Genomic DNA, 49,896 nt, shown 5'->3' on the forward strand with positions numbered 1-49,896 from the left:
CGCCGATGCCACATTCGGTGTTTTTCAGCGGCGGCTACGCGGTCCATGCCACCTATGCCATCAAGCGCCTCGGCCAGCCCGCCTCGCATGGCTGCGTACGGCTGCACCCGGACAACGCCGCCGATTTCTACCAGCTCGTCGAGACCTTCGGCCCGGCCAACACCAGCATCGTCATCGTCAAGTAGCAGGCAGGTTGCCGCATTCGGCTATGTACCGGAGTTGCTGGAGCGATCGCCAAAAAAGAGGCCGGAGAAATCCCGGCTTCTTTTTGTGTCTTGCGCCCTGTGCCTCAGTTCGGCAGCGCCGGCATCAGCTTGGGATCCGGCTTTTCCGCCAGATGCGGCAGGTCCTTGCTGGCGATGAAAGTATAGAACATTGGCACGACGAACAGTGTGAACATGGTGCCGACCAGGATGCCGGTGAAGATGACAAGGCCCATCGAATAGCGGGCCGCGGCACCGGCGCCGCTGGAAACGATCAGCGGCACCACGCCCAGCGCCATCGCCGCCGTCGTCATAAGGATCGGCCGCAGGCGCACCTTGGCCGAGGCGATGATGGCGTCACGCCGCCGCATGCCATGCAGTTCTCGCTGCTGGTTGGCAAATTCGACCAGCAGGATGCCGTGCTTGGTGATCAGGCCGATCAGGGTGATCAGTCCGACCTGGGTATAGATGTTGAGGGTGCCTAGGCCCAGATTGAGCGGCACGATCGCGCCGAAGATCGACAGTGGCACCGCCATCATGATGATCAGCGGATCGCGGAAGCTTTCGAATTGCGCCGCCAGCACCAGGTAGATGACGATGACGGCCGCGCCGAAAGCGATCAGGATCGTGTTGCCCTGTTCCTTCTCCTGCCGGGACTGGCCGGAATAGTCGATGAAGAAAGTGTCGGGCAGGCTCTCCGTGGCAATGTCCTCGAGCACTTTCAAACCGTCGCCCGTGGTGACGCCGGGCAGCGGCAGCGCCGAGATCGTCGACGAATTCAGCTGGTTGAACTGCTCGATCGCCGCCGGCGAGGCATTGTTCGAAATCGTCACCACGGCCGACAGCGGCACCATCTCGCCCGTCACGCTGCGCACGAAGTACTGGCCGAGCTTTTCGGGGTTGTCGCGGAATTCCTGCGGCACCTGCGGGATGATGTCATAGCTGTTGGAGTCGCGGTCGAATTGCGCCACTTCGGCACCGCCGACCAGCAGCGTCAGCGTCCGGCCGATATCGGCGATGGGCAGGTTGAGCGCGGCGGCGCGGTCGCGATCGATGGTCACCGTCACCTGAGGTGCGTCATAGGCCATCGAATTCTGCACGACGATGAAGCGGCCCGAGGCTTGCGCCTTGTTCTTGATTTTCTCGGCTTCCTCGTAGACCTGAGCGGAATCGCCGGTCGAGCGCACCACCATGGAAATCGGCAAGCCGCCGCCGGAGCCTGGCAGAGTCGGCGGCGCGAAGACGAAGGCCTGGACACCCGCCACCTTGGCGATACGAGCCGTAATGTCGGCCTGCAGCTCCTTCGAACCGCGCTTCCGCTCCGCCCAATCCTTGAAGGCAAAACCGACGAAGGCGCTGTTGGTCGTACCACCGAAGGCGACGGCCGAGAACTGCGCCCGGGTTTCGGGAATGTCCTTCACCAGGCCCAGGATCTGATTGACGTAAGTCTCGGTATAATCGGAGGTCGCATAGCGCGGCCCCGTCACCAGCGAGAGCAGGAAGCCCTGATCCTCTTCCGGCGCCAGTTCCGTCGAGGTCTTGGTGAACATGAAGCCAGTCACGCCTACAAGTGCCAGCACGATGAGCAGCGTCAGCGGGCGATAGTTCAGAGATCCGGTGACGGCGCGCTCATAGACATGCTCGACGCGCGCGAAAGTGCCGTCGACGATGCGCTGGAAACGGCCGGCATTGCCGGGCTTCAGAAGGCGCGCCGACATCATCGGCGTGATGGTGATGGCAATGACGCCCGACAGCACCACCGATCCGGCGAGCGTCACCGCGAATTCGCGAAACAGGGCGCCGGTCAGGCCGCCGGTGAAGGCCAGCGGCGCGAACACGGCGGCCAGCGTCATGGTCATGGCGACGATGGCCGACGCGATCTCGCGCATGCCGCTGAAGGCCGCCTGCATGGGCGGCATGTGATCCTCTTCCATGTGGCGGTGGATATTTTCCACCACCACGATGGCGTCGTCGACGACAAGGCCGATCGCCAGCACCATGGCCAACAGCGACAGAAGGTTGATCGAATAGCCTACCGCGAACAAAAGGAAGCAGACGCCGATCAGCGACAGCGGGATGGTGATGATCGGCATCAGCACCGAGCGGAACGAACCGAGGAACAGGAGGATGACGACAACGACGATGGCGACCGCCTCGCCGATGGTCTTGAACACCTCGTCGATCGAGGCGCTGATCTGTCCGGTCGCGTCGTAGACGACTTCGATCGTCATGCCCTTCGGCAGTGTATCCTGAATCTGCGGCACGAGCTTGGTGAGTGCCGCCGCCGTGGTCAGCGGATTGGCTGCCGGGGTCGGGAAGATGGCGAGGAAGGTGCCGGGCTTGCCATTGAAGGAAACCCTGGTGTCGGTGTTCGCGGCGGCCAATTCGACGCGGGCCACGTCGCGCAGGCGCACGACATTGCCGTCGGTCGAGCGCAATGGCAGCGCGGCGAAGGCTTCCGGTGTCTGCAGCGTCGAGCGCACGGTGATCGACGAGACGATATATTCGTTCTGGGTGTTGCCGGGCGCCGACAGGAAATTGGAATTGTTGATCGCCGTCAGCACTTCGGCCGCCGTCACGCCGCGCGCGGCAAGCCTGACCGGGTCGATCCAGACGCGCATCGAGTATTCCTGGGCGCCGAAGATCTGCACGTCGGCGACGCCTTCGACCGTCGACATGCGGGGCCTGATGACGCGTTCGATATACTCGGTCAGCTGCTCCTTGGTCATGTTCGGATTCTGCATCGAGATGTACATCATCGCGAACTGCTGACCCGTGCCCTTGACGATGACCGGGTCCTTGGAGGCGTCCGGCAAGGTGCCGCGCACGCCTTGGACCTTCGACAGCACTTCGGTCAACGCGACGTCTGGGTTGGAACCGAGCTTCATCTGCACCGTCACGGTGCTGGAGGACGGACGGCTGGACGAGGTGACGTAGTCGATGTTCTCGGTCGAGGCGACGGCGCGCGCGATCGGGGCGGAAATGAAGCCCTGGATCAGGTCGGCGCTGGCGCCCGGATAGGCTGTCGTGATTGTGATCGCGGTCTCGTCGACCTTCGGATACTGCCGGATCGACAGGTTGAAGATGCCCTGGAAACCGAGCAGCAGGATCATGCAGGCAAGAACGGTCGAAAGGACGGGCCGGCGGATGAAGAGATCGGAAAAGCTCATTGCTGGTCGGCCTGCTTGTTCGCCGATTTGGTCGGGTCGATGGTGTTGTCGACGTTGACGGTCATGCCGTTGAAGAGGCGGTTCTGGCCCGCGGTGACGACCTCGTCGCCGGCCTTCAGCCCTTCGATGATCTCGACCATGCCTTGATTGCGGCGGCCGGGCTTGACGAAGACCTGTGACAGAACAAGCGCCGGTTTGTCGCCTTCCGCCGCCGGCTTGGCCGGATCGGCCGCTGCTGGCTTGGCGGCATCGGCAGTGGCCTCGTCCGCTGGCTTGGCTGCGTCAGCGGCCGGCTTCATGGCATCGACGGCGGGTTTCATGGCGTCTGCCGGCTTGGCGTCTGCCGTCTTGGCATCCGTAGGCTTGGCATCCGCAGGCTTGGCATCCGCAGGCTTGGCATCCGCAGGCTTGGGATCCGCAGGCTTGTCGGTGGCCGCCGCCGGCTTTTCGTCCGGCTTGGCTGGCTGCGCCGGGGCTGCCCCGGCGGGCTTCGCCGGCTCCACCATGAATATGTAGTCGCCATAGAGACTGGTGGTCAGTGCCGTCTGCGGCAGTGACAGCACGTTCTGCTCCTCGGGCAGTTCGACACGCACCTGCACGAACTGACCTGGGGTCAATTTGCCTTCGGGATTGGCAACTTCTGCTCGGATGTTCACCAGCCGGCTGGATGGGTCGATCTTGGGGTCGATGCCGCGAATGGCGCCGGCAAAGGGCATGTCGTCGCTGCCGCCAAGGCCCAGGCGAACCGTCTGGCCAATCTTGAGCAGCGGCAGCTGCTGTTCGGGAACCGAGAAGTCGACCCGCATCGTGTCGAGGTCCTGCAGCGTCACCACCGCGGTGCCGGGTGCCAGATACTGGCCGAGATCGATTCTCGGAATGCCGACCGTGCCGGCGAAAGGTGCGGTAAGCTGCTTCTGGTCGAGCACGGCCTGCAGCCTGGTGACCTGGGACGCCGAAGCGGACGCCGCCGCACGCGCTGTGTCCAGCGTCGAGTCGGAGCCAACACCACGCTTTGTCAGTTCGACGGCGCGGGTCAGCGTGGTCTGATCGAGTGCCGCCTGCGCCTTCTGCGCATCGAGATCGGCGCGCTCGACGGCGTCGTCGAGTTGCAGCAGCACTGCGTTGGCCGCCACCTTCTGGTTGGCATGGAAGGGGATTTCCTTGACGATGCCGGCGGTCTCGACCGTCAGGTCGACACCGCGCACGGCCCGCACCGTACCGATCGCCTCGACGCCCGGTGTCCAGTTCGACGGCTTGGCGACGGTTGTCGACACGGTCGCCGCCGGCGGCTTCATGGTGGCGAAATACTGTTTGATACCGTTGTCGCGCAGGAAGTTGAAACCGACGATCCCGCCGACCACGATGACGAGCACGGCAAGGACCACAATAACGATAAAGACACGGAGTATGCGCTTGAACAAGGAAGTCCCCTCAGTCGAAAATCCGGCGCGAAGCGCGGACATCGGGACACATATCGACTGCGGGTCCCGATTTCAAATAGTGGCGGTCTTACTGTACCGTCTGGACGGTCTTGTCAATTGGGCCTAAGCTTGCGATGGGAGGCGCCATGAGAGCCCAACGACCGAACTCGCGCGAGAAGATTCTCGCCGCGGCGGCTGATGTTGCCCGGGAATCCGGGCCCGGCAGCCTGTCGCTCGATGCCGTTGCCAACCGCGCCGGCGTGTCGAAGGGCGGGCTGCTCTACAATTTCCCCACCAAGGCGAAATTGATGCAAGGCCTGGTCGAAGGCTATTTGCGCGATTTCGAGCAAGCGCTGGAATCCGCGAACAGCAACGACAAGGGCAAAAATCCCCTCGCCGTCTATATCAGGCTGTCAGCCGAGGATTGCGAGGAAAAGCAGCCATCCGCATCCTGGATATTCTCGGCGATCGCCGAGGATCCCGATTTCATGATGCCGATCAAGACATTCAAGCGGCAGCTTTTCGAGCGCCTGAAGGGCGAGGCGCCGGATCTCAAATCGCTGCTGGTCTGCTATCTCGCCATCGAAGGGCTGCGCAGCATGAACCTGTTCGATTCCGACGTGCTGTCAAAGGACGAACGGGACCTGCTGGTGTCGTCACTTCTCGATATTGCCAAATAGCTTGTCCGCGCGGGAGCAGGGCGACGCTGCCACGATGGTTCAATCGACGGCGCTCACAGGGCCTTGCCCGTCGATGGATCGAACAAGCGAAGCGCGGCTTCGTCGAAGGCGAGGCTGCGCTGTTCGCCCTTGGCGAACTGGGCCCGCGGCGGCAGGCTCGCCGTCAGCCGTTGCGTGCCGATCCGCGCCGTGGTGACCAGCTCCGGGCCGGTCAGTTCGACGACCTCGATCTCCACGGGCAGTGACGGCTCCGCGGCGGCTCCGGTCGCCGCACGCAGCGCTTCCGGCCTGATGCCGACGACCATTTGTGCGCCCTCAGGCGCCGCATTAGCATAGCGTGCCGGCATGGGGATCCGTACATCGGATCCGGCGATGGCCAGCTTGCCGTCGGTGACGGTGGCCTGCAGCATGTTCATCGATGGCGCGCCGACAAAGCCGGCGACGTACAGTGTCGCCGGATCGTTGTAGATCTCCTCGGGGGTGCCGAGCTGCTCGATCCTGCCGTCGCGCATGACGGCGATGCGGCTGGCCAGCGTCATCGCCTCGATCTGGTCATGGGTGACGTAGACGACGGTCGTCCGCAGCATCTGGTGCAGGCGCTTCAATTCGGTGCGCATTTCCAGGCGCAGTTTGGCGTCGAGGTTGGACAGCGGCTCGTCGAACAGGAAGACCCGCGGCTTGCGCACCAGGGCCCTGCCGATGGCGACGCGCTGGCGCTGGCCGCCGGAAAGCTGACTCGGCTTGCGGTCGAGCAGAGCCTCGATCTGCAGCAGTCTTGCCGCTTCGTTCACCGTACCGTCGCGCTCGTCGGCCGCGACGCCGCGCATCTCCAGTCCGAAGCCGATGTTGCGGCGCACGGTCAGGTTGGGATAGAGCGCGTAGGACTGGAAGACCATGGCGATATCGCGGTTCTTGGGGTGGACGCCGAGGATCGAGCGGCCACCGATCAGGACGTCGCCGCTGGTCGCCTCGGCAAGACCGGCGATGATGTTGAGAAGCGTCGATTTTCCGCATCCCGACGAGCCGAGCAGCACAAGGAATTCACCGCTCTGCAGCGCGATGTCGATGCCTTTCAGCGTCTCGACGCTGCCGTAGCTCTTGCGGATGCCGCGAATTTCAAGCGTGCTCATGCATGGGGCCCTCGAACTGCATTGGCCCGCCATAGTCGCGGGGCAAGGTGGAAATGGCGCGCGAGGCGACGTGCGTAGCGGCGCGGAGGCAGGCGGACAGCGGCCGTTCCTGTGCCAATGCGGCCAGGAAGGCGGCATTGAAGACGTCGCCGGCACCGATCGTGTCGACCACCCTGACCTCGGGCGCGGCGGCTTCGACGAGAGCGCTGTCCGGGCCGATGGCGATGGCGCCACGTGGCCCGCGCTTGACGACGAAGGTCGCGCCTTGCCTCATCCTGGATCGGATTTCACGCGCCGCTTCCTCCGGACTTGGCAACCCCGCCAGGGTCACCGTCTCAACCTCGTTGAACAGCGCCAGCGCGCACCGCGACAGCCATGTCCTTGTCGCGGCGCAATTGGCGTTGGTCCAGCCATCGATCGGCCAGCCTGTATCGAGTGCCACGGCAATGCCGTGGCTGTCGGCCCAGTCGAAAAAAGCATTGTAGTCGCGCGTGAGGTCTTCGGTCAGGAACGAGCCGCAGAGCAGGGCGTAGCCACCGGAGAGCGCGGGGCCGTCGAGAACCGACAAGACATCGGCGAGGCCGAAGCGCGGCAAGTGCCCGCGAGTGGTGAAGAAGGTCCGTTCCCCATCGGGATGGGTCATCCCGACCGACAATGTCGTGCCTTCGGGACGGATAGCCCATTTCTCGGCGCGGACGCCAAAAGCCTCACCAAGCCAGCGGCCGAACTGGTCGTCACCGACATTGGCGGCAATCGCAAAGTCAACGCCCAGCGCTTGCCAGGCGAGCCCGGTGTTGCCGGCCTGGCCGCCGACGCGCGATTCGTCATGGTCGACAACGGTCTCGGTGCCCGCCTTCGGCCATGGCGCGACCGGGCCGACGATCAGGTCGACATTGACGTTGCCGATCACCGCCAGCGGGCGCATCACTCGCTCCTTGTGATCTTGGTGGTGCGCACCGGCGTGCCTGCATTGTCGACGCGACCGTCCGCGAAGGCGATCATCAGGCGCTGTGCCACCGGCAGCATTGCGAGGATAGCGGCCATCCCCGCGGCTGGTTTGAACGTGAGCGTGACGGCCCCGGCGACCGGCGCTTGTCCGGACGCGTCGAAGATGACCAGCGGCGCGCCGGTTTCGACCACCGAAAGTGCCATCGCGGTCACCAGCTCCGAGGTCGGGTCGGCGCCGCGAAACAAGACAACACCGATCTGAGGGCCGAGCATCTCCATCGGCCCGTGCCGCAACTGGCCGCCCTCGAGCGAAAAGCAGGGCAGCCGCGACAGTTCGGTCAGGCCAAGCGCCAGGGCTTCGGCCACGCCCTGCAGGCGGCGGCCGGAGGTGACGATCGTAGCCACCTTGCCAAGCGCGGCGAGTGCTTGGGCGATATCGCAATCCTGGGGAGCCTCGAGCATGGTAAGGGCAGGAGCCGGATCCTCGCCCAGAGCAGCGAGGATGGCCAGGTGCAAGGCCAGGGTCACGGTCAGGCTGCGGGTCGCGGCGAAAGCCAGTTCGGTGCCGCCGGCGCCGACCAGGCAAGGCGCGTTGCGGGCAAGAAAAGAACCGCCTTCGAGCGTCAGGCCGAAAACGTCCGAGCTACCGCCGGCCTGCGCAAACCATCTGACGACTTCGGCGCTCTCGCCGGATTGCGAAGTCACAAGCACCGTCCGGTCGGCCAGCGGCAATGGCTGGCCGAGCTGCTCGGACAGCGGCAGCGCCAGCGCATCGATGCCGAGTGCGCGATAGAGCGGCTCGACGGCACGGCCGACCGCATGCGAGCCGCCCATGCCAAGCAGAAGCAGGCGGCCGGTCTTCCCAATCGAAGCGGCGACGTCTGCCGCCATGGCAGCGTTGTTCTCGAACGAAGCACGCGCATCGGCGTGCTGGCGCGCCATTTCGCGGTCGATGGCGGTCAATCCGGCCGGCCGTTCTTTATCTGCAATCATGTTCATCCTTTCACACCGCCGCTGGTCAGGCCCGAGATCAGCGCCCGCTGCATGACGAGGCCGATCAGCACCGGCGGCAAGGCGGCCAGCACGCCGGCCGTGGCGATCAATCCGTAGTCGGAAACACGGCCGCCGGCCAAATCGGCGATGGCGACGGTAAGCGTCTTGGCGCGCTGGTCGGAGGTAAACAGCAGCGCGTAGAAGAATTCGTCCCAGGCCAGTAGCACGGCGAATAACGCCGATGTCGCCATCACGGGCGCGGCCAGCGGCAATGTGATGATGCGCAATGTCTGGAACAGGCCGGCGCCGTCGATCATCGCCGCTGCCTCGATCTCGCGCGGGATGGAATCGAAGCCGGATTTCATCAGCCATGTGGTGAAGGGCGCCAGTATGGTGAGATACACCAGCGCCAGGCCGAAGACATTGTTGAGCAGGCCAAGATGCGACAGGCCCATATAGAGCGGCACGGCGAGCGCCACCGGCGGCAGCATGTATGTGGCGATGACCATCGACAGCGACCAGCCGATCGCGGGTGTGCGCGAAACCGCCCAGCCGGCGGGGATTGCCAAGGCGAGTGCGGCCAGCGTCGCCATGCCGGCGATCTCAAGACTGTTGCGCAGCGACGAGGTGAAGGCGGCGCCGGCGCTGTTTTCGGCTGTCGACAGCAATTGCTGGTAGCGGGAGAAGTCGGCAGCCTGCGGCCACCAGCGCAGCGGCTTGGCTGCAAGATCGGCGGCCGGCGAAATGCTCATGATGAACAGCCAGGCGATAGGCGCCAGGATGATCGCGGCAAGCAGCAGCGCGCAGGCATAAATGAAGACGGTGAACGCGGGGCTCTTGCGTTCCATCAGGCGGCGCTCCCGGCGGTCTTTCGCACCAGGGCGGCATAGGCGACGGCGAGCAGCGTGACGAGCAAGGTGACGATCAGCGCCAGCGACGCGCCCGAGCCGGCGCGCTGGAAGGAGAACGCTTCCTGGTAGACGAGGATCGAGAGTGTTCGCGTGGTGTTTGCCGGACCGCCGCGTGTCATGACCCAGATGATGTCGAAGACCTTGAAGGCCTCGATGGTGCGCAGCACCAGCGCCACCATCAGCGGGCCGGCGAGATAGGGCAGGATGACGAAGCGGAAACGGTTGAACGGTCCCGCGCCGTCGACCAGGGAGGCGGCGGTGATGTCACGCGGTACCGCCTGGAGGGCGGCGAGCGCGATCAGCGCCACCAGCGGAAAGTTCTTCCAGCAGTCCGCAACGATGAGGGCAGCCAGCGCCGTTCCTGGCTCGCCGAGCCAGGACCGATAGGCGTCGATGAGATGCAACTGCGTCAAGGCGGCATTCAGCGCGCCATATTCGGGATTGTAGATCAGCCGCCACAGCGTGGCGTTGACCACCGTCGGCAATGCCCAGGGCAGGATCATCAGGGCGCGCAAGATTGCGCGGCCGCGAAACTCCTGGTTGAGCAGCAGGGCGGCGAGGACGCCGATCACCATTTCGGCGGCAACCGAAACAATCGCGAACACGGTCGTGGTGATCAGCGTGCGCGAGAAGTTGGTGCTCGACAGCATGTTGGAGTAATTGTCGAAGCCGACAAAATTGCCAGCCGTGCCGACCAGCTTGGCATCGGTGAAGGAGAGCCCGACCGTATCGGCCAGCGGCCAGCCGATGACGGCGACCATGACCACCAGCAAAGGCAGCATCAAAAGCCATGCGCGGGTCGTCATCCAGGTGCTCGACATCAGAGCAGCCTCTCTTCTCTCATCTGTGATCTGGACATAGCACGGGCGGCACTCGCGCATGACCCCGGAAATCGGAGGCCGATTTCCGGAAGGATCACGCGCAAGATAGAAAGTGCTACAGCGTCTTTTGCGCGTCATAAGGGACGCAACGCTGTAGTGCCGCCCGTATCGAACGACTGGCTTGTCTCAGAGGCCGCTGTTCTGCGCGGCGGTCTTCAGGGCGTCTTCCGGCGAAGATGTCCCGAGCAGCGATTCCTGGATTGCCTGCTGCAGCGCGGTCGACAACTCCTGGTATTTCGGCGTGGTCGGGCGCGGATACATGGCGGCCAGACCGAGCTTGGCGGCGGCGATCAGTTCTTCCTGGCCCTTGGTGACGGCGGGGTCGTCATAGGAGGAGGCCCAGATCGGCAAAGAGAGCTTGGCGTACTGGTTCTGCGTCGCCTGCGAGGTCATGAAGGTGATGTACTTCCAGGCTTCGTCCGGATGCTTTGAGATCGAGGTGACGCCGAGACCCATCGAGCCGTTGACGGCCGACACCTCGCTGGTGCCGGCAACGCCCGGCGCCGGCACGACGCCGACCTTGCCGGCCACCTTCGAGTCCTTCGGGTCGTTGGCCATGTTGTACATGTAGGTCCAGTTCAGCGTGAAGGCGGCATCGCCGTTTTCGAAAACCTTGCGCACGTCCTCTTCGAGGAATTCCTTGGAATTGGGATTGGTGAGACCCGACTTGTAGCTGTCGACCATGTATTTCAGAGCCAGCAGGCCGCCGCCATTCTGGAAGTCCGGCTTGCCGTCCTTGAGGAATTCGCCGCCATAGGCGCTGACCAGCGTGGTGTAGTCGCAGATGGCCGCTTCCGCCTGCGACCAGCTCCACGCGATCGGCGTCTTCAGCAGGCCTTTGTCCTGGATGATCTTGGCCTGTGCGCCGAGTTCTTCCCACGTTTTCGGCGGGGTCTTGATGCCGGCCTTTTCCAGGATATCCTTGTTGTAAAACAGATATTTGGTGTCGAGGATCCACGGCATGCCATAAGACTTGCCGTCATACTGCACCGTGGTCCAGGCGCCGGGCAACACGCCCTTCTTCATGTCGTCGGTGATCTTGGAAGACACATCGACCAGCACCTTGTTGGTAGCGTATTCGGCCGGCCAGATGACGTCGAACAGGACGACGTCATAGCCTCCGCCCGAGCCTTGGGCGAGCACGGTCTTGTCGTGCAGGCCCTCATAGGGGACGAATTCGAGATTGACCTTGACCTCGGGATTGGCCTTGGTGAAGGCATCCGTCATGGCACGCACGTCGGCCTCGCTGTAGGCGGCCTGCGCCATGAAAAGCGCGTTGAGCGTCGTCTCGGCGAAAGCGTGGGGGACGAACAGTCCTCCGGCAAAAACCGCGCCGACCAGTGTCTTGGTGATCGTCCTAAGCATTTTCTTCTCCCATTGCAGCGTTGACGGGCCGGCGGTGCCAGACGTTCGGCATCGTCTTCCCGGATCCATGTCGCGTGACCTGAGGTGCCGGCGGACCAGTGGCGGCAGGCAGAAGCCTTGGCCATCTTGTTTTGCGGTGTTCGGCTCACATTAAGTCAACTCGCTTGACTTAATTAGTCGATCAATATTCTAATGGTGTCAAGAGGGGAAACGCCGGTGGACGACATCAGTCCGATTCGTGCCAAGAGCGGCACCAACCAGGAAGGCACGAGCGCGCATAACCGCCGTGTCATGGTCGAGGCGCTGCGTCTCAATGGCGCGCTGTCGCGGGCCGATCTGGCGCGGGCGACGCAGCTCACCAAGCAGGGGGTTTCCAACATCATCGAGGACCTGGAACGCGACGGCCTGGTCGTTGCGCTCGATGCGGTGCGCAAGGGCAGGGGCCAACCGTCGACCCCCTACAGGCTGGTGCCTGAAGGCGCTTTCGCCATCGGCCTTCAGATCGACCGTCACCTGACGCGGGCGGTCGCGGTCGATCTGATGGGCAGCGTGCTGGCGCGGGACGAGGCGAACCTGCCTTTCGATGAGCCGTCCAGGGGGGTCGAGGTGATCCTCGGCCTGATCGATGACGTTCGGCGCGAACTGGCCGGTATCTCCTCACAGTCGGAAAAACGCCTCGTCGGCCTGGGCGTCGCCATGCCCGGCCCGTTCGGCCTGAAGAACTCGGATGACAAATGGATGATGCCGGCCTGGCAGAAGTTTCCGCTGCTGGACATGCTGGCCAAGGGCACGGGACTGAATGTCGGCCTGCAGAACGATGCCGCCGCCTGCGCGACCGCCGAGCGAATCGTCGGCGCCGCGCACGGCGTCGACCACGCAGTGTGTCTTTATGTCGGCTATGGCATTGGCGCCGGGCTGATCCTCAACGGCGAACTGTACAGCGGCGGCCATGGCAATGCCGGAGAAATCGGCATGGCCTTGCTGTCGCCGGCCGGTCCGGGCTCGACACCGCTGGAACATCGCGCCTCGCTCGCCTCGCTCTATCAGCATCTTGGCCTCGATCCCACCGACGAGGACCTCTACGAAAAGATCGGCGCGCTGGCCGCGGCGGGTGATGTGAAGATCATGCGCTGGATCGAGGGCGCGGCCCATGATCTGCGCTGGAGCGTGCATCTCATCGAAACCATCTTCGATCCGCAGACAGTCATCCTGACCAGCGGCGCGCCGGAAGCGCTGGCGCGCCGGCTCGTCGAGGCCATGCATCCGCTGCATTCGTCGATCGCCGACCGGCCAGGCCGGACCTTGCCGCGCCTGCAGCTCGGCACCACCGATCCCTGGTCGATCGCGTTGGGAGCCGCGGCGGCGCCGATCAGCCGCGCCTTCGATCCGCTGTTCTCGGCGATCCTGAAGACACGTTCCGGTCCCGCCTGAAGGAGACCACGCGCAAGGCCAAGCCTCTCCCGGCGTCACACAGGGTTCATTGTCCGGACATAGCGTCTTTTCCAGTTCTTTGCTGCAATGCAATAGGAGTGGGACATGGTGGACATAGTTTCTAGCGAGGCGGGCATTCCAAGGCCGGATCATCCGCTGGATACTTCGGGTGGCGCGAAGTGGTTCCTGCCGGTCTTCGGTGTGCTGGTGCTGGTCGGGGTGGTGTATGTCGGCTACGCACTGAGCCAGGATCTGGCGGTCGCCAAGACGGTGCCGTGGATCCTGCTCGGCATCGCCTTGCTGATCGCGCTCGGCTTCGAATTCGTCAACGGTTTCCATGACACCGCCAATGCGGTGGCGACCGTCATCTACACACGCTCGCTGCCGGCGGAATTCGCCGTCATGTGGTCGGGCGCCTTCAATTTCCTCGGGGTTCTCACTTCCAGCGGCGCGGTCGCCTTCGGCATCCTGTCGCTACTGCCGGTCGAGCTGATCCTGCAGGTGGGTTCTTCCTCCGGCTTTGCCATGGTGTTCGCACTGCTGGTGGCCGCCATCCTGTGGAACCTCGGCACCTGGTTTCTCGGCCTGCCGGCGTCGAGCTCACACACGATGGTCGGTTCGATCATCGGCGTCGGCCTCGCCAACCAGTTCATGGCGCCTGCCGGCAGCGCCACCAGCGGTGTCGACTGGTCGCAGGCGACCAACGTCGGCATAACCCTGCTGGTGTCGCCGATCATCGGCTTCTTTGCCGCGGCGATCCTGCTCTATGCGATGAAGCTTCTCGTCCGCAATCCGGCGCTCTACGAGGCGCCGAAAGGCAATGCCCCGCCGCCCTGGTGGATCCGCGCGCTGCTGATCTTCACCTGCACCGGCGTCAGCTTCGCGCATGGCTCCAATGACGGCCAGAAGGGCATGGGCCTGATCATGCTGATCCTGATCGGCGTGGTGCCGACGGCCTATGCGCTCAACCGCACGCCCGACATCAACTATCTCGAAGCCTACAAGTCCGCTTCGGTCAGCGTGGAGACCGCGCTGGGCAAATATGTGAAGCCCGGTGTCACCATCGCCGATGCGAAGGATGCCAAGGCAGCCGTGCAGGATGCCGTGCGCACCCGGAGCTGGACCGACAAGACGACCGTCGCTCTGCAGAGCTACATCCACGACACGACGGCCGAGCTGCAGCCTTACGCTTCCGTCGACACCGTGCCGACCGATCTGGTCAGCAACGCCCGCAACGACATCTACCTGATCGGCGAGGCGCTGAAACTGATCGACAAGAAACAGTTGCTGCCGATGGAGGCCGCCGATCTCAAGGCGGTGACCGACTATCACAAGGCCGTCGACAACGCGACGAAGTTCATCCCGATCTGGGTGAAGGTCGCGGTGGCCCTGGCGCTTGGCCTGGGCACCATGGTCGGCTGGAAACGCATCGTCGTCACGGTCGGCGAGAAGATCGGCAAGAGCCACCTGACCTATGGCCAGGGCGCGGCCGCCGAACTCGTGGCGATGGTCACCATCGGCATGGCCGACCGCCTGGGTCTGCCGGTGTCGACGACCCATGTGCTGTCGTCCGGCGTTGCCGGAACCATGGCTGCCAACGGCTCGGGCCTGCAATGGTCGACGGTGCGCAATCTGCTGCTCGCCTGGGTGCTGACCCTGCCCTGCTCGATCACACTGGCCTTCGTGCTGTTCATCATCTTCCGCCAGGTGTTCTGAGTGGGCGAAGCGGCAACACTGACAACAACACTACCGACGGCGCCACATTGGCGCCGTCTCGTTTTCCAGCGACAGGTTCGCGACGATTTCGGGCGTCAGTCATGAACGACGCATCGCATCCGGCCCTGCTTGCCGTGACGACCAAGAGGCTCGACGAGGTGGAAGATCATCTGGTGACCGAACGGCTTGCCGACGAAAAGGCGGCTGAAAGATGTTCGCCGTCTGGCGGTCTCCCTGCACCGCCCGATCTCGGCGCTAGCGGCACTTTTCCAGGACGAGGACCGCTCGGACTGGAAGCTGTCGGCAAGGGCGCACGAGATCTTGCGCCAATCTTAGGTTCCGAGCCCGGCCCCGGCATTCCGGGCCAAGGCGTTTCAGGCCTGACCTTCAGGTCGGATCTTCGCGATGCAGGTCGTGGATGGTGACGCCGTCGGCATTGGTCGGCAGCATCAGCCACTTCTTATGACGCAGCGTGCGCTCGGTGTCCTCGAGGCCCATCTCCCAATGCTCGCGCATCGAGGTGCCCGAAAACTCATAGTCCTTGGCGTGGCCCTCATAGCCCTTGTGCTGATAGATCAGGTGGACGATGTTGACGACGCCGGCGTTGGAATAGTCGACGATCAACTCCTGCTCGCCTTCCCTAAGCTGCTCCGACGGCACGCGCTTCAGCGCATCGAGCAGCTTCATCTTCAGCGCATGGATGCGCTCGAAGTTATCGGTGTTCTGCCGCGTGCGGCTCGAATACATGATGTTCTTGTGGCGCGACAGCACGTCGGCCATGCCGCGCGGCAGCACGCCGCGGGCGCTGAACAGATCGACCTGGAAGACCAGCGAGGAACGGTCCTCTTCCTGGTCGAGCAGGTATTGCAGCGGCGTGTTGGAGACGATGCCACCATCCCAATAGTACTCGCCCTCGATACGGATCGAAGGAAAGGCCGGCGGCAGCGCGCCGCTGGCCATGATGTGCTCCGGCTCGATACGCACCTTCTCGGTGTCGAAATAGACGAAGTTACCGGTCCTGACATTGACCGCGCCGACGCTCAGCCGCTTCTTGCCGTCGTTGAGCACGTCGAAGTCGATCAGGCTCGCCAGCGTGCCCTTCAGTTCGGCGGTGTCGTAGAAGCTGGTGGCGCCTTCGGCGCCCGACAGCTGGAACCAAGGATTGGGATTGCGCGGCTTGAAGAAACCGGGCTGGCCCATCGTCATCGTCATCAACGATGAGGTCTGGTTGCGGATGTCGCGGTAGATGTCGCCTTCGGGCGTGTAGGACCAGATCTTGCGGCCGGAAATCGTCTGCCAGAACTGTTCCAGCCGCTGCAGCCGGCGGCTCGGCTCGTTGCCTGCGACGATGGCGGCATTGATGGCGCCGATGGAGACTCCGGATAGCCAGGTCGGCTCGCAGCCGGCATCGGCAAGCGCCTGATAGACCCCGGCCTGATAGGCGCCGAGCGCGCCGCCGCCCTGAAAGACCAGCGCGATACGGTCATACTGCGCCGTGATTTCCTCAATGGTGGCGGCGGCTGCCTTGTTGCGGTTACGATCAAGCACTGACTTTCTCCAGCTGGGTTGCGCTGGCAGCGGATCGGCTGTGGTCAGCGAGGTAATCATGCACGACTTCGCCCAGGCCGAGCGTCAGATCGGCCTTGAAGTGAACCGCCGACACGATGTCGAGCACGGGCAGCTTCGCCACGTCGGCCATGACATGTGGCCGCAGATCGAGCGCGGCGGGCGCCGTCCAAGCTTCCTTCAGCGTGATATCGGTGAGGTAGTAGCGGACCAGCTCGCAGATGCGCGGCGTGCCGTCGACATGGGGGATGATCTTGATAAGGAAATTGGGGGAGGCGAGCGAGGCGAGCACGGAATCGTGGTCGGCTTCCCGATGCTTGTAGCCCATCGTGCCGGTGGCGCACAGAACGCTGCCATAGTGCAGCGTGCCGACGATCACCTCGCCTTCATGGACGATCTTGGGATTGGCGAGCTTCTTTGGAAACCCCCACAGCTCGCGACCGCCGGCAATCGGCGCGTCATCGTCGAGATACATCGAATGAACGTAGCCGCCATGCTGGCCCTTGTAGCGCACCGGGATCACCTGGCCGGTCTCGGTGTAGTCGCCGAAGCCGGTGGAGTCCGGCATGCGGATGAATTCGTACTTGACCAGCGGTTCGTCGATTTCCAGCGGCGCCGGCACGACGGCCTCGAGCGCTTCGCGTGTCGTGCGATAGGTGATGATGATGTATTCGCGGTCGAAAAAGCGATAGGGGCCCGGCGGGAATGAGGGATTGGTGAGCGGCATTGCATAGGCGCGCTTAACGACATCGGCGATTTCCATGCTGTTGCCCCAAGGTTCTGTCGGACGAATTCGTTCAGGAAGGACCGCGCGAATGCGCAACGATTGTGTTGCACGGCACCATGACAGTGCCGTGTCAGCGCCTAACGACCATGGTTTCCGAACCGGCGAGGACAGGCAGGCGCTGTCTCCTGGCTTGTAATCGCATCGACATATGGCTCTGCCATTGTCATGCTGCGACGCACAATTATATCGTCATGTTCCCTCCCACCTCGCGCGAGATCTCCCATGGCTTCCCTGTCTTCGAAGAATGCCCTCGTCACCGGCTCGACCAGCGGTATCGGCCTGGCAATCGCCCGCGCCTTTGCCGCCGAGGGCGCCAACGTGACCATCAACGGTCTTGGGGATGCTGCCGTCATCGAGGGGGAGCGCGCCGGCATCGAGAAGGATTTCGGCGTCAAGTGCCGCTATTCCGATGCCAACATGATGGATGGCGCCGCGGTCACCGCCATGATCCATGACGCGGAAGAGGCGCTCGGCAGCCTCGACATACTGGTCAACAATGCCGGCATCCAGCATGTGGCGCCGATCGAGGAGTTTCCCGACGACAAATGGGAAGCCATCATCCGCATCAACCTTTTGGCCGCCTTCTACGCCATCAAGGCGGTGGTGCCCGGCATGAAGGCACGCAAATGGGGCCGCATCATCAACACGGCGTCCGCGCACGCGCTGGTCGCCTCGCCGTTCAAGTCGGCCTATGTCTCGGCCAAGCACGGCATATCAGGCCTGACCAAGACGGTGGCGCTGGAAGTCGCGCAGGACGGCATCACCGTGAACGCGATCGCGCCTGGCTATGTCTGGACGCCGCTAGTCGAAAAGCAGATCCCCGACACGATGAAGGCGCGGGGCATGACCGAGGAACAGGTCAAGCACGACGTGCTTCTGGCCGCGCAGCCGACCAAGGAATTCGTCACCGTCGAAGAGCTGGCGGGACTGGCATTGTTCCTGTGCTCGGATGCGGCCAGGCAGATCACCGGCACGACGTTGCCGATGGATGGCGGCTGGACGGCACAGTAAAATTGGTCGAAACACGCCGCCTTCAGGCCAACGCCAGGGCGCCGGCAGGAAGGCAGTACGCGGCCCATGAAAATCATCCAGCTCTCCGATCCGCATCTGATGGNGAAGCCTGCCTGGCGGATATCGGCAGGAACCATGCCGATGCCGACCTGGTGGTGATCTCAGGCGACCTGACCAATGACGGCGAGCGCGCGGCCTATGCGGCGTTGCGAGAGGCGCTGGCGCGGTTCGAGCCGCCTTGCCGGCTGATGCTCGGCAACCACGACGACAGGGCGCTTTTCCTGGAAATGTTCCCGGGAATGCCGGCCGAGTGCGACTTCGTCCAGAGCGTTTTCGATGGCGGCGATGGCCGCCTGATCCTGCTCGATACGCTGGACAGCGGACATGTCGAGGGCAGGCTGTGCGCTGCCCGTCTCGACTGGCTGGACGAGAAGCTGCACGAGGCGCGCGACAGGCCGGTCTTCCTCTTCATGCACCACCCGCCGTTCCGCATCCACATGCCTGTGCTCGACAAGGTCAGGCTCGCCGACGCCGATGCCTTCCATGACATTCTCCGGCGCCATGGCAATGTCGGCCACATCTTTGCCGGCCATGTCCACCGGCTGATCGCCGGCAGCTGGCGCGGCATACCGGTGAGCACGCTACGCAGCACCAACCATCAGAGCGCCCTCGATTTTTCGGACAGCTGGCGGCTCGGCCACGAGCCGCCAGCCTGTGCCGTCATCTTCATCGATGCGGATGGAGTGGTCGTCCATTTTCACGATTTTGAGGCGGGCCGGCCCGAGCCGGTCAAGGGTCCTTGACGAGGCGGCTTTCGCCGCCGCCAAGATGGGTCTCCCACACATGATCGGAGATCAGCCGCCGGTATCGCGGGGTCATGACCAATTTTCTGTGCGAGGCGCCGCCGACGTGGAAAAAGGCGCCGCCCAGCATGCGATGGTTCGCTTCCATCCCATCAAAGTCGAGATCGGCTGCCGTCTTTTGCGCATCGGAAACATCGTTCTCGCCAAGCCCGCGATACAGCAGGCTCCAGTTTCCGCCGCCGGTGTCCATTCCGCTGGCAAAGCGCGGTGTGAAGTCCAGGTCCAGTCCTTGCACGGCGCTGAAGCGGAAGAAGCAGAACCCAGCCCACAAGAACCAGGCTTCGGGGTCCGCTTGCGCTGGGCGCTTTGAGCCATGGACGATTTTACCCTCCATCGCCGCGGCGATATCCACCGGGACGGTCGGAAAGCAGTCGTGATCCAGAAATCCGAAAAGCTCCGGCCGCAATGGCCGAACGATGTTGTGGAAGATCCAGTTCATGGATATCCCGTGCGACCGGTTGGGATGGCTTTCCCGGTTCCGAGGCAAACCGAAATAAGCGATTTTTCGCGCCCGGCAGATGTCCGCGATGCGCACCCTGGCCGTTCGATCGGATGAATTGTCGATGACCACCAGCGTCATTCCCGAGGAATATAATTGCCAGGCTCGGGTGAGCGCATCGATGACCCAGGGCGTGTTGAAGGCAATGACAAAGCAGAAGCGCCGGGAGCCGGTTTGCCGCAGCTCCTCGGCGAATTTCAGGCCTTCGGCAACGCCGCGCCCGCGAAAATCACGCTCAACCAAGGCGTTGCGAAAAGCCTTGGCCTTTCTGACAGGCCAATTGTGATTCAGCAGATCAACAAGGCCCTTGGCCGGTTTCCAGCTCATTACAAACTTCGCCACGGCTCCAAATCGGATGCTCGCTCCATAAGACGAAGCTCATCCTCCCACAACCCCGGTCTCGAATCGCGAGAATTTTTGCGACCACCGGCTTGTCGTACACGCGTGCTGTATTTCAGCCTGATCTGGCCGCGGGCGCTATCAATCGCGACATCGTAGCGCTAAAATGCCATGGGGTTCTGCACGGGGGTTGATATGTTAGTCGTGATCTTCTTGCGCGCATTGCGCGCCGTTCCCTTCCTTGCCGCGAGTATTGTCTTTGCCATGGGCGCCCAGGCGCAAGCGGTCGAATTCAGGACAATCACGATCAAGGTCGGCTATGGCCCCGGCGGGGGCTATGACCAGACATCGCGGCTGATCGCCCGCCACTTCGGCCGGTTCCTTCCAGGCAATCCGGATATAGTCGTCCAAAATGTGCCCGGGGGCGGCAGCCTGAAACTCACCAAGATGGTGCTGGGCAGCGAGCCGTCCGACGGCAGCGTCATCGCTTCCGTCAGCGAAGCCATGTCATATGCGCCAGTGCTCGATCCTCAGAACGCCAATTTCGATCCGCTTGCCCTGCAGTGGATCGGCTCGCTCGTCAACGAGCCGGCCTATTGCCTGACGGCCAAGAGCTCCGGCGTCGACACGATGGACAAGTTCCTGCGGTCTGATTTCCTGATAGGGGCGACGGGCAAGAGCAGTGTGACCTATATTTTCGCGGCGCTGGTCAAGAATGGACTGAAGGCGAGGTTCAAGATCGTGACGGGCTTTGAAGGCACAGCCGACATCGAACTGGCGATGCAGCGGGGCGAAATCGCCGGAATGTGCGGAGTTTCCAGTTACAACATCTCCGGAAACCGCGATACGCTCAACCTCATTGGGACGTTCGGTTCAGGCACCGTCGCAGGCAAGGAGAAGCTTATTCGGTTCAGTGACAAGATCGGGGATACCAAGGTCCGGGAGGCGGCCGCGCTCATCGAGACGACCTTGCAGTTCCATCACCCGTTGGTTGTCCCACCGGGCACGCCCAAGGAGACGGTCGAAGCGCTGCGCAAGGGATATATGGAGATGGTCAGGGATCCGGCATTCCTGGCTGACGTCGGCAAGCTCAGTGAAATGACCGTCAACGCCACCAGCGGCGAAGATATAAGCCGGCTTGTCTCGAAGCAGTTGAAGGTGGATCCGAATGTGTTCGAGACCGCCAGAAATCTGGTGAAGTAGATTCCCGCCGAGGCTCAACGGTGGATCTGATCCTCACCGCCGTCGTCGAGATGGCCCAGCCGTTTCGCATGCTGATGCTGGTGACCGGCGTTTTCGTCGGCCTCGTCGTCGGCGTTGTCCCGGGCATTGGCGGGCTGTTCGCGATGGCCTTGCTCATCCCCATGACCTACAACATGGACGCCTATGCCGCCTTCGCGCTCCTGCTCGGTATGGGATCGGTCAATACGACCTCCGATACGATCCCGGCCATCCTGTTCGGGGTTCCGGGCTCGGTCGGCGCGGCGGCGACGGTGCTCGACGGCCATGCCATGGCAAAAAAGGGCGAAGCCGCGCGCGCCTTCGGCGCCTCCTATTCCGCGTCGATGATTGGCGGCGTGTTCGGCGCTCTGGTGCTTGCCGCAGCTATTCCCATCATGCGACCGCTTGTCCTCTATCTAAAGACGCCGGACTTCTTCGCCATCTGTGCCTTCGGCCTCTCTATCGTCGCGATGCTGGCCGGGAGCCAGCCGCTGAAGGGGCTGGCTGCGGCCATGTTCGGCATGCTCGCCTCGTTTGTCGGCATCGATAAGATCGCCGGCATCGACCGGTGGACCTTCGGTGAAATCTATCTTTGGGACGGTCTGCCGGTGGCCCTGGTGTTTCTCGGCCTGTTCGGCCTACCGGAGCTGGCTTCGCTCCTGTTGCGTGGCTCTATCCAGGGCAATGCGGAGCGACCGACCTATGCGGGCATGTGGCAAGGCATCAGGGACACGTTGCGGGAGTGGCCGCTGGTGCTGCGATGCAGCAGCATCGGTTCGCTGCTTGGCGCGGTTCCCGGTGTCGGCATCGCGGTGCTGGACTGGATCGCCTATGGCCATGCGTCACGGCGGCCTGGCTCGGGACCGAAATTCGGCCAAGGCAATGTCAGGGGTGTCATCGCGCCCGAGAGCGCCAACAATGCCAAGGAGGGCGGCTCGCTCATCCCGACCATCGCCTTCGGCGTGCCGGGTTCAGCCTCGATGAGCATCCTGCTCGGCGCGTTTGTCGTCCATGGGCTCGTTCCCGGCCCTGACATGCTGGGCAAGAATGCCGCGCTCACCATGTCGATGGTGTTCAGCATCGCCGTGGCGAATATCGTGGGCGCGGTGACCTGCCTTGTGCTGACCCGGCCGCTGGCGCGCGTGGCGCAGGTTCCGGCCGCCATACTGGTGCCACTGGTGGTCACTTTCATCGTGGTTGGCGCATACCAGACCAATATGAGCGCCTTCGATTTCGCGCTGGTCATCGGCGTCGGCGCCGTCGGCATGGCGATGAAGGAACTCAACTGGCCACGCTCGGCCTTTTCCCTGGGCTTCGTGCTCGGCCCCAGCCTCGAGAACTATTTCTTTCTCGCCTATCAGATTTCCGGCTGGTCGTGGCTTGCCCAGCCGCTGGTGCTCATCCTGCTTGGACTGGCCGTGTTCGGGGTCGTCAGGCAGACGCTGTCGTGGTTCAGGGCCAGAAATTCCGGCGGACCGCTGCCACCCGCGCTGCCAGACATTGTCGCAGGCGCCACCATGACATTGCTTGCGTTCGCGGCGTTGGTGACGGCCGTGACCGGCTTTCCCTTCGAGGCCGCCATCTTCCCGATCATCACGGCCGGATTGCTGATGGCGTTTTCGCTGGTGACCACAGTGCAGACGTCGCTGCGATGGCGCAGGCGGGCCACGCCTGTCCGATCCGCGCCTGCCGCGATACCAGGCGAATGGTCTCCGGTTTCGGAACCCACCATGAAAGGCAATCTCGCGATCATCGGCCTTTGCCTAGCCCTCGCCTTTCTCATCCTGTTGGTCGGGCACCTGGCAGCGACCTTTATTTTCGTTGCCTGCAGCATAGTGGTGCTTGGAACAAAGTCGAGGCGGCCACCCCTGGTGATCGCTGCCGCCGCGACGGCCTTTGTCTATTCGGTCTTCGACATGCTGGCATCCCAGCCCTGGCCGACGCCGTGGCTCGCAGGCATCGGTGGGATTTTCTAAGAACCCTTATGGGGCAGCAGTGCTTCGACCATCTGGCGGCGCAGCAGCTTGCCGTTGCCGCTGTAAGGCAGCGTTGCAACGAGCCGTATCTCGCGCGGGCGCCGGTCGGGCGCGATGTTGGCGCGCATGAAAGCCTGGAATTCCTCGACTGTTCCCCGGTCGGAGACGATGAAGGCAGCGATTTCCTGCCCCATGGTCTCATCTGGAAAGCCGGCCACGGCGACGTCCTGCACCTTGGCATGGGTGCGGATCAGCTTTTCAAGCTCCTGCGGCGCCACGCTGACACCGCCGCGAACAATCATATCGGCCTCCCGATCGACGATTGTGATAAATCCGTCGGCGTCCAGAAATCCTATATCGCCAGGGATGCCCCAGTCGGAGCTCATGATCTGCGGATCGACGAACAGGCGGTTGCCGGGCATCAGGACCGCGGATGCCATGGTCGGGGTCCACGCCTTGATCAGCCCGCGCTCACCTTGCGGCAATACGCGGCCATCGGCGCCGAGGATTTCGACCTGTACGCCGGCGACCGGACGGCCGGCGCTTTCCGGCTTTGCCAGAATATCCCCGCCCCATAGCGAGGATATGATGCCGGTGAGGCTCGATGAGTAGCTGATCCGGTATCCGGAGGAGAGATAACGGTAGGCAGCGATCTTGTCTTCGCCTCTGGCCGGTCCGCCTATGCTGTAAAGAACAGAAAGCTCGGGAAGGAGGTGGCTCGCGCGTTCGCCTGCTTCCTTGACCATCCGTGCAATCACCGATGGTGCCAGCGCCGTGCCGCTTGCGTGGAACGATAACAGCGCCTCGATGAGTTCCGAGGGAGTGAACAGGGGCGGGAAGAACCGGACGACGCCGCCATAAAGCAGATAGCCAAGAACCTGGTGGCGCATTGCCGAGTATGACAGGGCCATCGGGGTCAGGAATCGCTTGGCGGTTCCCTCCACGACGCTCCGGCGCGCCGCGATGCGCCTGGCGAGCGCCTCATGCGACTGGGTGTAGGCCTTTGGATCGCCCGTCGTGCCGGATGAAAAGATCAAAAAGGCCGGGGCGGCATCGTTCGGCGGGGGGCCGACGTCGGATCCCGGCGCCGGGGCCGATTTCCAGCCAGCGTCGAAAAGGGCGTTCGGATAGACCTCATCGCCCGGCATGGCGCGGCTTTCGAAAACCATTCTAAGATCGAAGTCGCGGGCCTGCCTGGCTCGCTGACTCCTGGGAGTTCGAAAGTCAACGACAACAGGGGTCGCGCCGATCTTCCAGCAGGCGAGGATGGAAAGGATCACGTCGATGTTGTCGACCATGGCGAGGCCGACGCGGTCGCCCGGCCGGATGTCCGATGCGCTGAAATTGGCTGCGAGATGCCCGCTCTGCGTCAGGGCCTGGGAATAGGTGATATCAGACCGGCCGCTGACCATCGCTACCTTGTCGCCATGCGCGGCGAAGGCCTCTAATATCTGCCGACCAAAACTCATTGACGATGCGGGTTTTCGCGCGCGGCTTCGCTCCGGGCGGAAAGGAAGGTCAAGATCTCCGCGTCGATCGCGTCCATGTTGGCCTTGCGGAATTTGTTATGCGTACCCGGCATGACGACCGTTTTCACGCTGGCCTTGTTAGACGCCCAGCCCTTGTAGTCCTTCACTGTAGTGGCTCCCCATTCCGAACTGGCGAGGATGAGGATGTCGCAGGGATAGGACGAGGGCACGAAACCGGCCGCGGCCTGCAGCAGCGCGCTCTTGTATGCTTTCTTGCGCAGATGGCGGCCCAGGCGGGTCTGTCCGAAGCCGACCGTCGTCAGCGTGTCTCGCAACAGGCGCCAGTAGACCACCTTGCGCACGATATCGCGCCGCCTCCTCTCGGTGAGGCGATCGTCGGGCATCGGCTTCAGCCAGGCCGAACCTGGCGACGGCGGATCGATGAGCACGATTGCCGGCCGCTTGCCCGTCGCCTCATGGCTCAGCCGTCCGACCTCGATCGCGAGCAGGCCACCCACGCATATGCCGCCGATGACTTCAGGGTGCCTGCCTGTTACCGAGATGAAGGCTTCAAAATAGTTGGTGCCAATTTCGGCCATGGTGGAATAGGGCGTCTCGCCGGGTTCGGTGCCCATGCCGCGCACCGCCATGATCGCGTATTTCTCTTTCAGACGCCTGCTGAAGCGATTGGCGAACAAGGCCGAGCCGGTGATGCCGTGGATCATCGCGATCGGCTCCTGGCCGACGCTGCCGGACACGGGCACTATCAGCTCACGGGCCGGATGCTCCGGCACCAGCGATGCGATCAAGCGGCCGAATTCGCGGGGTGTCTGCGCTTCGAGCAGGACAGAAGTCTGCAATTTCACGCCGAACCGCTTCTGCACGGCGAGCACCAGAGTCTCCGCCATCAGCGAATCGCCGCCGAGATCGAAGAAATTGTCGTCGAAGCCGACGGCCGGCACCTTCAATTCCGCGGCGAAGATGCCGGCAATCGCATGGGCCGGTCCATCGCCCGGCGGCGGCATAGGTCCTGCCCGTTGTAGGACGTTCATCGGAAAACCCCTAACCGATGGGTGTTCACTGCTAATGCTTTTACGCAGGGTGAGAGCTCCTAACAAGTGTCCTGTGCGCCGCGCGATGAGACGCTCGCGAACAGCCGTTGCGTGCAGTCCAGTGACGGCAATGCCGAATCCCGCGATTTGCCGGCTCTTCAACAGGTTTTTCGTCCTGCTGAATGCCTTGTGAAAGTGCTGCAAAAGCACGCGGATTTGGACATTAGTCTTGACAGAAATACAGATGTTCAATACCCGTCAGGCAATCAACGAGCCTGCATTATGGGAGGAATGAGCGGTATGGCGTCCAATGTTTCGTTGACGGGCCTTGCCCGCGATCTCGAGGAACGCGGCAAATCGGGCAAGCCGATCCGCATCGGGCTGATCGGCTCGGGCGAGATGGGAACCGACATCGTCACCCGCGTCGCCCATATGTCGGGCATAGAGATCGGGGCGATCTCCGAGCTGAACCTGCCGGCCGCCAGCAAGGCGGTGGACATCGCCTTCCAGGAAACCGGGCATGCGCGCGAGGTGTCGAACGCCTCGGCGATGACGGCCGCCATGGAGGCCGGCAAGGTGGCGGTGACCAACGACGCCGGCCTGGTCATCAACAACGATCTTATAGACGTCGTCATCGATGCCACCGGCGTTCCCGCCGTCGGCGCCGAAATCGGCTTGCGCGCGATGGAGCATGGCAAGCATCTGGTGATGATGAATGTCGAGGCCGACGTCACCATCGGCGCCTATCTCAAGAGCGAAGCCGACCGGCTCGGCGTCACCTATTCGCTGGGCGCCGGCGACGAGCCGTCCTCCTGCATGGAGCTGATCGAATTCGTCTCGGCGATGGGCCACCCGATCGTTGCCGCCGGCAAGGGCAAGAACAATCCGCTCAACATCGACGCCACGCCGCCCGCCTATGAGGAAGAGGCCAGGCGCCGGCACATGAATGTGCGCATGCTGGTCGAGTTCGTCGACGGCTCGAAAACCATGGTCGAGATGGCGGCGATCGCCAACGCCACAGGTCTGGTGCCCGACAAGGCCGGCATGCATGGCCCGGCCGCGACGCTTGGTGAACTCTCCAAGGTCCTGGTGCCGCAAAAGGATGGCGGTGTGCTGTCCAGGGTCGGCGTCGTCGACTATTCGATCGGCAAGGGCGTTGCCCCCGGCGTCTTCGTCGTCGCCGACATGTCGCATCCGCGCATCTCGGAGCGCATGGAAGATTTGAAGATGGGCAAGGGCCCTTATTTCACTTTCCACCGTCCCTATCACCTGACCTCGCTTGAAGTGCCGCTGACCTGCGCCCGCGTCGTGCTCTACGGCAAGGCCGACATGGTGCCGCTGGCCAAGCCGGTAGCCGAAGTGGCCGCCGTGGCCAAGAAGGACATGCAGCCCGGCGAGAAGCTCGATGCGATCGGCGAATATTGCTACCGCGCCTGGATCATGACTGCACCGGAAGCGCATGCCGCAAGGGCCATTCCCTGCGGCCTGCTGCAGGGCGGGTCGGTGACGGCGCCGATCAAGAAGGGTGAGCTTATCACCTACGCCAATGCCGCCCCGGCAGCGGGCTCCAAGATCGCCGAACTGCGCGCGCGCCAGGACAAGCTCGTCTACGGCACCGTGGAGGCGTAATCATGGCCGGAGCCAGCAAAGCCGTCGCGGACAGCCGCGCCAACCTGCCCTTCGTCTATCGCCAGTACAGCGCCGAGCAGCTGAAGCAGGTGCTCTACAAGATGTACCTCATCCGCCGCTTCGAAGAGGGCGCGGAGGAAAGCTACACGCGCGGCCTCATCCACGGCACCATGCATCTGTCGATCGGCCAGGAGGCCAGCGCCATGGGCATATGCATGCCGCTTGGCGAGGACGACCAGATCACCTCGACCCATCGGGGGCATGGCCACTGCATCGCCAAGGGCGCCGAGGTCAAGCGCATGTTCGCGGAATTCTTCGGCAAGACCACCGGCTACTGCAAGGGCCGCGGCGGTTCGATGCACATTGCCGATGTCGCCAAGGGCAATCTCGGCGCCAATGGCATTGTCGGCGGCGGCATTCCGATTGCCGTCGGCGCCGCGCTGTCCGCCAAGATGATGAAGACCGGCAAGGTCGTGGTCTCCTTCTTCGGCGACGGCGCCAACAATGAAGGCGCCTTCCACGAGGCGCTCAACATGGCCGCGGTCTGGAAGCTGCCTGTCATTTTCGTTTGCGAGAACAATGGCTACGGCATGTCGACATCGACGGCCCGGTCCACCGCGGTGAAGAATATCGCTGATCGGGCCGCCGCCTATTCGATGCCGGGCGTCATCGTCAACGGCAACATCTTTTCCGAGGTCGCCGAGGCTTCTTACAAGGCGGTCGAGCGGGCACGTGCGGGCGAGGGGCCGACGCTGATCGAATCCAAGACCTATCGCCATCGCGGCCATTCCAAGAGCGACCGCAATCGCTACCGGACCAAGGAAGAGATCGAGGACTGGATGTCGAACCGCGATCCGATCACGCTGTTCGAAAACGAGTTGCGGGAATTCGGATTCATCGACGACAAGGGCATCGAAGCCATCCGCGAGGGGGTGGCGCGGGAGATCGTCGACGGCATCGAGTTCGCCAAGGCGAGCCCGTCGCCTGACGTCAGCGAGACCGGCAATTACGTGTATACGGAGCAGGCGTGATGGACGCGATGGTGCGTGAACTGAGCTACGCCCAGGCGATCCAGGAAGCCATGGCAATCGCCATGGACATGGACGAGCGCGTCTTCCTGATGGGCGAGGACATCGGCGTCTATGGCGGCGCCTTCCAGGTGACCGGCGACCTCGTCGATCGTTACGGCGCGGACCGGGTGCTGGACACGCCGATCTCGGAACTCGGCGGCGCGGGCGTCGCTGTCGGCGCCGCGCTGACCGGCATGCGGCCGATCTTCGAATTCCAGTTCTCCGATTTCGCCACGCTGGCCATGGAGCAGATCGTCAACCAGGCTGCCAAGATGCGGTTCATGCTGGGCGGCGAGGTTTCGGTGCCCGTCGTGATGCGCTTTCCCGCCGGCTCCGGAACAGGCGCCGCCGCGCAGCACAGCCAGAGCCTGGAAGCCTGGCTTGGCCACGTGCCGGGTCTCAAGGTTATCCAGCCGGCGACACCACATGATGCCAAGGGCATGCTTCTGGCTGCTGTCGCCGATCCCGATCCAGTGATGATCTTCGAGCACAAGCTGCTCTACAAGATGAAGGGCCCGGTGCCTGAAGGCTATTACACCGTTCCGATCGGCAAGGCAGATATCCGCCGCGAGGGCCGCGATCTCACCATCGTCGCCACCTCGATCATGGTACAGAAGGCGCTCGACGCCGCTGCCGCGCTGGAAGCCGAGGGCATCGACGTCGAAGTCGTCGACCTCCGGACCATCCGGCCGATGGACAAGCAGACGGTCATCGACAGCGTCAAGAAGACGTCGCGGCTGATGTGCGTCTATGAGGCGGTCAAGACGCTGGGCATCGGCGCCGAGGTCAGCGCCATGATCGCCGAGAGCGAGGCGTTCGATTATCTCGATGCGCCGATCGTGCGGCTGGGCGGTGCGGAAACGCCGATCCCCTACAATCCGGAACTGGAAAAAGCCACGGTGCCGCAGGTTCCGGACATCGTCACCGCCGCGCGCGACCTCGTCAAAGGGGTTCGCTGATCCATGCCGACCGAAGTCATTCTTCCCAAGGTCGACATGGATATGGCGACCGGACAGATTTCGCGCTGGTTCGCCGAGGAAGGCGCCACCGTGAAGAAGGGCGATTTGCTGTTCGAGATCGAAACCGACAAGGCGGCGATGGAGATCGACGCTCCGGCAAGCGGTGTGTTGCGCGACGTGACCGGCAAGGAAGGAGTCGATATTGCGGTCGGATCGGCGGTTGCCTGGATCTATGCCGAGGATGAGACCTATGGAGCTGGCGCGAAGCAGAATGGGACGCCAATCTCGCCTCTCGTGGGGGAGATGTCGGCGAAGCCGACAAGGGGGGGCGCTGTCCCACTAGCGTCCCGTCCCCTCACACTCCCCTCTGCCCTGCCGGGCATCTCCCCCACGAGGGGGGAGATTGGCCAATCTGCGTCGGGCGGCCGCGCGACACCGCTGGCTCGCCGTCTGGCGCGCGAGGCGGGCCTCACTCTTTCAGCCATATCCGGCACCGGCCCACACGGCCGCGTGGTCAAGGCGGATATCGACGCGGCGATTGCCAAGGGCGGCGCCAAGGAAGCTCCGGCGGTCGCTACCGAAGCTCTGGTCCCTGCCTCCGCCCCGCCGGTGAAGGCGATGTCGGACGAGCAGGTGCTGAAACTGTTCGAGCAAGGCTCCTACGAACTCGTCCCGCACGACAATATGCGCAAGACCATTGCGCGCCGCCTGGTCGAGGCCAAGACAACCATCCCGCATTTCTACCTGACGCTCGACTGCGAGCNGGCCTGATCACGCCGATCATCCGGCATGCGGACGACAAGACGCTGTCGGTCATCTCCAACGAGATGAAGGACCTGGCCAGCCGCGCCCGCAGCCGCAAGCTGAAGCCGGAAGAATATCAAGGCGGCACGACCGCCGTCTCCAACCTCGGCATGTTCGGCATCAAGGACTTTGCCGCCGTCATCAACCGGCCGCATGCGACGATCCTGGCGGTCGGCGCGGGCGAGCAGCGGGCGGTGGTCAAGAATGGTGAGATCAAGATCGCGACCGTGATGTCGGTGACGCTGTCGACCGACCATCGTGCGGTTGACGGCGCGCTGGGGGCCGAATTGCTGGTCGCGTTCAAGAAGCTGATCGAGAATCCGATGGGCATGCTGGTCTAGTTTCCTGCCGTAAGCCGGCGCCAATGATGCGCCGGCTCATGATGAAACGACTTGTCAGGCACCGACCCTTGACCCATGTTCTCTGGTGATCGCGACCAAGGGAGGCCAACATGCCTGCATTCGACCCGTCTGACGTCAAAACCTTGTTCGGCAAGGTCATGGGTGCATCGCCTTCCGACATCAAGCTGGTGGCGCAGCGCCTGCACGATCATGCTTTCGAGCCACGCATGTCGGCGGAAGAGACAAGGCGGCTTGTCGTCGGCCTCGGCTACGACAGCCTCGATGCGTTCTGCAATGATATCGGCCTGCCCGCTCATATCGCCGAGCGCTGGAACCGTTTTGGCGTTTCGGGCGAGATGAAGCAGGTGTTCACGCTGCTGGCGGGGCAGCGTAGACGCGTGGCCGAAGCGATCGCCGAATTCGAATCCATGACCCATGTCGGCGTCGAGGATTTTTTGCGCGAGCGCGGATTGATTTAAGCCCTGCAGGCGTCTCAGCCCGCCTTGGCCAGCAACGCCATGGCGGTGTCGCTGTCGGTGATCAGCACATTGGTGCTGACAGCCTTGAGCGCGGCGAGGATTGCCGCCACCTTGCGCTTTCCGCCGGCGGCCAGCACGACATTCGGCACATGGGCGACGACATCGAGATCGATCGCCATCACGCGCCGGTTGACTTCGTGGTCGACGAGCCTGCCGGTGGCATCGACGAAATAGCACAGCATGTTGGCGACCGCGCCTTTTGCCTTCAAGGGTGTAATCAGCGATGACGGCACGATGCCATGCCGGAAGATGGTTGCATCGGGCGACATGTCGCCGACGGTGAGCAATGCGATATCGGCCGCCGCGGCGCGCCGGCGCACGTCCTGCAGCGTCGGCTGGGCCCACAGGAGATCGCGCAGTGAAGGGTCCTCCACCATTACCGGCGCCGTGATCTGATAGCTGTCGACCTCGAACACATCGGCGACCTTGGCGGCCACGATCGACGGATTGATCCATTGCGAATGGGGCAGGCTGCCGACAAGCGCCACCACGGAGGCTCGCTTCAAGTGCCGGCGGGCGAGGAAGCCCAGGCTGGCATGCAGCGTGGCGCCACCGCCGATCGCCAGCGTCATGCCATCCTGCATCTGCTCGCCGAGATAGGCCGCCACGGCGTGGCCGATGGCCTTCTCCAGATGGTCGTGAACCGAGGGTGTCGGGATGACGACCGCAGCGTTGAGGGCCCAGCGTTTTTCCAGTTTCCGCTCAAGCGCCACCTGTTCGGCTGTCGGCGCGTTGATCGTGGTAACGACGATGCCTTCAGCGGTACAGGCGGCCAGCGTACGCATGACCTTCACCCTGGAGACACTGAGCTTTTCGGCGATCTGCTCCTGCGTGAAGCCCTCGACGTAATAGAGCCATGCCGTCTTGACGCTGAGGTCCGACGAGACCATCGGCAGGCGAGCCGGTGCGGGCTTTTGCGTGGGCATGGATTGTCGTCCCTCATGCGTCATGGCCGCCGGCGGAGTCCTCATCCGGGAAAGGCCGCTCTTATGTCAATCGGATGCCGGGTTCGCGGCAGGCCGATTATCGCATAATTGTGATCATTTGTAATTGACATCGTACATATGAACATATTTTGTCCGTTGCACGCGCTGTGTCATCCACCAGTCATATGCGCCGTGCAGGGAGGAAGAGACGGGGTGCTGGCCAGCGGCCGGACCGGTCATGCACAGACAAGACAGGAGGTCTCATGAAGACGCACTTCATCAAGCAGCTGGCTAGCCAGCTGGCGCTCGCGGCAACTTTGTTTGCCGGCGTGGCAAATGCTGAAACACTGACGCTCTACACATCCCAGCCCGAGGCAGATGCAGCCAAGACCGTGGATGCCTTCAAGAAGGCACAGCCCGACATCGACGTCACCATCTATCGCTCCGGAACCAGCGACATCCTGACCAAGCTGGCGGCCGAGTTCGCCGCAGGCAGCCCGCAGCCCGACGTGCTGCTGATCGCCGACGCGGTGTCGATGGAACTGCTGAAGAAGGACGACCGGCTGCTGGCCTATCCCGAGGCCAAGCTCGACGGCATCGAGGCGGATGCCTATGACGCCGACAAGACTTATTTCGGCAGCAAGCTGATCACCACCGGCATCGTCTACAACACCGCTGCCGCCGAAAAACCGCAGCATTGGGCGGACCTCGCCAAGCCGGCCTATGCCGACAGCCTGGTCATGCCGAGCCCGCTCTATTCCGGTGCGGCCGCCTACCTGCTTTCGGGCTTCGTCGGCGACAGCAATTATGGCTGGGATTTCTTCCAGAAGCTGAAGACCAACAATACCGTCAGCGTGCGCGGCAATGGCGCGGTGCTGAAGTCGGTGGCATCGGGCGAGAAGCCCTATGGCATCCTCGTCGACTTCATGGCGATGAACGCCAAGAAGAAGGGTTCGCCCGTCGAATTCGTGTTCCCCTCTGAAGGCGTGCCGGCCGTGACAGAACCAGTGGCCATCATGAAGACAGCCAAGAACGTCGACGGCGCGAAAAAGTTCGTCGACTTCATTCTGTCCGATGAAGGCCAGAAGCTGGCACTGTCGATGGGTTACCTGCCGGCACGCGCCTCGGTCGGTCGTCCCGAATGGCTGCCGGAAGGCGTGAAGGTCAACGTGATGCCGTTCGACACCAAGGCGATCGTCGCCAAGACCGACGCCGACAAGGCGAAGTTCCAGGACCTGTTCGGCGGCTGAGCCGGCAACGCGGCGGGATGCCGTTTCGACGGCATGCCGCCCGCAGCGATCCCAGGAAACGCAATCATGCCGACACGCATCAGGGAGAGCCGGGGCCAGGAAATGGTCCTGACGGCGGCGGTGGCCGTCGTTATCGTCCTGCTTTCGCTGCTGCCCATGCTGCGCCTCGTCAAGGAGATCGTGGCACCCGGCGGTGTCTTGTCGACGGTGGCCGTGGAGGCCGGACTTGCCAGCCGCGCAACCTGGATCGCGACATGGCATACGCTGGTCGTCGGCATCGGCGGCACTCTTCTGGCGGTGCTGTCGGGAACGCTGGTGGCGGTGCTCGTCTCGCTGACCGACATACGTGGCCGAAGCGCCCTCGTGCTCTGCTACGTCATGCCGCTGATGATCGCGCCGCAGGTGACGGCGCTGGCCTGGCTGCAACTGTTCGGCCCTGCCAGCCCATTCCTCAAGCTTTTCGGTGCAGCGCCGCCGCTCGGCACGAAGAACCCGCTCTACTCGACCTCGGGCATCGTCCTTTTGCTCGGCGTCCAATACGGCCCGCTCGTGTTCCTGCTGGTGCGGGCCGGCCTGCGCAAGCTGCCGCGCGAGCTGGTCGAGGCCGCGCGGGCCGGCGGCGCCGGCTGGTTCACCGTACTGATCACCATCGTGTTGCCTTTGATGACGCCGTCGATCATGGCGGCCGCGGCGCTGGCCTTCGTCTCCTGCGTCGGCAATTTCGGCATTCCAGCCTTCCTCGGCATTCCCGCCAACTATCTGGTGCTGCCGACGCTCATCTATCAGAAGCTGGCCGGCGGGGGGCCGGCGGTACTCGGCGAGACCGCGTGCCTGTCGGTGCTGATCGGCATCATCGCCATGGCCGGCATCCTTGCCCAGGAGGTGGTGAGCCGCCGTCGGGACTACCGCATCTCCTCGACATCGCTGCCTGCCGAACCCTATGAACTGCGCCGCTGGCGGCCGGTCGCCGAGGCCGGCCTGTGGCTGCTCATCGTGCTGGTGCTGGTCCTGCCGCTGTTCGGGCTCGTACTGACCTCGCTGGTGCCGGGCTACGGCATCGCACTCACCGCCAAGACGGCGACGCTCGACAATTACCGCTTCGTGCTGTTCGAACACGATGCCGCCAACCGCGCCTTCTTCAACAGTTTCTGGCTGTCGATCGCCGCCGCCTTCTTCGCGGTCGTCGTTGCCGTGCCGGTCGGCTACCTCATCGCTTGGGGCAAGCAGCGCTGGGTGCGACTGCTCAATTTGTCGGTCGAACTGCCGTACGCCTTGCCCGGCGTGGTGCTGGCGATCGCCTCGCTGCTCTTGTTCCTGCGGCCGATTCCGCTAACCGGCGTCCAGCTCTACAACACCGTCTGGATCATCCTCTACGCCTATCTCGCCCGCTTCCTGGTGCTGGCGCTGCGGCCGACCATCAGCGGCTACCACCAGATCGATCGGGCACTTGAAGAAGCCGCACAGGTGGCGGGCGCCGGCCTGTTCACGCGCATGCGCACCATCGTCTTTCCGCTGGTCGCGCCGGCGGCGATCGCCGGCGGCCTGCTGATCTTCATGACGGCGCTCAGCGAACTCACCGTCTCGGCGCTGCTGTGGTCGTCGGACTCGGAGACTATTGGCGTTGTCATGTTTTCCTTCGAGCAGGGCGGCGATTCCAATTATGCAGCGGCGATGTCGGTCATCACGGTCGCGGTCACCTTCGTGCTGATGCTGGTGACCAACCTGCTTGCCCCTCATCTTCCGAGCGGAGTTCTGCCATGGCGCGACTAACCCTGGACCATGTGACCAAAAGCTTCGCCGATTTCGACGCCGTGAAGGATGTCTCGATAGATGTCGCTGACGGCGAGTTTCTGGCGGTGCTCGGCCCCTCCGGCTGTGGCAAGACGACATTGCTGCGACTGGTCGCCGGTTTCGAAAAGGTGACCTCGGGCGAAATCCGCATCGGCAGCGATGTCGTGTCGAACAGCGGCGGCAGCGTCGCGCCGGAAAAGCGGCGCGTCGGCATCGTCTTCCAGAATTACGCGCTGTGGCCGCATATGAGCGTCGCCGAGAATATTGGGTATTCGCTGAAGGTGGCTAAGCTCGACAAGGCGGTTGCGCGCCAAAAAGTGGAAGACGCGCTCGCCTTGGTCAATCTGCAGGGGCTGGGCGAGCGCCGGCCCGCCAATCTTTCCGGCGGCCAGCGCCAGCGCGTGGCCTTGGCGCGTTGCCTGGTGGCGACACCCTCGCTGGTGCTATTCGACGAGCCGCTCGCCAACCTCGACGTCCATCTCAGAGCATCGATGGAGGACGAGTTCGCCGCCTTCCACAAGCGCACGGGCACGACCATCGTCTACATCACCCACGACCAGGCCGAGGCGATGGCGCTGGCCGACCGCATCGCGGTGATGGACCATGGACGCCTGGCGCAGCTCGCGACCCCGCGCGAACTCTATCATAAGCCGGCAAATGAAATGGTAGCCTCCTTCATTTCACAAGGCATTCTGCTTCCGGCGGACGTGTTGGCCAGCGAGGAAAACGGCCATTGCAAGGTCCGGGTTCTCGGAACCGAGCTGGTGGTCCGTTGCCGGCTTGGCGAGCGGCCGCGCGCCGGCGCCAAGATCTGCTGCCGCTCCGCCGATATCGAGCTTTCGGCCGATGCCTCGGGCGTCGACGGTCTCGTCAAGCGGGCAATCTACCAGGGCGGCGCGGCGCGGATTGAATTCGCACCGGCCGCTGGTCCCGACCTCACCTTGCATTTCGAGCAGCCCGACCCGGTTGTGCTGGTGAACGGGGCGCAAGCGCGCCTGCGCATAAAATCCGGCTGGCTGGTCCCGGCGGCGGGGACGGCCCCGTGATGATGGTGGACCTTGCCGGCGGCTTCGGAGAAAAGGGCCGCACCAGCCTCGCCGTCAACAGCGGCGACCATCGCATCCTGCTCGATGTCGGCGTCAAGGTCGGCGCTTCGGGGGCGGAATACTATCCAGCGCTCAACGGACAGATCGACAATATCGACGCCGTTTTCGTTTCGCATGCCCATGAGGATCATGTCGGCGCGCTGAGCTGGCTGTTGTCACGCGGCTATAGCGGTCCGATCTTCATGACGGCGGAGACCCGCGCCGAGGCGCCGGCCACGCTCGCCGCCTATGCCGAGCCGGAGGATTTCAGGCGATTTCCCTTGCCCGAAAACCGCATCGAGCTCTTCGAGCCCGGCGACACGCTCACGAGCGGCAATCTCGTCGTCAGCACGGGACGTTCAGGTCATGTCGCTGGCGGGGTCTGGTTCGCCGTCGATGACGGGACAAGCCGCGTCGCCTATTCCGCCGATGTGGTGCCTGACAGCAATGTGTTCGTCATGGACACGATCCCGCACTGCGATCTCCTGGTATTCGATGCCTCCTACGGCGCGGATCCCGTGCCGGGGGCTGCCCGGGCGCAAGAATTTTCCGAATGGGTGGCGCGGCATCCGCAGGGATGCCTCTTGCCGACGCCGCTGTCTGGCCGATCGCTGGAACTGATCGCGGCCTTGCCCGGGTCGTTCGCCATCCACGCCGGCATGCGTTCGTCGCTCGAAGCGCAGGTCGCCGCCACTTCAGCGCTGCTGCCGGGCGCATCCGAGATGCTGCGCTTGCGGCTGCGGAGTGCCGTGGACTGGACCGACGCCGACCCGCTGCCTTCGCTGCCCCTGCTGGCCGATGACGGCATGGGCGAGGCCGGCCCGTCGTCGCTACTGTTGCCTCGCGCCGACGATGCCGGGTTTCCGGTGCTGCTCACGGGACATCTGCCCTTGGGCTCTCCGGGCGATCTCATGCACAAGGCCGGCCGGGCGGACTGGATCCGCATGCCCACTCACCCGACACTATCGGGCAATGTCGGCATCTGGGAGAAGGCGGGACGCCCCAGGGCACTGGGGCATTCCTGCGCCCCCGATCTTCTTGGCGAGTTGAAAGGCCATATCCCGTCGTTGCTCACGCAATGCCGTACGGGCCAACGCATCACGGTGCGGCAAGGAAGCGCATCATGAGAATCCTGATCTGCAACGATGACGGCATCGAAGCGCAGGGTCTTGCCCGTCTCGTGAATGCCGTTCGCGGGTTGAGCGACGATGTCTGGGTGGTTGCGCCGGACGGCAAGCGCACCGCCGCCGGCTCGTCGCTGACCATCGCCAGGCAGCTGATGATGCGGCGCGTCAAGCCGAACTGGTATTCGTGCTCCGGCACGCCAGCCGATTGCGTGGTGAGCGCCATGACGTGGCTGTTCGCTGATGAACCGAAACCTGACCTCGTATTGTCGGGCATCAATGACGGCCGCAACGTCGCCGAGGATATCGCCTATTCCGGCACGCTGGGTATTGCCCGCGAAGCGACTTTCTGGGGCGTACCGGCGATAGGCTTTTCGCGCGTGAAGAATCCTGAATTCGCCGATGGCGACGACGAATGGCTGGGCAGGCTGATCGCCTCGCTCTGGCAATCGCGCGCCGATTGGGCGACAGAGGGACATTGGCTGAGCGTCAACCTGCCGACCGCGCTGCCGGCCGAAATCCGACAGCCGCGCATCGGCCGCGACAAGATCGGCCGCACGGCCGAGGTGATGGAAAGCGACGGCGATCGCACGGTCATCACCGTGCCGCGTGGGCGCGCGCATGCCAGTGGGCCGGGCGACGAAAACGCGGCGATCGATGCCGGCTTCGTCAGCATCAACCGGCTGAACTGGTTTGGCGAAACGCGGCTGGACGAAGGATTTCTGGACGGAATCCCACGCTGGCGGCAAAGCTAGCCGATCTCGCTGCGCGGCATCATTCAGATCACCAAGCTGTCAGCGGCTAAATGGCGCCAATCCGGTCCTTATGCTTGAAGCCGCTGCTATTTCATTCCACATCGGAAAAGATGAAGGACGAGACACGCGAATGGCGCCGGAATCTGCTGTGGGCCTTGGCCGCATCGCTGGTGCTGCATGCGCTTGTCGCATCGTTCTTCATCCAAGGCCTGTCAAAAGCCTCACAAGAGCCGCAGCAGGAGCAACCGATAAGCGTCGCGCTCGTGCCTCCGCCCGACAAGCCAAAACCGCAGCCGCTCAAGGCCGAGAAACCGCCGGAACCGAAGGCTGAGAAGCCCCCCGAGCAGAAGGTTGAAAAACCACCCGAACAGCCGCGCAAACAACCTGATGACACCGCTTTGAAGCGCGTTTTCCAGTATGGCGACAAAGATACAGGACCGAAGAAATCCCCGGATGGGGCGGCGGCCAAGGACAATGCGCCGTCGCCTGCAAAGGATGACGCTTCGAAGCCTCCGGTTGAGCCCAAGTCCGCCGAGGACAACCCCCCCGCCACGGCAAACGCGGAGCCGCGGCCGGATGCGAGCAAGGCCGATGAGAATCCGCCAACCGAGCCGACCGTCGCCAAGCCCACGCCGAGCGAGGATAAGCAGGTCACGGAGGACGCTGATAAACGGCTGGCTGCGCCAAAAGCCGCCGATCAGCAAGCAGCCGTAGAGCCGAAGCCGTCGCCAGCCGAGAGCGACGCCAAGACCGGGCCCGCGACCGAAAAGCCCAAGGCCAAAGTCGTCAAGACGATGAAGTTCAAGTCAGAAAAGGCCCTGAAGTCCCGGGCCGGAAAAGCCACCGCCTCAAATCCCACGAACGACGCAGGTGCTGGATCACCGATGTATTCCGGTCTTCCGGGGGTTCGGAGACTCTACTCGCAGGGTGCTACCGGCGACGCGTTGGCCACGAGTTCCATGAGCGGCGTACCTCGTAGTCAGCGCGTTGCGACCCTATGCGCCAACGTGCTGGACCAGGAGCTGCAGGGTGCCGACTATTCTCCCAAATGGCTGCCGACGATCCCGCTGAAAACCGGCAATGTTCTCGACCGCCCCGAAGCGGCCTTCAGCACGACAACCACATGGTACCAACTGAGCTTCCGATGCGAGGTGGATGCCGAGGCGACCAGGGTCCTGTCGTTCGGCTTCCGTGTCGGCTCCGAGATTCCACGCAGCGAATGGCCGCCAAACCATCCTCTTTAGCCTCTGCCACTTAGGCTGGCACACCAAGTCCAGCCAATTGCCGGCTAACTTCATGCCAGTCGGCGCAGACGAGATCGGCGCCGGCCGCCGTCAGCCGTGCGGCATGCTCGGCATAGGTATGGCCGCCGCCGGTGTAGCCGATCGCCGTCATGCCGGCGGCAACCGCGCCCTGGATGCCGAAAGGCGAGTCCTCGATGACGATGCAGTCGGCTGGTTTGGCGCCCATCCCGGCAGCCGCGAAAAGGAAGATGTCCGGCGCCGGCTTGCCGTTCTTGACCATCGAGGAACTGTAGATCGCATCGCCGAAGAAGCGTGCCAGTCCGGTCACCGCCAGGCTGTGGTTTATACGCTCGATGGAGGATGAAGAGGCAACGCAGCGGTCGCCGGCAAGCGTTTCCAGAAACGAGCCTATTCCAGGCGTTGGCTTCAACTCTTCGGTGAAAAGCACCTTGGTCTCGGCCCAGATATCGCCGTCGGCCGACGCGGGAAACTGATGGCCGGTCAACTCCTTGATCCTGACGATGATGTCGGCCTGTTTCATGCCGACGCACTGGGCGATGATGCCGCCGTGAACGCCCGGCATGCCATGCTTATCGTAGACACGTTCATAGGCCTTGGCGGCCAGCGGCTCGCTGTCGACGAGAACGCCGTCGCAATCGAAAATGATCAGTCTTGACGGCGCCACGCGTTTCTCCCGGCCTCTGTCAGATTTCGCACATCGCTATCGGCAAAAAGTCAAATGTTCAATAGCGGGCACGCTCGGCCTCGTGGATAAGGGTAATAGAAGCCGATTCAAAGCTGGCGCAAGACGTCGCTGGCGCGGGAGGACCCCAGCGCCCGCTGCATGGCCTGCCGCGACTGTGCGCGATCGGGCGTGATCCAGTTCGGTTCCGCCCCCAGGAAGCGGTCGAGGAAAGCCACGGCATACGCCGGAATTTCGGTGACGTTCTCGCGATAGGACCACCATGTGCGCAGGTCGTCGGCGCATTTGTCGATACTGGGCGCCGAGCCAAACTCCTGCTCGTAGATCGCCGAAATCACCGAGACACAGTAGTTGGTGTAGAGAAAGCCTTCCGGCCAGAAACGGATGATGTCCAGCGTGCCGGCATTCTGATCCGTTTCGATGAGCTGGGTGAGGCCGGAGATTTCCCGAGCCGGCGCCTGTTTTATCAGTTCGCGCAGCACGAGGCCGGCGGCAAAGACGATGAAATCGGCGCGGTCGATCGCGGCAAAACGCTTCTGCGCTTCCATGACCTCGACCCAATCGAGAAAAGCCCGGGTCAGCTTCGCCTCGTCGATGTCGAAGCGTACGCCGAATGTGTCCGAAACCACCTTGGCGCTGCCGCGGAAGGTGGCGCGGAACCAGCGCAACTGCCGCAGCCGGTGGCGCAGGTCGGGCATGAGGGCCAGTTCGTCCCTGAAGGGCAGTTCCATTTCCTGTATCCCGTTTCCCACAGGTTATCACAGTCGTGCCGTCACGGTAATCGCGCAGCGGCCCTGTGGATGACCGTGGTAGAGGCCAATATCATACATATTGACATTGGCGGAAACAAATGTTCTCACTTTGCTGTTGTCGCGCGCCGGTCCAAGGTGCGCCTCGACCGAGGCTTCGGGAGGAGAACCGAATGGCGATTTGGCAGTGGGGACTGCTTCTGCTGGTTATTGTGTGGGCGTTGCAGTCGCTCGGCGTCTGGCTGCAGATGCGGCACTATTCGGATGTCTTCCGGGGCGTCACCGACCAGTTCAAGGACGGCTTCGTCGGAGCCGGCAATTTTCGCGGCCGATTTGCCAAGGGAACGATCGCGCTGGTCGTGGTTACGCCCGACCTGATCGTGCGCCGCATGATGGTGATGAGCGGGCGTTCCGTGTTCACCAAATTCAAGCGACATGAAGAATTCGAGGGCGTTCCCCTCGATCGACTCCGGTCCAACCCTGCGATCATGGGGGAGGGGGAACCCGGTGTGGCCGAGGCCGTGAAGCGGGCGATCGAACAGATCGACAAAGCACGGTCGGAGCCGGGGAAGAAGCCGGGTTTGGCCGGCTTGAATGTAGCAAGGGCTTAGAGGAGGCCGTGCGCCGACTGGGATCTACCGGCGGGCCGGCATAAGGAGGAGAAATGTCTGTATTTTCGTTGTTGGCGCAGCATGCCGACCTGGCCGTGCACAATTTGCATGTCGCGGGTGCCATGGTCTCGGATGCTGCATTGCATGGCAAGCTCGCCGTCGAGCATGCTTCCGATCATCTCGTGGTCCTGGCGCAGGCGCAGACCGACAGCGGGCCGGTCACCGCCGATCAGCTGAAGGAGCAGCTGAAAAACCTGCAGCAGGAAGAGCAGCTTGGCTGGCTCACTGCCATCGGCAAGTACTTCATCGGCATTTTCCAGAAGGGCGGCGAGGTTTTCGCCGGCTTTGTCACCGGCATCATCCCGACGCTTGTGGTGCTGATGACCGCTTTTTACGCCGTCACCGAACTGGTCGGCGAAGAGCGGGTTCACGGTCTGGCGCGTGGCGCTGGCCGTATCGCGCTGACTCGCTACACCGTGCTGCCGCTGCTGGCGGTGTTCTTCCTCACCAACCCGATGGCTTACACCTTCGGCTCGTTCCTGGAAGAAAAGCACAAGCCGGCCTTCTATGACGCGGCCGTGTCCTACGTGCATCCGCCGCTCGGCCTCTTTCCGCACATCAACCCTGGCGAATATTTCGTCTGGGGAGGCATGCTCGTGGCCTTGCTCGATCTCGAGAAGCGGGGCGTCATTGCCGCCGGCTACCATGTCAAGGTTGCCATCTGGTACGCCATCGTCGGCCTCGTCGTCATCCTGCTCAAGGGCATGCTGACCGAGCGCATCACCGCCATCATGGCACGCCGCCAGGGCGTCGAGCTGTAAGGGCGGGGAGGACATCATGGCCAAGACATACAAAGCCGTACGGATCACCCGGGGCAAAACAGGGTGGGGCGGTCCGCTTGTGATCGAGCCGACCGAACAGCGCAGCAAGGTTGTTTCCGTCACCGGTGGTGGCATTCATCCGGTGGCGCAGCTCATCGCCGATATGACCGGCGCTGAAGCCGTCGACGGCTTCAGGGCGCCGCCGATCGAAAGCGAAATGGCGGTTGTCGTCGTCGACTGCGGCGGCACCGCGCGATGCGGCGTCTATCCGCGCAAGCGTATCCCGACCGTCAACCTGACGCCGGTCGGACAGTCCGGGCCGCTCGCCCAGTTCATCACCGAGGATATCTACGTTTCGGGCGTCAAGCCGGCCGACGTCACAATGGCGGACGGGTCCGAGGCGGTCACGACTGCAGGGGGAGCAGCATCGATGAGTTCGACCAACAACACAGCGACGCCGACGGTGCTGCCCAGCGAGGGTGGCCTGATCGGTTTCATCAGCACGATCGGCCGCGTCATGGGTCGTGTCGTCGGCATCTTCTTCAATGCCGGCCGCCGCACCATCGACCAGGTCATCCGCAACGTGCTGCCGTTCATGGCTTTCGTGACAATGCTCATCGGCCTGATCCTGTATACCGGCGTCGGTGACGTGCTGGCGCAGCCGATGGGTCCGCTGGCCAACAATATCGTCGGTCTGCTGATCATCTCGGCCATTTGCGGCCTGCCGTTCCTGTCGCCCATCCTGGGGCCAGGCGCTGTTATCGCGCAGGTTATCGGCGTCGCCATCATCGGCCCGCAGATTGCCAACGGCACGATCTCCCCGGCGATGGCGCTGCCGGCTCTGTTTGCCTACAACACCCAGGTGGGCTGCGACTTCGTTCCCGTCGGCCTTGCGCTGGGTGAAGCCAAGCCGAAAACCATCGAAATCGGCGTGCCGGCGGTGCTCATCAGCCGCCAGATCATGGGTCCGGTCTCGGTGCTGATCGCCTGGGTCGTCTCCCTGATCGTGTTTTAAACACCAGAAATAACGAGGTTCGCCATATGTCGGTTCTTCTCAAGACACGGGTCACGGCGATAGGACCCGAAGTGGCGGACCTCGCCGAGGGCGGCGTGGTCATTCTGTTCGCGGATGGCTCGCCACCGGAGCTTGCCGAGGTCTCGGTGCTCCACAAGACGGAGATCGGACCCAGCGACGGCGCGCCTGAACAGGGCGCGTCGATCACCCTTGGCCCGGTTTCGGCTGTCATAACCGCCGTCGGCTCCAGCGCCTGGAGCAAGGTGCTCGAGATGGGCCACGTCGTCATCTCGTTCAACGGCGCCACCGAGGCCGAAAGGCCGGGCGAGATCTGCGCATCCCAGGTCGATACGCAAGCCCTCGTGGCTGCCCTGAAGACAGACGCGATCATCACCATCGCCGCCTGAAAGCATTCGTGCCCAGCCAGTCTGGCTTTGGCGCCCAAAAAAGCAGAGTATTCGCCATGGAACGCTCGACCATCGTCAGAGTGCATGAAGGTTTGCACGCCCGTCCCGCCACGCGCTTCGTCAAGCTCGCCAAGGCTTTCGAATCCGACGTCGAACTGGTCAAGGACGGCAAGGCGGTCAGTGCCAAGAGCTCGGTCAAGCTGATGCTGCTGGCGGTCAAGGAAAACCAGGAAGTCACCGTGCGGGCGAACGGCGCCGACGCCATCGAGGCGATCGAGGCGCTGATCGGCTATCTCGAAAACCCCAAGGCGGGTCTCGACGACGAAGAAACCCACGCTCCAGACCACGGCAAGGAAGCGGCACCCGCGCCAGCGCCCCGATCCGCGCCCGCCCTATCAGACGAAGCAAGCAGTGGTTTGCGCGGCGTCGCTGCAAGCGAGGGCGTCGCCATCGGGCCGGCTTTCGTACATCTCCCGCCTGACATCGCCGGGCAGGGCCGCATGCTGCAGGCCGATGAGATCGCCGGCGAGATCGACAGGTTTCACGCCGCCGTCGCCGCCGTTCAGGCACGCATGGACCGGGCCTTGGCGCAGGATAGCCTGTCGGCCGGTGACCGGGGCATCGTCGCGGCGCTGAGGGATATCGCCGCCGACGACAGCCTGACCGGCGAGGCCGAGAAGGCAATCAGGGGCGGCAATGACGCTGTCTCGGCCACGATCACCGCAGCCTCCACCATCGCCGCCGACTTCAGCGCCGTCGACGATCATTATCTCAATGCGCGGGCGGACGATGTCCATGCGGTCGGACGACAGATCAGCCTGGTGCTGCTTGGCCAGGACGACGCTAGCCTCGAAAACATCCCGCAAGGCGCGATCCTGATCGCCGATGATATCGGCGCCTGGGATCTGGCGCGGGCGCCGCTGAAACGCATCGGTGGCGTGGTGTGCGGCCATGGCGGCGCCACCTCGCACATCGCCATCATCGCCCGCTCGCATGGCATTCCGGCGGTGCTCGGCCTTGGCGACCGAATTCACCTTTTGCGCAAGGCGCAAGAGGTGGCGCTCGACGGCAACAGCGGCCAGGTGATCATCGACCCCGATGCGGCGACGCGCGCCGATTTCGCCGGTCGTGTCGAAGCGGCGGCGAAGGAGCGTGCCGGCCTGGCCGCCTTCAAGACGGTGACGCCGAAGCTGGCGGACGGCAAGGTCATCGAGGTCGCGGCCAATATCGGCTCGCTGGAAGAGATCGAGGCGGCGCAAGAGGCCGGCGCCATGGGTGTCGGCCTGTTCCGCACCGAGCTCCTGTTCATGCGCCATATGCACCTTCCGTCGGAGGACATGCAGGCCGAGACCTATGCGGCGCTGGCCAAGGCCTTCGCACCCTATCCGGTCATCGTGCGCACGCTCGACATCGGCGGCGACAAGCCGATTGCCGGCATCGAGTTCCCCGACGAGGAGAACCCCTTCCTCGGTTGGCGGGGCATCCGCATGTGCCTCGACCGGCCCGATATCTTCAAGCGCCAGCTAAGGGCGCTGCTGAGGGCCGCCGTGCATGGCAACATCAAGGTGATGCTGCCGATGGTCTCCGATCTCGGCGAGGTGCGGCAGACGCGCGTTCTTGTCGACGAATGCGCCGCCGAACTCAAGGCCGAAGGCGTGCCGCATGCGACGTTCGATCTCGGCGTGATGATCGAAACCCCGGCCGCCGTGCTGATCGCCCCGGCACTGGCCAAGGAAGTGGCTTTCTTCTCGATCGGCACCAACGACCTGACCCAGTACATCATGGCCGCCGACCGGCTCAACCCGACCGTTGCGAAGCTCAACGACGTCACCAATCCGGCGGTCATGTCGGCGATCGAGCTGACGGCCAAGGCCGGCGTCGCCGCCGGCATCATGGTCGGCATGTGCGGCGAGGCGGCGGGCCGGCCGGATCTCATTCCGGCCTTCCTGGAGATGGGTTTGACCGAGCTGTCGATGAGCCCGGCCTCGATCCAGCGCGCCAAGAAGACGATCACGGCGATGGCAGCCGGGGAGTAGTTCCGCAATCGCCGCTGGAGCTTACGGCAGATGCGCAAGCAAGGTGGCGAACACAGGTGTCAATTCATCGACCGGGCTCGCCTTGGCGCAGGCTTGGGCAATGCGCTCATGACGTATGTCGGCCGCCAGAATTGCGATTTCCAGCATGTCGGGCCCCGGCGCGCCGTCGCGACCGGTGGTCGCCAGGCCGCAGGCCAGGACGACCGGCGCCAGGCAGCTTATGTCGAGCGCCTGGCCGCCAGCGGCGTTCGTTTCCGGCGCGGCTTCGCCAAAGCGGACCGGACGCTGGTTAAGCAACTCGACCAGCAGTGCCGCGCAGATGGCCGCGATGGCCTGCAGTCCGGCACGCGGCGCGGCCAGCGCAGCCAACAATTCGCCATGGCGTTTGCGCATGGCCGCGTGGACGGCGGCGAACCCGGCTTCATGGATACGGGCGTGGTCGATCTTCAGCCCGGCAAGCACCGCCTTGGTCAGATAGTACATATCGCGCCGGAACAAGCGCTCGGCGCTCAATTGCTGGTCTTCGTCACCGGCCGGGAAATAGGTGGCGAGCCCTTTTACGGTCGTTCCGTCCACCCTTATCGGGCGCTCGTGCGGGACGAAGGATTCGGCGATCGACAGCGCTTCGTCGACGGCACTCGCGGCATGACTGAGCAGGCCTTCGATGCCTTTGCCCGGAAATGGCGGCAGATGGCTGGTTGCTTCGCGCAGCAGGCTGGCATCGCTGGCGCCGTCGTGGCGGCTCTGGCGGATGATGTCGCGGACTTCCCGCAGCCGGTCCTTGAGGTTGACGCGGACATCTTCGGAGATTTGTCGGAGCATCGCGGTTAGCCTCGAATGTGCCGTGCGGCGCCACCTGTGACGGGCGCCACCCACTCTACATTGTTCCTATCGATTGGTAGATCAATAGGCGATACTAGACCAGCATGCAGAATCGGCGACGGCGCGCTCGTCCGTCGCGGGGGAGGGATGATTGGCCAGGGGACGACAAATCGTGGAAAGGCGGGCCGATGAAAGGCGGGCCGAGGAAAGGCGGGCAGGAGGCGAAGCGACCGAGCAGGTCGTCAGCGAGAGCCGCACGGACCGCCTCAGGATCCGCGCCGCCTGGATGTATTTCGTCGAGCAGATGACGCAGAACGAGATCGCCGATGTGCTCGGCGTCGGCCGCGTCACCATCGTGCGCATGCTGGCGGAGGCGCGGTCGCGCAACGAGGTCAAGATTACCATCGAGAGCGAGCTTCTGGAGATCGTGCGGCTGGAGCGCGCGCTGGAAAAAACCTTCGGCCTGCAGCAGGCCCTGGTGGCGCCGCTGACGGCGGCCAGTGCCGATCCGATCCCGGCAATAGCCGCCAAGACCGGCATGTTCCTGTCCGACGCGATGAAATCCGGCATGCAGGTCGGTGTCGGCTGGGGCAATACGCTGTTCCACACCTTGCCGTTCATCAGCGCCAAGTCGCTGACCGATTTCAAGGTGATTTCGCTGCTTGGCGGCGTCGGCGTCGCGCGCCGGGTCAACCCGGCCGAGTTCGCCTGGCGCTTCGCCCAGATTTTTCAGGGCGACGGCTATCTGATGCCGACGCCAGCCGTCGTCGACAGCGTCGAGACCAAGATCGCGCTGATCGAACGCTGCGGCCTGCAGGAAGTTTTTGAAATGGCCGACGCACTCGATGCCGTTCTGCTGAGTGTCGGCGGGATCGCTTCGGCCACCACCTTCTCGCGCGGCGGCTTCCTAAGGGAAGCGGACCGGGAGGCGCTGCTGGCGCGCGGCGCCGTCGGGGACCTCCTGTTCCACTTCTACGACCGCAACGGCGATCTGGTCGACCATCCCGTCAACAACCATGTGATGTCGGTGGATGTCGACCGGCTGCGCAAGGCGCCAATCCGCATTCTGACCTCCGGCGGCGCGGAGAAGACCGACGCCCTGCTCGGCGCAATGAACCTGATCGCGCCCACAATCCTGATCACCGACGAGGAGAGTGCAAGGCGGATCCTGGCGGCGGTCAGCGAAAGCTGAAGGACCACACCGTATAGTCCGGCCAAGCCTTATGCTCATCGAAGACTGCGGCGAGGTCAGGCGCGTCGGCCAATATCCCACCCATCACCAGTGCCGTCGCGATGCCGACTCCGTTGCCGCCAGCAATATCGTGTTCGACGCTGTCGCCGACGCAGACCACGCTACCGCGCTCCGGTTCGCCGGCCAACGCGAGCGCCGCTTCGAAGATCCCCGGATAGGGTTTGCCGATGCGCGTGACGCTGCCGCCCAGGCTTTCGTAGAGATCGGCGATCTCGCCTGCGCCGAAGCGGGGTCCGATCGCCGTCAGCATGATCTTGTCTGGATTGGTGCAGAAGCACGGCACTTGTCGCGTTGCAGCCGGGGCCAGCAGCCTGCGATAGTGGTCGAGGCCGTAGCGATCTCCCTCGCTGGCCGCGATCAGCACCAGTTCAGCCTCTTCACCGGCTTCGCATAGCGCGAAGGGCAGGCCTTCGATCGCGCTACGGTCGCCGTCGCGGCTGATCAGCAGGCATTTCGTGCCGGACCGCAACGCTCCGGACGCCGTCATGTCGTGAAAGCGTCGCCACGCCACCTCGCCCGAAGACACGAAATGGTCCCAGCTGCCGGCCGCGAAGCCAAGCTTCAGCAGGCGATCCTCGTTGGGCCGGGCGCGCTTGCCGGAATTTGAAACCAGCACCACGGTTTTGCCGGCGCGCTTCAGCGTGGACAATGCATCCACCGAGCCAGGATAGGGAGCCTGGCCATCATGCAGCACGCCGAACTGGTCGAGCAGGAAGATTTGGTAGCGTTCCGCCAGCGGTGCGATGCTATCGAGGTGTTCGACGTTCATAGAAGCCCTGTCTCGCTTGCGCCCTTCAGCGCCAGCCGTGCGGTACCCGCGGCTGCCTCGTCCGACAGGGCCGGCAGGAACGCGACGCCGAGCTTGCGCTGCCGGATCGCGCTCCACGCCGGATTGGCGGCGCCGCCGCCGACGCTGCGGATCGAGGTTAGGGCCGGCGCGCCGAGTTCGGCCAGCCTGCCGTAGCCAAGCGCTTCGATGGCCGCCATGCCCTCGAACATCGCCTTGAGGTAATCGGCATCGTCAGCAGGCCGAGGGGTGAGCCGTGGGGGCAAGCCCGGATCGGCGATGGGGAACCGTTCGCCAGCCGTCCCAAGCGGATAGTAGTCGAGGCCGGTCTCGGTCGCCGGGTCGATCATCGCGCTGAGCTCGATGATCCGCGCGAGCGGAAAATGCCGCGCCAGCACCTTGCCACCGGAATTCGATGCGCCGCCGGCTAGCCAGGTGTCGCCAAGACGATGGCTGTAGATACCGAAGCGCGGCGCCGAGATCGGCCGGTCGGACAGGATCTTGATGGTCAGCGAGGAACCCAATGCGGTGACGCCGTCGCCGGCTGCCGTAGCGCCCGTCGCCAGGAATGAGGCGCAGCCGTCCGTGGTGCCTGCAACCACAACCACATCGCGCGGCAGGCCGAAAAGCGTGGCGGCGGCCGTGGTGAGCGTGCCGGTGACCTCGCCCGGCTCGACGACATCAGGCAGTAAATTCATGCGCATGCCGGTGGCCGCGATCCAATGAGGCCAGTGGCGGGCCTCGACGTCATAGCCGGTCTTGAGCGCATTGTTCTCGTCGCTGACGTCGAAGCGTCCGGACAGGTTGCCGGCGATCCAGTCGGCCTGGTGCAGCACGCCCGCCATGCCGGGCAAGCGCTGGAATCGGAGCGCCTTGGCGAGGCCTGAAGTCGGCCCGTGGGCGGCGCTCGCTTCCGGCGCCTCGCGCGCGACGATGGTCACGATGTCTACGTCATCGACCTTGTCGTTGTACATCAGCGGCTCGGCCAGGGGCCGCCCATCAGTGTCGACCGGCAGCAGCGTGCCCGATGTGCCGTCGACGGCGATGGCGCGGACCGTGGCACGGTCTATGCTTGAGAGCAGCCCGGCCAGCGCCGCCTGGACCGCCTGCCACCAGGTCGGGGGATCGCGGGGGTTCGGGCCGAACTTGTCGAGAGGCACGGCTGATTGGGCGGCAATGGAAAAATCCTGGCGCATGGCGACCGCGCGGGCGCCGGAGGTGCCGATGTCGATGCCGACGACAAGTGGCGTCATGTCGTCCCGTTCCTTGTCAGGCCGTGCCGGCGGCGTTGAGCTTCTGGCGATACTGCTCGGCGTCCCAGTTGACCAGTTCGTCATTCTCGGCGGCAGTGAGATAGTTCAGCCGCGCCTTGCCATCGACGCGCGTGGTCACGTCGGCCAGGCAACGCTGCATCGCGTCGGCACCGGCGCTGGCGTCGCCGCGCATCAGCACGCCGGCGCCGGGAAACAGGATCGCCGGGGGCGCCGCGCCGAGCCGCGCGACGACGCCGGCTACGTCCTCGCCCGACCTCGCCACGACCGAGC

At 63.7% G+C, this 49,896-nt stretch carries 44 protein-coding genes and 2 pseudogenes (1 of these 46 cut by a window edge); 26 read left to right on the forward strand and 20 right to left on the reverse strand.

Annotation, left to right across the window (positions count from 1 at the left end; translation table 11 throughout):
• Positions 1 to 185, forward strand: partial view of a L,D-transpeptidase gene (locus X742_RS146030; RefSeq protein ID WP_023774143.1) — the final stretch only. 271 nt of this gene lie to the left of the window's left edge; 185 of the gene's 456 nt are visible here — the last part of the coding sequence; the start codon falls outside the window, past its left edge; its stop codon occupies positions 183 to 185.
• Between the two features lie 104 nt (positions 186 to 289).
• Here X742_RS146030 and X742_RS146025 read toward each other — a convergent pair whose 3' ends face one another.
• Both X742_RS146025 and X742_RS146020 read right to left on the reverse strand, forming a co-directional pair.
• On the reverse strand, positions 290 to 3,373 hold the full coding sequence (locus X742_RS146025) for an efflux RND transporter permease subunit (RefSeq protein WP_023774144.1): 3,084 nt from the start codon (positions 3,371 to 3,373) through the stop codon (positions 290 to 292).
• Positions 3,370 to 4,794, reverse strand: a complete 1,425-nt coding sequence (locus tag X742_RS146020) for an efflux RND transporter periplasmic adaptor subunit (protein ID WP_023774145.1) — start codon at positions 4,792 to 4,794, stop codon at positions 3,370 to 3,372. Before X742_RS146020 ends, X742_RS146025 begins: the two co-directional genes overlap by 4 nt.
• Positions 4,795 to 4,940: 146 nt before the next feature.
• On the opposite strand from X742_RS146020, the gene X742_RS146015 reads away from it, so the two are divergent.
• Positions 4,941 to 5,474: a TetR/AcrR family transcriptional regulator gene (locus X742_RS146015; RefSeq protein WP_015315434.1), complete on the forward strand. Its 534-nt coding sequence runs from the start codon at positions 4,941 to 4,943 to the stop codon at positions 5,472 to 5,474.
• Between the two features lie 53 nt (positions 5,475 to 5,527).
• Here the strand turns inward: X742_RS146015 and ugpC are convergent, their stop codons facing one another.
• The 6 genes from ugpC to X742_RS145985 form a co-directional block, all read right to left on the reverse strand.
• Positions 5,528 to 6,604, reverse strand: a complete 1,077-nt coding sequence (gene ugpC / locus X742_RS146010; protein WP_023774146.1) for a sn-glycerol-3-phosphate ABC transporter ATP-binding protein UgpC — start codon at positions 6,602 to 6,604, stop codon at positions 5,528 to 5,530.
• A complete protein-coding gene (locus tag X742_RS146005) occupies positions 6,591 to 7,529 on the reverse strand; it encodes a PfkB family carbohydrate kinase (RefSeq protein WP_023774147.1) in 939 nt (312 codons plus the stop codon). The genes ugpC and X742_RS146005 overlap by 14 nt, the downstream gene beginning before the upstream one ends.
• A complete protein-coding gene (locus tag X742_RS146000) occupies positions 7,529 to 8,551 on the reverse strand; it encodes an SIS domain-containing protein (RefSeq protein ID WP_031248238.1) in 1,023 nt (340 codons plus the stop codon). The genes X742_RS146005 and X742_RS146000 overlap by 1 nt, the downstream gene beginning before the upstream one ends.
• Positions 8,548 to 9,393: a carbohydrate ABC transporter permease gene (locus tag X742_RS145995; RefSeq protein ID WP_023774149.1), complete on the reverse strand. Its 846-nt coding sequence runs from the start codon at positions 9,391 to 9,393 to the stop codon at positions 8,548 to 8,550. Before X742_RS145995 ends, X742_RS146000 begins: the two co-directional genes overlap by 4 nt.
• Positions 9,393 to 10,277, reverse strand: a complete 885-nt coding sequence (locus X742_RS145990) for a sugar ABC transporter permease (protein WP_023774150.1) — start codon at positions 10,275 to 10,277, stop codon at positions 9,393 to 9,395. Before X742_RS145990 ends, X742_RS145995 begins: the two co-directional genes overlap by 1 nt.
• A 186-nt stretch (positions 10,278 to 10,463) precedes the next feature.
• Complete coding sequence (locus X742_RS145985) at positions 10,464 to 11,702, reverse strand: extracellular solute-binding protein (RefSeq protein WP_023774151.1); 1,239 nt, start codon at positions 11,700 to 11,702, stop codon at positions 10,464 to 10,466.
• A gap of 216 nt (positions 11,703 to 11,918) precedes the next feature.
• On the opposite strand from X742_RS145985, the gene X742_RS145980 reads away from it, so the two are divergent.
• From X742_RS145980 to X742_RS1000000174175, 3 genes are all read left to right on the forward strand, one after another.
• Positions 11,919 to 13,133, forward strand: coding sequence for an ROK family transcriptional regulator (locus tag X742_RS145980; RefSeq protein ID WP_023774152.1), 1,215 nt, complete (start codon positions 11,919 to 11,921; stop codon positions 13,131 to 13,133).
• 105 nt (positions 13,134 to 13,238) lie between these two features.
• Positions 13,239 to 14,849, forward strand: coding sequence for an inorganic phosphate transporter (locus X742_RS145975; protein ID WP_023774153.1), 1,611 nt, complete (start codon positions 13,239 to 13,241; stop codon positions 14,847 to 14,849).
• A 101-nt stretch (positions 14,850 to 14,950) separates the two neighbouring features.
• Positions 14,951 to 15,274 (forward strand): hypothetical protein, encoded by a 324-nt coding sequence (locus X742_RS1000000174175; RefSeq protein WP_023774154.1) that lies wholly within the window; start codon positions 14,951 to 14,953, stop codon positions 15,272 to 15,274.
• Here X742_RS1000000174175 and X742_RS145970 read toward each other — a convergent pair.
• Positions 15,237 to 16,397 carry a patatin-like phospholipase family protein gene (locus tag X742_RS145970; RefSeq protein ID WP_023774155.1) on the reverse strand — a complete coding sequence of 387 codons (1,161 nt, stop codon included), beginning with the start codon at positions 16,395 to 16,397 and terminating at the stop codon, positions 15,237 to 15,239. The genes X742_RS1000000174175 and X742_RS145970 overlap by 38 nt on opposite strands.
• Positions 16,390 to 17,178 (reverse strand): acetoacetate decarboxylase, encoded by a 789-nt coding sequence (locus tag X742_RS145965; RefSeq protein ID WP_023774156.1) that lies wholly within the window; start codon positions 17,176 to 17,178, stop codon positions 16,390 to 16,392. Before X742_RS145965 ends, X742_RS145970 begins: the two co-directional genes overlap by 8 nt.
• A gap of 246 nt (positions 17,179 to 17,424) precedes the next feature.
• On the opposite strand from X742_RS145965, the gene X742_RS145960 reads away from it, so the two are divergent.
• Both X742_RS145960 and X742_RS01000000170500 read left to right on the forward strand, forming a co-directional pair.
• On the forward strand, positions 17,425 to 18,213 hold the full coding sequence (locus tag X742_RS145960) for a 3-hydroxybutyrate dehydrogenase (protein ID WP_023774157.1): 789 nt from the start codon (positions 17,425 to 17,427) through the stop codon (positions 18,211 to 18,213).
• Between the two features lie 2 nt (positions 18,214 to 18,215).
• Positions 18,216 to 19,016, forward strand: coding sequence for a phosphodiesterase (locus X742_RS01000000170500; RefSeq protein ID WP_245275597.1), 801 nt, complete (start codon positions 18,216 to 18,218; stop codon positions 19,014 to 19,016).
• Here X742_RS01000000170500 and X742_RS0137925 read toward each other — a convergent pair.
• The gene (locus X742_RS0137925) at positions 19,003 to 19,902 is read right to left on the reverse strand and encodes a hypothetical protein (protein ID WP_032924267.1); all 900 of its coding nucleotides are present in this window, start codon (positions 19,900 to 19,902) and stop codon (positions 19,003 to 19,005) included. The genes X742_RS01000000170500 and X742_RS0137925 overlap by 14 nt on opposite strands.
• Before the next feature lie 207 nt (positions 19,903 to 20,109).
• On the opposite strand from X742_RS0137925, the gene X742_RS145955 reads away from it, so the two are divergent.
• Positions 20,110 to 21,117 (forward strand): hypothetical protein, encoded by a 1,008-nt coding sequence (locus tag X742_RS145955; RefSeq protein ID WP_023774159.1) that lies wholly within the window; start codon positions 20,110 to 20,112, stop codon positions 21,115 to 21,117.
• A 20-nt stretch (positions 21,118 to 21,137) separates the two neighbouring features.
• The gene (locus tag X742_RS145950; protein ID WP_023774160.1) at positions 21,138 to 23,111 is read left to right on the forward strand and encodes a tripartite tricarboxylate transporter permease; all 1,974 of its coding nucleotides are present in this window, start codon (positions 21,138 to 21,140) and stop codon (positions 23,109 to 23,111) included.
• Here the strand turns inward: X742_RS145950 and X742_RS145945 are convergent.
• Entirely contained in the window at positions 23,108 to 24,580 is a 1,473-nt protein-coding gene (locus tag X742_RS145945) for a class I adenylate-forming enzyme family protein (protein WP_023774161.1), read from the reverse strand. The two genes, X742_RS145950 and X742_RS145945, sit on opposite strands and share 4 nt — an antisense overlap.
• Positions 24,577 to 25,632, reverse strand: coding sequence for an acyl carrier protein (locus X742_RS145940; RefSeq protein ID WP_031248243.1), 1,056 nt, complete (start codon positions 25,630 to 25,632; stop codon positions 24,577 to 24,579). The genes X742_RS145945 and X742_RS145940 overlap by 4 nt, the downstream gene beginning before the upstream one ends.
• 300 nt (positions 25,633 to 25,932) lie before the next feature.
• Between X742_RS145940 and X742_RS145935 the strand changes: the two genes are divergently transcribed.
• The 5 genes and pseudogenes from X742_RS145935 (at position 25,933) to X742_RS145920 (ending at position 30,914) form a co-directional block, all read left to right on the forward strand.
• Positions 25,933 to 27,261: an NAD(P)H-dependent oxidoreductase gene (locus tag X742_RS145935; RefSeq protein ID WP_023774163.1), complete on the forward strand. Its 1,329-nt coding sequence runs from the start codon at positions 25,933 to 25,935 to the stop codon at positions 27,259 to 27,261.
• Between the two features lie 2 nt (positions 27,262 to 27,263).
• Positions 27,264 to 28,292 (forward strand): thiamine pyrophosphate-dependent dehydrogenase E1 component subunit alpha, encoded by a 1,029-nt coding sequence (locus X742_RS145930; protein WP_023774164.1) that lies wholly within the window; start codon positions 27,264 to 27,266, stop codon positions 28,290 to 28,292.
• Complete coding sequence (locus tag X742_RS145925) at positions 28,292 to 29,290, forward strand: alpha-ketoacid dehydrogenase subunit beta (RefSeq protein WP_023774165.1); 999 nt, start codon at positions 28,292 to 28,294, stop codon at positions 29,288 to 29,290. Before X742_RS145930 ends, X742_RS145925 begins: the two co-directional genes overlap by 1 nt.
• A gap of 3 nt (positions 29,291 to 29,293) precedes the next feature.
• Positions 29,294 to 30,435: pseudogene (locus X742_RS01000000170505) on the forward strand (dihydrolipoamide acetyltransferase family protein).
• Positions 30,436 to 30,545: 110 nt separating this feature from the next.
• Positions 30,546 to 30,914 carry a hypothetical protein gene (locus X742_RS145920; protein WP_023774166.1) on the forward strand — a complete coding sequence of 123 codons (369 nt, stop codon included), beginning with the start codon at positions 30,546 to 30,548 and terminating at the stop codon, positions 30,912 to 30,914.
• A gap of 14 nt (positions 30,915 to 30,928) precedes the next feature.
• Here X742_RS145920 and X742_RS145915 read toward each other — a convergent pair whose 3' ends face one another.
• Positions 30,929 to 31,900, reverse strand: coding sequence for a sugar-binding domain-containing protein (locus tag X742_RS145915; protein ID WP_023774167.1), 972 nt, complete (start codon positions 31,898 to 31,900; stop codon positions 30,929 to 30,931).
• Positions 31,901 to 32,163: 263 nt separating this feature from the next.
• Here X742_RS145915 and X742_RS145910 point away from each other — a divergent pair, with 263 nt between their 5' ends.
• The 6 genes from X742_RS145910 to X742_RS145885 all read left to right on the forward strand — a co-directional run bounded on the left by X742_RS145910 (position 32,164) and on the right by X742_RS145885 (position 39,149).
• Positions 32,164 to 33,150 carry an ABC transporter substrate-binding protein gene (locus X742_RS145910; protein ID WP_023774168.1) on the forward strand — a complete coding sequence of 329 codons (987 nt, stop codon included), beginning with the start codon at positions 32,164 to 32,166 and terminating at the stop codon, positions 33,148 to 33,150.
• A 66-nt stretch (positions 33,151 to 33,216) separates the two neighbouring features.
• The gene (locus X742_RS145905) at positions 33,217 to 34,920 is read left to right on the forward strand and encodes an iron ABC transporter permease (protein ID WP_023774169.1); all 1,704 of its coding nucleotides are present in this window, start codon (positions 33,217 to 33,219) and stop codon (positions 34,918 to 34,920) included.
• Positions 34,908 to 35,987 carry an ABC transporter ATP-binding protein gene (locus tag X742_RS145900; protein WP_023774170.1) on the forward strand — a complete coding sequence of 360 codons (1,080 nt, stop codon included), beginning with the start codon at positions 34,908 to 34,910 and terminating at the stop codon, positions 35,985 to 35,987. Before X742_RS145905 ends, X742_RS145900 begins: the two co-directional genes overlap by 13 nt.
• Positions 35,987 to 37,153, forward strand: a complete 1,167-nt coding sequence (locus X742_RS145895) for an MBL fold metallo-hydrolase (RefSeq protein ID WP_023774171.1) — start codon at positions 35,987 to 35,989, stop codon at positions 37,151 to 37,153. The genes X742_RS145900 and X742_RS145895 overlap by 1 nt, the downstream gene beginning before the upstream one ends.
• Positions 37,150 to 37,905 carry a 5'/3'-nucleotidase SurE gene (locus X742_RS145890; protein WP_023774172.1) on the forward strand — a complete coding sequence of 252 codons (756 nt, stop codon included), beginning with the start codon at positions 37,150 to 37,152 and terminating at the stop codon, positions 37,903 to 37,905. The genes X742_RS145895 and X742_RS145890 overlap by 4 nt, the downstream gene beginning before the upstream one ends.
• Before the next feature lie 110 nt (positions 37,906 to 38,015).
• On the forward strand, positions 38,016 to 39,149 hold the full coding sequence (locus X742_RS145885) for a DUF930 domain-containing protein (protein ID WP_023774173.1): 1,134 nt from the start codon (positions 38,016 to 38,018) through the stop codon (positions 39,147 to 39,149).
• Between the two features lie 10 nt (positions 39,150 to 39,159).
• Here the strand turns inward: X742_RS145885 and X742_RS145880 are convergent, their stop codons facing one another.
• Together X742_RS145880 and X742_RS145875 are read right to left on the reverse strand one after the other, a co-directional pair.
• Positions 39,160 to 39,834 (reverse strand): HAD family phosphatase, encoded by a 675-nt coding sequence (locus tag X742_RS145880; RefSeq protein WP_023774174.1) that lies wholly within the window; start codon positions 39,832 to 39,834, stop codon positions 39,160 to 39,162.
• Between the two features lie 107 nt (positions 39,835 to 39,941).
• Positions 39,942 to 40,583 (reverse strand): hypothetical protein, encoded by a 642-nt coding sequence (locus X742_RS145875; protein WP_023774175.1) that lies wholly within the window; start codon positions 40,581 to 40,583, stop codon positions 39,942 to 39,944.
• A 191-nt stretch (positions 40,584 to 40,774) separates the two neighbouring features.
• Between X742_RS145875 and X742_RS145870 the strand changes: the two genes are divergently transcribed.
• From X742_RS145870 to ptsP, 5 genes are read left to right on the forward strand one after another with little or no spacing between them, the layout of a single operon-like run.
• Positions 40,775 to 41,212 (forward strand): transcriptional regulator GutM, encoded by a 438-nt coding sequence (locus tag X742_RS145870; RefSeq protein WP_023774176.1) that lies wholly within the window; start codon positions 40,775 to 40,777, stop codon positions 41,210 to 41,212.
• Positions 41,213 to 41,265: 53 nt separating this feature from the next.
• Positions 41,266 to 42,033: a PTS glucitol/sorbitol transporter subunit IIC gene (locus X742_RS145865; RefSeq protein ID WP_031248245.1), complete on the forward strand. Its 768-nt coding sequence runs from the start codon at positions 41,266 to 41,268 to the stop codon at positions 42,031 to 42,033.
• 16 nt (positions 42,034 to 42,049) lie between these two features.
• The gene (locus X742_RS145860) at positions 42,050 to 43,048 is read left to right on the forward strand and encodes a PTS glucitol/sorbitol transporter subunit IIB (protein WP_023774178.1); all 999 of its coding nucleotides are present in this window, start codon (positions 42,050 to 42,052) and stop codon (positions 43,046 to 43,048) included.
• A gap of 26 nt (positions 43,049 to 43,074) precedes the next feature.
• Positions 43,075 to 43,455 (forward strand): PTS glucitol/sorbitol transporter subunit IIA, encoded by a 381-nt coding sequence (locus X742_RS145855; RefSeq protein WP_023774179.1) that lies wholly within the window; start codon positions 43,075 to 43,077, stop codon positions 43,453 to 43,455.
• 56 nt (positions 43,456 to 43,511) lie between these two features.
• Positions 43,512 to 45,491 carry a phosphoenolpyruvate--protein phosphotransferase gene (gene ptsP, locus X742_RS145850; RefSeq protein WP_023774180.1) on the forward strand — a complete coding sequence of 660 codons (1,980 nt, stop codon included), beginning with the start codon at positions 43,512 to 43,514 and terminating at the stop codon, positions 45,489 to 45,491.
• 21 nt (positions 45,492 to 45,512) lie between these two features.
• On the opposite strand, the gene X742_RS145845 is transcribed toward ptsP, so the two are convergent.
• Positions 45,513 to 46,313 (reverse strand): hypothetical protein, encoded by an 801-nt coding sequence (locus tag X742_RS145845; RefSeq protein WP_023774181.1) that lies wholly within the window; start codon positions 46,311 to 46,313, stop codon positions 45,513 to 45,515.
• Positions 46,314 to 46,485: 172 nt separating this feature from the next.
• Between X742_RS145845 and X742_RS145840 the strand changes: the two genes are divergently transcribed.
• Positions 46,486 to 47,505, forward strand: a complete 1,020-nt coding sequence (locus X742_RS145840) for a sugar-binding transcriptional regulator (RefSeq protein WP_084569610.1) — start codon at positions 46,486 to 46,488, stop codon at positions 47,503 to 47,505.
• Here the strand turns inward: X742_RS145840 and X742_RS145835 are convergent.
• From X742_RS145835 to X742_RS0137935, 3 genes and pseudogenes are all read right to left on the reverse strand, one after another.
• Entirely contained in the window at positions 47,492 to 48,334 is an 843-nt protein-coding gene (locus tag X742_RS145835) for a TIGR01459 family HAD-type hydrolase (protein ID WP_023774183.1), read from the reverse strand. The genes X742_RS145840 and X742_RS145835 overlap by 14 nt on opposite strands.
• Positions 48,331 to 49,605: an FGGY-family carbohydrate kinase gene (locus tag X742_RS145830; RefSeq protein WP_023774184.1), complete on the reverse strand. Its 1,275-nt coding sequence runs from the start codon at positions 49,603 to 49,605 to the stop codon at positions 48,331 to 48,333. Before X742_RS145830 ends, X742_RS145835 begins: the two co-directional genes overlap by 4 nt.
• 16 nt (positions 49,606 to 49,621) lie before the next feature.
• A pseudogene (locus X742_RS0137935) lies at positions 49,622 to 49,896 on the reverse strand (class II aldolase); the annotation flags it as partial.

Origin of the sequence: Mesorhizobium sp. LNHC229A00 (assembly GCF_000502415.1) — a bacterium.
Taxonomy (GTDB): domain Bacteria; phylum Pseudomonadota; class Alphaproteobacteria; order Rhizobiales; family Rhizobiaceae; genus Mesorhizobium.

Bases quoted from the DNA above. Each gene is read 5' to 3' on its own strand.
- X742_RS146025 (WP_023774144.1), bottom strand. From the start codon at position 3,373: ATGAGCTTTTCCGATCTCTTCATCCGCCGGCCCGTCCTTTCGACCGTT.
- X742_RS146015 (WP_015315434.1), top strand. From the start codon at position 4,941: ATGAGAGCCCAACGACCGAACTCGCGCGAGAAGATTCTCGCCGCGGCG.
- ugpC (WP_023774146.1), bottom strand. From the start codon at position 6,604: ATGAGCACGCTTGAAATTCGCGGCATCCGCAAGAGCTACGGCAGCGTC.
- X742_RS146005 (WP_023774147.1), bottom strand. From the start codon at position 7,529: ATGCGCCCGCTGGCGGTGATCGGCAACGTCAATGTCGACCTGATCGTC.
- X742_RS146000 (WP_031248238.1), bottom strand. From the start codon at position 8,551: ATGAACATGATTGCAGATAAAGAACGGCCGGCCGGATTGACCGCCATC.
- X742_RS145995 (WP_023774149.1), bottom strand. From the start codon at position 9,393: ATGGAACGCAAGAGCCCCGCGTTCACCGTCTTCATTTATGCCTGCGCG.
- X742_RS145990 (WP_023774150.1), bottom strand. From the start codon at position 10,277: ATGTCGAGCACCTGGATGACGACCCGCGCATGGCTTTTGATGCTGCCT.
- X742_RS145985 (WP_023774151.1), bottom strand. From the start codon at position 11,702: ATGCTTAGGACGATCACCAAGACACTGGTCGGCGCGGTTTTTGCCGGA.
- X742_RS145975 (WP_023774153.1), top strand. From the start codon at position 13,239: ATGGTGGACATAGTTTCTAGCGAGGCGGGCATTCCAAGGCCGGATCAT.
- X742_RS1000000174175 (WP_023774154.1), top strand. From the start codon at position 14,951: ATGAACGACGCATCGCATCCGGCCCTGCTTGCCGTGACGACCAAGAGG.
- X742_RS145965 (WP_023774156.1), bottom strand. From the start codon at position 17,178: ATGGAAATCGCCGATGTCGTTAAGCGCGCCTATGCAATGCCGCTCACC.
- X742_RS145960 (WP_023774157.1), top strand. From the start codon at position 17,425: ATGGCTTCCCTGTCTTCGAAGAATGCCCTCGTCACCGGCTCGACCAGC.
- X742_RS0137925 (WP_032924267.1), bottom strand. From the start codon at position 19,902: ATGAGCTGGAAACCGGCCAAGGGCCTTGTTGATCTGCTGAATCACAAT.
- X742_RS145955 (WP_023774159.1), top strand. From the start codon at position 20,110: ATGTTAGTCGTGATCTTCTTGCGCGCATTGCGCGCCGTTCCCTTCCTT.
- X742_RS145945 (WP_023774161.1), bottom strand. From the start codon at position 24,580: ATGAGTTTTGGTCGGCAGATATTAGAGGCCTTCGCCGCGCATGGCGAC.
- X742_RS145940 (WP_031248243.1), bottom strand. From the start codon at position 25,632: ATGAACGTCCTACAACGGGCAGGACCTATGCCGCCGCCGGGCGATGGA.
- X742_RS145935 (WP_023774163.1), top strand. From the start codon at position 25,933: ATGGCGTCCAATGTTTCGTTGACGGGCCTTGCCCGCGATCTCGAGGAA.
- X742_RS145930 (WP_023774164.1), top strand. From the start codon at position 27,264: ATGGCCGGAGCCAGCAAAGCCGTCGCGGACAGCCGCGCCAACCTGCCC.
- X742_RS145925 (WP_023774165.1), top strand. From the start codon at position 28,292: ATGGACGCGATGGTGCGTGAACTGAGCTACGCCCAGGCGATCCAGGAA.
- X742_RS145920 (WP_023774166.1), top strand. From the start codon at position 30,546: ATGCCTGCATTCGACCCGTCTGACGTCAAAACCTTGTTCGGCAAGGTC.
- X742_RS145915 (WP_023774167.1), bottom strand. From the start codon at position 31,900: ATGCCCACGCAAAAGCCCGCACCGGCTCGCCTGCCGATGGTCTCGTCG.
- X742_RS145910 (WP_023774168.1), top strand. From the start codon at position 32,164: ATGAAGACGCACTTCATCAAGCAGCTGGCTAGCCAGCTGGCGCTCGCG.
- X742_RS145905 (WP_023774169.1), top strand. From the start codon at position 33,217: ATGCCGACACGCATCAGGGAGAGCCGGGGCCAGGAAATGGTCCTGACG.
- X742_RS145900 (WP_023774170.1), top strand. From the start codon at position 34,908: ATGGCGCGACTAACCCTGGACCATGTGACCAAAAGCTTCGCCGATTTC.
- X742_RS145895 (WP_023774171.1), top strand. From the start codon at position 35,987: ATGATGGTGGACCTTGCCGGCGGCTTCGGAGAAAAGGGCCGCACCAGC.
- X742_RS145890 (WP_023774172.1), top strand. From the start codon at position 37,150: ATGAGAATCCTGATCTGCAACGATGACGGCATCGAAGCGCAGGGTCTT.
- X742_RS145885 (WP_023774173.1), top strand. From the start codon at position 38,016: ATGAAGGACGAGACACGCGAATGGCGCCGGAATCTGCTGTGGGCCTTG.
- X742_RS145875 (WP_023774175.1), bottom strand. From the start codon at position 40,583: ATGGAACTGCCCTTCAGGGACGAACTGGCCCTCATGCCCGACCTGCGC.
- X742_RS145870 (WP_023774176.1), top strand. From the start codon at position 40,775: ATGGCGATTTGGCAGTGGGGACTGCTTCTGCTGGTTATTGTGTGGGCG.
- X742_RS145865 (WP_031248245.1), top strand. From the start codon at position 41,266: ATGTCTGTATTTTCGTTGTTGGCGCAGCATGCCGACCTGGCCGTGCAC.
- X742_RS145860 (WP_023774178.1), top strand. From the start codon at position 42,050: ATGGCCAAGACATACAAAGCCGTACGGATCACCCGGGGCAAAACAGGG.
- X742_RS145855 (WP_023774179.1), top strand. From the start codon at position 43,075: ATGTCGGTTCTTCTCAAGACACGGGTCACGGCGATAGGACCCGAAGTG.
- ptsP (WP_023774180.1), top strand. From the start codon at position 43,512: ATGGAACGCTCGACCATCGTCAGAGTGCATGAAGGTTTGCACGCCCGT.
- X742_RS145845 (WP_023774181.1), bottom strand. From the start codon at position 46,313: ATGCTCCGACAAATCTCCGAAGATGTCCGCGTCAACCTCAAGGACCGG.
- X742_RS145835 (WP_023774183.1), bottom strand. From the start codon at position 48,334: ATGAACGTCGAACACCTCGATAGCATCGCACCGCTGGCGGAACGCTAC.
- X742_RS145830 (WP_023774184.1), bottom strand. From the start codon at position 49,605: ATGACGCCACTTGTCGTCGGCATCGACATCGGCACCTCCGGCGCCCGC.